At 68.5% G+C, this 56,057-nt stretch carries 46 protein-coding genes and 10 pseudogenes; 26 read left to right on the plus strand and 30 right to left on the minus strand.

The annotated features are described in order from the left end of the window. A partial coding sequence (locus BMG07_RS14215) for an acyl-CoA dehydrogenase family protein (protein ID WP_198085117.1) occupies positions 1-1,484 on the minus strand: 1,484 nt, incomplete at its 3' end. A gap of 108 nt (positions 1,485-1,592) precedes the next feature. Here BMG07_RS14215 and BMG07_RS14220 point away from each other — a divergent pair. Further along, entirely contained in the window at positions 1,593-2,498 is a 906-nt protein-coding gene (locus tag BMG07_RS14220; protein ID WP_198085118.1) for a LysR family transcriptional regulator, read from the plus strand. Here BMG07_RS14220 and BMG07_RS14225 read toward each other — a convergent pair. The 4 genes and pseudogenes from BMG07_RS14225 to BMG07_RS14240 all read right to left on the minus strand — a co-directional run bounded on the left by BMG07_RS14225 (position 2,489) and on the right by BMG07_RS14240 (position 5,842). Next, complete coding sequence (locus tag BMG07_RS14225) at positions 2,489-3,541, minus strand: serine/threonine protein kinase (RefSeq protein WP_198085119.1); 1,053 nt, start codon at positions 3,539-3,541, stop codon at positions 2,489-2,491. The two genes, BMG07_RS14220 and BMG07_RS14225, sit on opposite strands and share 10 nt — an antisense overlap. A gap of 14 nt (positions 3,542-3,555) precedes the next feature. Next, positions 3,556-4,679: pseudogene (locus BMG07_RS14230) on the minus strand (DUF2855 family protein). 178 nt (positions 4,680-4,857) lie between these two features. Then, complete coding sequence (locus BMG07_RS14235; RefSeq protein ID WP_198085120.1) at positions 4,858-5,283, minus strand: organic hydroperoxide resistance protein; 426 nt, start codon at positions 5,281-5,283, stop codon at positions 4,858-4,860. A 103-nt stretch (positions 5,284-5,386) separates the two neighbouring features. Continuing rightward, positions 5,387-5,842 carry a MarR family winged helix-turn-helix transcriptional regulator gene (locus BMG07_RS14240; protein WP_198085121.1) on the minus strand — a complete coding sequence of 152 codons (456 nt, stop codon included), beginning with the start codon at positions 5,840-5,842 and terminating at the stop codon, positions 5,387-5,389. A 241-nt stretch (positions 5,843-6,083) separates the two neighbouring features. Here BMG07_RS14240 and BMG07_RS14245 point away from each other — a divergent pair, with 241 nt between their 5' ends. After that, positions 6,084-7,595, plus strand: a complete 1,512-nt coding sequence (locus BMG07_RS14245; protein WP_198085122.1) for a glycosyltransferase family 39 protein — start codon at positions 6,084-6,086, stop codon at positions 7,593-7,595. A 27-nt stretch (positions 7,596-7,622) separates the two neighbouring features. On the opposite strand, the gene BMG07_RS14250 is transcribed toward BMG07_RS14245, so the two are convergent. Both BMG07_RS14250 and BMG07_RS14255 read right to left on the minus strand, forming a co-directional pair. Continuing rightward, complete coding sequence (locus BMG07_RS14250; RefSeq protein WP_198085123.1) at positions 7,623-8,456, minus strand: ABC transporter permease; 834 nt, start codon at positions 8,454-8,456, stop codon at positions 7,623-7,625. 3 nt (positions 8,457-8,459) lie between these two features. Next, positions 8,460-9,400 (minus strand): annotated as a pseudogene (locus tag BMG07_RS14255) (ATP-binding cassette domain-containing protein). A gap of 97 nt (positions 9,401-9,497) precedes the next feature. Between BMG07_RS14255 and BMG07_RS14260 the strand changes: the two are divergent. Genes BMG07_RS14260 through BMG07_RS14275 form a run of 4 tightly spaced genes read left to right on the plus strand, consistent with a single transcriptional unit; the run spans position 9,498 to position 12,623 of the window. Further along, positions 9,498-10,340: a hypothetical protein gene (locus BMG07_RS14260; RefSeq protein WP_198085124.1), complete on the plus strand. Its 843-nt coding sequence runs from the start codon at positions 9,498-9,500 to the stop codon at positions 10,338-10,340. Next, complete coding sequence (locus BMG07_RS14265; protein WP_198085125.1) at positions 10,337-11,023, plus strand: hypothetical protein; 687 nt, start codon at positions 10,337-10,339, stop codon at positions 11,021-11,023. Before BMG07_RS14260 ends, BMG07_RS14265 begins: the two co-directional genes overlap by 4 nt. A 5-nt stretch (positions 11,024-11,028) precedes the next feature. Next, positions 11,029-11,613: a hypothetical protein gene (locus BMG07_RS14270; protein WP_269758953.1), complete on the plus strand. Its 585-nt coding sequence runs from the start codon at positions 11,029-11,031 to the stop codon at positions 11,611-11,613. Continuing rightward, the gene (locus BMG07_RS14275; protein ID WP_269758959.1) at positions 11,613-12,623 is read left to right on the plus strand and encodes a nucleotidyl transferase AbiEii/AbiGii toxin family protein; all 1,011 of its coding nucleotides are present in this window, start codon (positions 11,613-11,615) and stop codon (positions 12,621-12,623) included. The genes BMG07_RS14270 and BMG07_RS14275 overlap by 1 nt, the downstream gene beginning before the upstream one ends. On the opposite strand, the gene BMG07_RS14280 is transcribed toward BMG07_RS14275, so the two are convergent. Further along, positions 12,604-13,494, minus strand: a complete 891-nt coding sequence (locus tag BMG07_RS14280) for a LysR family transcriptional regulator (protein WP_198085127.1) — start codon at positions 13,492-13,494, stop codon at positions 12,604-12,606. The genes BMG07_RS14275 and BMG07_RS14280 overlap by 20 nt on opposite strands. A gap of 114 nt (positions 13,495-13,608) precedes the next feature. Between BMG07_RS14280 and BMG07_RS14285 the strand changes: the two genes are divergently transcribed. After that, entirely contained in the window at positions 13,609-14,265 is a 657-nt protein-coding gene (locus tag BMG07_RS14285) for a glutathione S-transferase family protein (RefSeq protein WP_198085128.1), read from the plus strand. Further along, positions 14,262-15,251, plus strand: coding sequence for a pyridoxamine 5'-phosphate oxidase family protein (locus BMG07_RS14290; RefSeq protein WP_198085129.1), 990 nt, complete (start codon positions 14,262-14,264; stop codon positions 15,249-15,251). The genes BMG07_RS14285 and BMG07_RS14290 overlap by 4 nt, the downstream gene beginning before the upstream one ends. Here BMG07_RS14290 and BMG07_RS14295 read toward each other — a convergent pair. Then, on the minus strand, positions 15,209-16,381 hold the full coding sequence (locus BMG07_RS14295) for a cytochrome P450 (protein ID WP_269758954.1): 1,173 nt from the start codon (positions 16,379-16,381) through the stop codon (positions 15,209-15,211). The genes BMG07_RS14290 and BMG07_RS14295 overlap by 43 nt on opposite strands. Before the next feature lie 82 nt (positions 16,382-16,463). Between BMG07_RS14295 and BMG07_RS14300 the strand changes: the two are divergent. Beyond that, positions 16,464-17,155, plus strand: a pseudogene (locus BMG07_RS14300) (ArsR/SmtB family transcription factor). Here BMG07_RS14300 and BMG07_RS14305 read toward each other — a convergent pair. The 7 genes and pseudogenes from BMG07_RS14305 to BMG07_RS14335 all read right to left on the minus strand — a co-directional run bounded on the left by BMG07_RS14305 (position 17,156) and on the right by BMG07_RS14335 (position 24,367). Continuing rightward, complete coding sequence (locus BMG07_RS14305) at positions 17,156-18,166, minus strand: tripartite tricarboxylate transporter substrate binding protein (RefSeq protein ID WP_198085130.1); 1,011 nt, start codon at positions 18,164-18,166, stop codon at positions 17,156-17,158. A gap of 106 nt (positions 18,167-18,272) precedes the next feature. Then, positions 18,273-19,790 carry an AMP nucleosidase gene (locus BMG07_RS14310; protein WP_198085131.1) on the minus strand — a complete coding sequence of 506 codons (1,518 nt, stop codon included), beginning with the start codon at positions 19,788-19,790 and terminating at the stop codon, positions 18,273-18,275. Positions 19,791-20,112: 322 nt separating this feature from the next. Then, positions 20,113-20,661 (minus strand): TIGR00725 family protein, encoded by a 549-nt coding sequence (locus tag BMG07_RS14315; RefSeq protein WP_198085132.1) that lies wholly within the window; start codon positions 20,659-20,661, stop codon positions 20,113-20,115. Further along, positions 20,612-21,433, minus strand: coding sequence for an ABC transporter permease (locus BMG07_RS14320; RefSeq protein ID WP_198085133.1), 822 nt, complete (start codon positions 21,431-21,433; stop codon positions 20,612-20,614). Before BMG07_RS14320 ends, BMG07_RS14315 begins: the two co-directional genes overlap by 50 nt. A gap of 22 nt (positions 21,434-21,455) precedes the next feature. Then, positions 21,456-22,535, minus strand: a complete 1,080-nt coding sequence (locus BMG07_RS14325; protein ID WP_198085134.1) for an extracellular solute-binding protein — start codon at positions 22,533-22,535, stop codon at positions 21,456-21,458. Between the two features lie 31 nt (positions 22,536-22,566). Then, a pseudogene (locus tag BMG07_RS14330) lies at positions 22,567-23,594 on the minus strand (ABC transporter ATP-binding protein). Between the two features lie 5 nt (positions 23,595-23,599). Next, a complete protein-coding gene (locus BMG07_RS14335) occupies positions 23,600-24,367 on the minus strand; it encodes an ABC transporter permease (RefSeq protein WP_198085135.1) in 768 nt (255 codons plus the stop codon). Positions 24,368-24,550: 183 nt separating this feature from the next. Here BMG07_RS14335 and BMG07_RS14340 point away from each other — a divergent pair, with 183 nt between their 5' ends. The 3 genes from BMG07_RS14340 to BMG07_RS14350 all read left to right on the plus strand — a co-directional run bounded on the left by BMG07_RS14340 (position 24,551) and on the right by BMG07_RS14350 (position 28,435). After that, complete coding sequence (locus tag BMG07_RS14340) at positions 24,551-25,465, plus strand: LysR substrate-binding domain-containing protein (RefSeq protein WP_198085136.1); 915 nt, start codon at positions 24,551-24,553, stop codon at positions 25,463-25,465. 34 nt (positions 25,466-25,499) lie between these two features. Beyond that, a complete protein-coding gene (locus BMG07_RS14345) occupies positions 25,500-26,414 on the plus strand; it encodes a ketopantoate reductase family protein (RefSeq protein WP_198085137.1) in 915 nt (304 codons plus the stop codon). 107 nt (positions 26,415-26,521) lie between these two features. Beyond that, positions 26,522-28,435, plus strand: a complete 1,914-nt coding sequence (locus BMG07_RS14350) for a DUF3857 domain-containing transglutaminase family protein (protein ID WP_198085138.1) — start codon at positions 26,522-26,524, stop codon at positions 28,433-28,435. A gap of 16 nt (positions 28,436-28,451) precedes the next feature. Here BMG07_RS14350 and gorA read toward each other — a convergent pair. Then, positions 28,452-29,809, minus strand: a pseudogene (gene gorA, locus BMG07_RS14355) (glutathione-disulfide reductase). A gap of 324 nt (positions 29,810-30,133) precedes the next feature. Here gorA and BMG07_RS42095 point away from each other — a divergent pair. Beyond that, positions 30,134-30,322, plus strand: coding sequence for a zinc ribbon domain-containing protein (locus BMG07_RS42095; RefSeq protein WP_269758955.1), 189 nt, complete (start codon positions 30,134-30,136; stop codon positions 30,320-30,322). A gap of 3 nt (positions 30,323-30,325) precedes the next feature. Here the strand turns inward: BMG07_RS42095 and BMG07_RS14365 are convergent, their stop codons facing one another. Further along, the gene (locus BMG07_RS14365; RefSeq protein WP_269758956.1) at positions 30,326-31,432 is read right to left on the minus strand and encodes a hypothetical protein; all 1,107 of its coding nucleotides are present in this window, start codon (positions 31,430-31,432) and stop codon (positions 30,326-30,328) included. Further along, a complete protein-coding gene (locus tag BMG07_RS42100; RefSeq protein ID WP_269758957.1) occupies positions 31,429-31,602 on the minus strand; it encodes a hypothetical protein in 174 nt (57 codons plus the stop codon). Before BMG07_RS42100 ends, BMG07_RS14365 begins: the two co-directional genes overlap by 4 nt. Before the next feature lie 294 nt (positions 31,603-31,896). Between BMG07_RS42100 and BMG07_RS44885 the strand changes: the two are divergent. Continuing rightward, positions 31,897-33,881 (plus strand): annotated as a pseudogene (locus tag BMG07_RS44885) (PEP/pyruvate-binding domain-containing protein). 33 nt (positions 33,882-33,914) lie between these two features. Here the strand turns inward: BMG07_RS44885 and BMG07_RS14375 are convergent. The 3 genes from BMG07_RS14375 to BMG07_RS14385 all read right to left on the minus strand — a co-directional run bounded on the left by BMG07_RS14375 (position 33,915) and on the right by BMG07_RS14385 (position 37,695). Further along, positions 33,915-35,843, minus strand: a complete 1,929-nt coding sequence (locus tag BMG07_RS14375) for a TRAP transporter large permease subunit (protein ID WP_198085139.1) — start codon at positions 35,841-35,843, stop codon at positions 33,915-33,917. Then, the gene (locus BMG07_RS14380; protein ID WP_198085140.1) at positions 35,840-36,478 is read right to left on the minus strand and encodes a TRAP transporter small permease subunit; all 639 of its coding nucleotides are present in this window, start codon (positions 36,476-36,478) and stop codon (positions 35,840-35,842) included. Before BMG07_RS14380 ends, BMG07_RS14375 begins: the two co-directional genes overlap by 4 nt. Positions 36,479-36,579: 101 nt before the next feature. Next, positions 36,580-37,695: a TRAP transporter substrate-binding protein gene (locus BMG07_RS14385; protein WP_198085141.1), complete on the minus strand. Its 1,116-nt coding sequence runs from the start codon at positions 37,693-37,695 to the stop codon at positions 36,580-36,582. Between the two features lie 178 nt (positions 37,696-37,873). Here BMG07_RS14385 and BMG07_RS14390 point away from each other — a divergent pair, with 178 nt between their 5' ends. Continuing rightward, positions 37,874-38,284 (plus strand): rhodanese-like domain-containing protein, encoded by a 411-nt coding sequence (locus tag BMG07_RS14390; protein ID WP_198085142.1) that lies wholly within the window; start codon positions 37,874-37,876, stop codon positions 38,282-38,284. Positions 38,285-38,345: 61 nt separating this feature from the next. Here the strand turns inward: BMG07_RS14390 and BMG07_RS14395 are convergent, their stop codons facing one another. The 3 genes from BMG07_RS14395 to BMG07_RS14405 all read right to left on the minus strand — a co-directional run bounded on the left by BMG07_RS14395 (position 38,346) and on the right by BMG07_RS14405 (position 39,842). After that, positions 38,346-38,795: a DNA-binding protein gene (locus BMG07_RS14395; protein ID WP_198085143.1), complete on the minus strand. Its 450-nt coding sequence runs from the start codon at positions 38,793-38,795 to the stop codon at positions 38,346-38,348. Then, positions 38,743-39,372: a nucleotidyltransferase domain-containing protein gene (locus BMG07_RS14400; protein WP_198085144.1), complete on the minus strand. Its 630-nt coding sequence runs from the start codon at positions 39,370-39,372 to the stop codon at positions 38,743-38,745. Before BMG07_RS14400 ends, BMG07_RS14395 begins: the two co-directional genes overlap by 53 nt. Before the next feature lie 197 nt (positions 39,373-39,569). Then, entirely contained in the window at positions 39,570-39,842 is a 273-nt protein-coding gene (locus BMG07_RS14405; RefSeq protein WP_130428343.1) for a DUF4242 domain-containing protein, read from the minus strand. A gap of 136 nt (positions 39,843-39,978) precedes the next feature. Between BMG07_RS14405 and BMG07_RS14410 the strand changes: the two genes are divergently transcribed. The 8 genes and pseudogenes from BMG07_RS14410 to BMG07_RS14440 all read left to right on the plus strand — a co-directional run bounded on the left by BMG07_RS14410 (position 39,979) and on the right by BMG07_RS14440 (position 48,502). Further along, positions 39,979-40,932, plus strand: a complete 954-nt coding sequence (locus BMG07_RS14410) for an AraC family transcriptional regulator (RefSeq protein ID WP_198085145.1) — start codon at positions 39,979-39,981, stop codon at positions 40,930-40,932. Between the two features lie 194 nt (positions 40,933-41,126). After that, entirely contained in the window at positions 41,127-42,116 is a 990-nt protein-coding gene (locus BMG07_RS14415; RefSeq protein ID WP_198085146.1) for an ABC transporter permease, read from the plus strand. 116 nt (positions 42,117-42,232) lie between these two features. Next, positions 42,233-43,243 (plus strand): autoinducer 2 ABC transporter substrate-binding protein, encoded by a 1,011-nt coding sequence (locus tag BMG07_RS14420; protein ID WP_198085147.1) that lies wholly within the window; start codon positions 42,233-42,235, stop codon positions 43,241-43,243. A 39-nt stretch (positions 43,244-43,282) separates the two neighbouring features. After that, positions 43,283-44,884 carry a sugar ABC transporter ATP-binding protein gene (locus BMG07_RS14425; RefSeq protein WP_198085148.1) on the plus strand — a complete coding sequence of 534 codons (1,602 nt, stop codon included), beginning with the start codon at positions 43,283-43,285 and terminating at the stop codon, positions 44,882-44,884. Positions 44,885-44,892: 8 nt separating this feature from the next. Continuing rightward, positions 44,893-45,923: pseudogene (locus BMG07_RS14430) on the plus strand (ABC transporter permease). A gap of 38 nt (positions 45,924-45,961) precedes the next feature. Continuing rightward, positions 45,962-46,447: pseudogene (locus tag BMG07_RS42110) on the plus strand (FGGY family carbohydrate kinase); the annotation flags it as partial. A 62-nt stretch (positions 46,448-46,509) separates the two neighbouring features. Then, complete coding sequence (locus tag BMG07_RS14435) at positions 46,510-47,493, plus strand: FGGY-family carbohydrate kinase (protein ID WP_269758958.1); 984 nt, start codon at positions 46,510-46,512, stop codon at positions 47,491-47,493. Between the two features lie 40 nt (positions 47,494-47,533). Beyond that, complete coding sequence (locus BMG07_RS14440; RefSeq protein WP_198085150.1) at positions 47,534-48,502, plus strand: AraC family transcriptional regulator; 969 nt, start codon at positions 47,534-47,536, stop codon at positions 48,500-48,502. Here the strand turns inward: BMG07_RS14440 and BMG07_RS14445 are convergent. After that, positions 48,468-49,478, minus strand: a complete 1,011-nt coding sequence (locus BMG07_RS14445) for a LacI family DNA-binding transcriptional regulator (protein WP_198085151.1) — start codon at positions 49,476-49,478, stop codon at positions 48,468-48,470. The genes BMG07_RS14440 and BMG07_RS14445 overlap by 35 nt on opposite strands. A 155-nt stretch (positions 49,479-49,633) precedes the next feature. After that, on the minus strand, positions 49,634-50,104 hold the full coding sequence (lysM, locus tag BMG07_RS14450; protein WP_198085152.1) for a peptidoglycan-binding protein LysM: 471 nt from the start codon (positions 50,102-50,104) through the stop codon (positions 49,634-49,636). A gap of 137 nt (positions 50,105-50,241) precedes the next feature. Here lysM and BMG07_RS14455 point away from each other — a divergent pair, with 137 nt between their 5' ends. Beyond that, positions 50,242-51,027 (plus strand): type III pantothenate kinase, encoded by a 786-nt coding sequence (locus BMG07_RS14455; RefSeq protein WP_198085153.1) that lies wholly within the window; start codon positions 50,242-50,244, stop codon positions 51,025-51,027. A gap of 31 nt (positions 51,028-51,058) precedes the next feature. Here the strand turns inward: BMG07_RS14455 and BMG07_RS14460 are convergent. The 3 genes and pseudogenes from BMG07_RS14460 to BMG07_RS14470 all read right to left on the minus strand — a co-directional run. Continuing rightward, positions 51,059-52,380, minus strand: a pseudogene (locus BMG07_RS14460) (serine hydrolase domain-containing protein); the annotation flags it as partial. A 31-nt stretch (positions 52,381-52,411) separates the two neighbouring features. Continuing rightward, positions 52,412-53,227 (minus strand): crotonase/enoyl-CoA hydratase family protein, encoded by an 816-nt coding sequence (locus BMG07_RS14465; RefSeq protein WP_198085154.1) that lies wholly within the window; start codon positions 53,225-53,227, stop codon positions 52,412-52,414. Positions 53,228-53,264: 37 nt separating this feature from the next. Then, complete coding sequence (locus BMG07_RS14470) at positions 53,265-54,113, minus strand: 3-hydroxybutyryl-CoA dehydrogenase (protein ID WP_198085155.1); 849 nt, start codon at positions 54,111-54,113, stop codon at positions 53,265-53,267. Positions 54,114-54,300: 187 nt separating this feature from the next. Between BMG07_RS14470 and purT the strand changes: the two are divergent. After that, positions 54,301-55,517, plus strand: a pseudogene (gene purT / locus BMG07_RS14475) (formate-dependent phosphoribosylglycinamide formyltransferase). 90 nt (positions 55,518-55,607) lie between these two features. Further along, the coding region (locus BMG07_RS14480) for an alpha/beta hydrolase (RefSeq protein ID WP_198085156.1) at positions 55,608-56,057 on the plus strand (450 nt) is incomplete at its 3' end.

The raw sequence follows: 56,057 nt of genomic DNA on the forward strand, positions 1-56,057 counted from the left end.
ACGTCGCCGCCTTCGCGCGCGGCGGTCTCGGTCAGCGCGGCGGCGCGGTCCAGCGCGTCGCGCAGCGCCTTGGCGAAGGCAGGCGCCAGCGCCGCGTCGCCCAGCAGCTTTTCGCAGTGCGCGCGCAGCACGGGCAGCGAGCCTTCGCGCTTCACGGCGCGGATCACGTCGAGCGCCACGATGTTGCTGGTGCCCTCCCAGATCGAGCCCAGGTGCGCGTCGCGCACGAGGCGCGCGTCGCTCCATTCCTCGATGTAGCCGCAGCCGCCGCGCACTTCCATCGCATCGCCCGTGACCTTGCGCGCGTCGCGGCAGGCGCGGAACTTGATGAGCGGCGTGAGGATGCGCAGCAACGCATACGCATCGGGCTCGCCCGCGTCGGAGCGCGCGAGCGCCAGCGCGGTCTGGCACACCATGGTGCGGGCCTGCTCGGCGGGCAGGCGCAGCTTGTCGAGCTGGCGCTGCATCAGCGGCATCTGGTCGAGCGTGCGGCCGAAGGCGCGGCGCTCGGACGCGATGAACTCGGCCTCGGCCACGGCGCGGCGCATCAGGCCGGCGGCGCGCACGCCGTTCGACAGGCGCGAGTTGTTGACCATGTCGGCCATCTGCACGAAGCCGCGGCCCGCTTCGCCCACGAGGTACGCCACCGCGCCCTCGAGGCGGATCTCGCCGCTGGCCATCGAGCGTGTGCCCAGCTTGTCCTTCAAACGGATGATGCGGTAGTGGTTGAGGCTGCCGTCGTCCAGCTCGCGCGGCAGCAGGAACAGCGACACGCCCTTCATGCCCGGCAAGCCATCGTCAGCGCGCGCCAGCACCATCGCGAAGCCGGCGTCGGGGTTGGAGCAGAACCACTTGTCGCCCGTGAGGCGCCAGCTGCCGTCGGCTTCCTGGTGGGCCAGCGTGGCGGTGGCGGCGATGTCGGAGCCGGCGGCCTGCTCGGTCATGAACATCGCGCCCTGCGCGAGCTCGTCGAAGTCGAGCGAGGTCAGGCGCGGCAGGTACTTGGCGACCAGCGCGGGGTTGCCGAACTTCTTCAGCGTGCGCGTGAGCGAGTCGGTCATCGACACCGGGCAGCACAGGCCGAACTCGGCCTGCACGAACAGGTAGGTCAGCACGTATTTGACGAGCGGCGGCATCTTGCCCTGCCAGCCCAGCGTCTCGTCGCGGTGCGAGATGGCGGCCAGGCCGAACTCGCTGAGCGCCAGGCGCTCCATCTCGACATACGCGGGGTGCTTGACGACTTTCTGCTCGTCGAGCCCGGTGCGCGTGCGCTGCTTCAGCGTGGGCGGGTTGCGGTCGGCGGTGCCGGCCAGCTCGTCGAGCAGGCCGCCCGCCAGGCCGCCCAGGCGCTCGAAGTGCGGCTGCATGTGCCGGCGCAGGTCGTCGGGCAGGTAGAGCGCGAGCAGGGCGTGCAGCTCGGCGTCGGTGCTGAACAGGTTCTGGCCGTGTCGGTCGGGAATCGGGTGGGCTTGCTCTGCGGACATGCGCTTTGTCTCCTTGGGGCCTGGGGTCGTCGGTTTGGCGCATTGTTGAAGCCACGACGATCCGTGTCTAATATCGATTTGGTCTTGTTCGATTCGATCTGACTATTCATGGAATTGCGGCACCTGCGCTACTTCTCCGTGCTCGCCGAAGAGCTGCACTTCGGGCGGGCGGCGCGGCGCCTGTCGATCTCGCAGCCGCCGCTGTCGGTGGCGATCCGGCAGCTCGAGGACACGGTGGGCGCGCGGCTGTTCGAGCGCAACAGCAAGGAGGTGCGGCTCACGCCGGCCGGCGAGGCGCTGCGCATCTCGGCGCGGCGCGTGCTGCTGCAGGCCGAAGAGGCCGCCATCGAGGCGCGCGACGTGGCGCTGGGCTCGGCGGGGCGGCTGCGCATCGGCTTTGTCGGCGCGATGCTGTACCGGGGCCTGCCGCAGGCGCTGCGCGCGTTCCAGGCAAAGCACCCGGCGGTTCGCATCACGCTGAGCGAACTCAATTCCGGCGTGCAGATCACCGAACTGCTGAACGACCGGCTCGACCTGGGCTTTGCCCACACGCGCCGCGTGCCGCTGGAGCTGCAGCACCGGCTGCTGCTGTCGGAGCCCTTCGTGGCCTGCGTGCCGGCGGGGCATGCGCTGGCGCGCAAGCGGGTGCTGGCGCCGGCCGAGCTGCGCGACCAGCCCTTCGTGCTGTTCTCGCGCGAGGCTTCACCCGACTACCACGAGCGCATCCTGTCGATCTGCGCCGACGCGGGCTTTTTGCCCGAGGTGCGGCACGAGGTGCGCCACTGGCTCGCGGTGGTGTCGCTGGTGTCGCAGGGGCTGGGCGTGGCGCTGGTGCCGCAGGCCATGCGGCATTCGGCGTTGCGCGGCGCGGTGTTCAGGCCGCTCGACCGCGCGGTGGCGCAGTCGGAGGCCTACGGCGTGTGGCGCTCGGGGCCGCAGAACGTGCTGGTCGAGCGGCTGCTGCAAGGCGTGGCGGACAGCCTCGCGTCGACGGCCGAAGCCGGTCAGGCGTAGAGCGGCTCTTCGGCCATCTGCTCGCACTGGTCTTCCAGCACGAGGATCTGGCCCTTCCAGTAGTCGCTGGAGCCGAACCACGGAAAGTTGATCGGGAAGATCGGGTCTTCCCAGCGCCGCGCCAGCCATGCGCTGTAGTGAATGAGCCGCAGCGTGCGCAGCGGCTCGATCAGCGCCAGCTCGCGCCGGTCGAATTCGCGGAACTGCTCGTAGCCGTCGAGCAGGCCCGACAGCTGCGCGGTGCGCTGCGCGCGGTCGCCCGATAGCAGCATCCACAGGTCCTGCACCGCGAAGCCGGTGCGCGCGTCGTCCAGGTCGACGAAGTGCGGGCCGCCGCCGGGGCGGTCGGTGGGCGTCCACAGGATGTTGCCGGGGTGCACGTCGCCGTGCAGCCGCAGCTTGCGGGGCTTGAAGTCGGAAGCCGGCGGCTGCAGCGCCAGCGCGGTCTGGCGCACCATGTCGAGCGCCGCGTTGCAGGCGGTTTCCCAGTCGCGCTGCACGTCCATCGGGATCTTGTCGTTCTCCAGCAGGTAGTCGCGCGAGTCGAGGCCGAAGGTGTGCAGGTCGAGCGCGGGGCGGGCCTCGAAAGGCTTGGCGCTGCCCACGGTGTGGATGCGCGCCAGGAAGCGTCCAACCCATTCGAGCACCTCGAAGTCGTCGAGCTCGGGCGCGCGGCCGCCGCGGTACGGGCTCACGCTGAACGCGAAGCCGGCGTGGTGGTGCAGGGTCTTGCCGTCGAAGGCCAGCGGGGGCACCGCCGGCACTTCGCCGGTGGCCAGCTCGAGCGAGAAGCCGTGCTCTTCGAGGATCTCGGCTTCGCTCCAGCGGCCGGGGCGGTAGAACTTGACCACCACCGCCGAGCGGTCTTCCAGGTAGACCTGGTAGACCCGGTTTTCATAGGAGTTCAGGCCCGTGAGGCGGCCGTCGCCGTGCAGGCCGAGCGTCGCGAGCGCGTCGAGCACCACGTCGGGCGTGAGGCTCTCGTAAGGATGTGTGTTCGCGGGCGCGCGGAAGAAAGGGTCATGCGGCGATTGTCGCCACACGCGCCCCTTCGGGGTCAGGCGTCGCCGGGTTGTTTGTAAAGAGAAAGGACATGCCCGGTGCGCGGGTCGCCCTTGCCCGCCAGCACCTGCGCATAGGCGGCCTGCACCGCGTCGCCGCCGTGGTGGCGCTCGGCGCGCAGCCAGGGCTTGCCTGCGTCGGTCGCGGTCGCGATGAACCGGTGCCACGCGGCCACCATGCGGCGCCCGAATTCTTCGGCGCCCCACTCGGTGGTGCGCTTCTTGATCTGCGCGGGCGCGAAGAACAGCGTGGCGCGCGGGCCGGCCAGGTCCTTGCCCGCGCCTTTCGACGCGAGCTGCTCCACGTGCGTGCCGCCGATGGAGCTGCTGTACTTGAGCCCGGTGAAGCGCGCGTGGATGGCGTTGCGCAGCGCGCCATTGCCCGCGAAGTCGATGTACACGCAGGGCGTGTCGGCCGCGATGGTGTCGAGTGCGTCGTAGGTCACGACGCGGTCGTAGCAGCCCAGGCTTTCGCAGAAGGCCACGTTGCCCGGCGAGGTCAGGCCGACCACCTCGATGCCCTCGCTTTCATGCCGCTGGTGCAGCTGGAACGCGGTGCCGTAGGCGTCTTGCTCGACGCGCTGGACAGCAGCATGGTCTGCGCGCCGAAGAAGTCGTTGTCGCCCATGAAGTCGTCGATCAACCACGAGGTGATGAACAGCGGTCGCAGCAGCGACTGTGTGTCTTCCGAATCGGCGGTGTAGAGCGGGTCGCTCGCGCAGCGGAAATACTGGTTGTAGACGGCGGGCAGCTCCGCGCGGTGCGGCGCCACGTCGGCGAAGCGCTCGGGCGACAGCCGGCCGGGGCTCAGCACCGCGCCGGTGGCCATCGGCCAGTAGCCGTAGAGCCGCTCGCCCACCGCCACGCCCGGGTGCAGCGACTGCACCACGCTCGCGAAGCCCCACACCGGAATGCTGCCCCAGCCCTCTTCGCCCGTCGGGTAGAACTGCCAGTAGCTCATGGCGTCGCCGAACGCGGCATACGTGATGTTGTTCGACGTGAGCGCAAAGCTGTCGATGCGCACGCGCACCTGGCCGTCGGCCAGCGGTTCGTCGGTGGCGGTGTGCAGCCGCGTGGTCGCGAGCTGGTCCTTGCGGATGAGAAGGCTGGTGGTGCTCATGGGTGAAAGCTCCGGCAGTGGGTGGATGTGTGGATCGTTGCCGCCGCGACATTAGCCAAGCTTGGTGAAAGGCGCTATCGCGCGGCGGCTTTCGGCGTCACCCGTGAGACATCGGCGGGCACAAAAAAAGCGACCCGGCTTGTGGCCGGATCGCTTGTTCGCTGGCGCCTGGGGGAGATCAGGCAATCGTCAGTTCGACGTCGATGTTGCCGCGCGTGGCGTTCGAGTACGGGCAGACCTGGTGAGCGGTGTCGACCAGCTTCTGCTTGGCTTCAGCGTCCAGGCCCGGCAGCGTGATCGCGAGCTTGACCGAGATGCCGTAGGCGGCGCCGCCGTTCGTCGGGCCAAGGGAAACGCTGGAGTCGATGGCGACGTCTTCCGGCACCTTCACGCCGATCTTCGGGCCGACGGCCTTCATCGCGCCGATGAAGCAGGCGGCGTAGCCGACCGCGAACAGCTGCTCGGGGTTGGTGCCGGGCTTGCCGGAACCGGGCGAGCTCAGCTTGACGTCGATGGCGCCGTCGCTGGACTTGCCTGCGCCGTCACGGCCGCCGACGGTGTGGGCTTCTGCGGTGTAGAGCACTTTGTCGAGCTTGGTGGTCATGGTGATTCCTTTGATGATGGAGTGGAGGAAGGGACGGTGAAAAGCTTCGTTCGTTCTCTCTTTGCAGCGATCGAGCGAAGCGGGAGAAACACGGGGCGTTGCGTCAGGCGGCCTTCCTGATGCGGTCGCGCAGGGTCTGGATCTGCTGGGTGAGCGAAACCAGTTCGGGCACCGAGCACTGGGCGGCAGCCATCAGGCACTCGGGCACGTTGGCCGCGCGGGTCTTGAGCTTGCGGCCATCGGATGTCAGCGTGATGTGCACGCGGCGCTCGTCGGCCACGTCGCGCACGCGGGCCACGTAGCCGTTGGCTTCCAGGCGCTTGAGCAGCGGCGTGAGCGTGCCCGAGTCGAGCGACAGGCGCTCGCCCAGCGCCGAGACCGTGGGGCCGTCTTGCTCCCACAGCGCGAGCATCACGAGGTATTGGGGGTAGGTGAGCTGCAGCTTTTCCAGCACCGGCTTGTAGAGCCGCGTCATGGCCAACGAGGCGGAATACACAGCGAAACACAGCTGGTTGTCCAGCTTGAGCAGTTCGTCGGCGCAGACGGAAGGGGAGTGCATGGGCTGAACTGTAGCGCACAATTGAATTGTGTGCAATGTAAAGATAAGGTAAACACAAAGTAAGCCTAAGGTAAACCTCGTGCCACACTCGGGGGCCTGATTTCTCCCGCTATTCGTTCCGCCTGGCACGCCTTTCTGCCCCCGTATGCGCCCCCTCCCGACTCCGCCAGCAGGAACCGCCCCGGTCGCCGCTGTTTCGCCGCTCACCCTGCATCGCAACATTCTCTGGGCCCTGGCAGCGATGCTGCTGCTGTGGACCGCAGCCATCGGCTTTTTCTATCCGACCCCGCCCTGGGACAACGTCGAAGAGCTGTTCTGGGGCGGCAGCTTCGAGTGGAGCTACTACAAGCACCCGCCGCTGCCCAGCTGGATCATGGGCGTGCTCATTCACCTGGGCGGGCGCCAGCCTTGGCTGACCTATGCGGCCGGCGTCGGCTGCGGCGTGGGCGCGCTCTACTTCGTGTGGCGCTGGTCGCTCGAAATGGTGAGCCCGGCACGGGCGGCGCTGGCCGTGCTGCTCGGCTCGCTGGTGGCCTACCACGTGCAGCGCGCGGTCATCTACAACCACAACACGGTGCAATTGCTGCCGTTGGCCGGCTACTGGTGGATGCTGTGGCGCGTGCTGCATGCGCCGGCGGCGTCGAGGCTGCGGGACTGGGCGTTGCTGGGCGTCTTCGCGGCGCTGTCGATGCTCACCAAGTACAGCGCGGTGGTGCAGTTCGCGGTCGGCGCGCTCTTCATCGTGCGGCAGGGCCTGTGGCGCGACGCGCAGGTGCGCCGCGGCCTGCTGCTCGCGGCCGGCGTGGCGGCACTGCTGTTGGCGCCGCACGTGTGGTGGGTGCTGGAGCACTCGGCCCGCACGATCGCCTACGCGCGCCATTCCGTCCACCCGGCCGGCTCGCACGGGCACGGCTTGCGCCACCTGCTGCATGTGTTCACGGTGCAGGTGGCGCGGCTGTCGCCGATGCTGCTGCTGGCCGCCTGGGCGTGGTTCACGCGCGCCTCGGTGGCGCCGCCACCCGCCTCGGCCGCGGCGCCGGGGCTGAACGCGTTCGACCGGCGCTTCCTGGCCTGGGCCACGCTGGGGCCGCTGTGCCTGGTGTTCCCCGCCGCGATCCTCTTGAAGATTCCGCTGGTGCCGTCGTGGCTCACCACCTTCTTCCTGCCGGCGGCGCTGTGGGCCGTGGCCATGCTGCCGGGCCTGGAGGCGGAGCGCTGGAGCCGCCGCCGCTGGCGCGGCGTGGCGATCACCGTGGCGGTGCTCCACGTGGCCGGCGCGCTGGGCCAGGGCTGGGTCGACGGGGTGCTGAGCAAGCGGCTCGGCTACATCACGCGCGCCAACCTGCCGGCGCAGGAAGTCGCCGATGCCGTGCGCGTGATCTGGCGCGACCGTGCCGGCGACCGGCCGTTCAAGCTGCTGGTCGGCGACACCTGGTTTGCCGGCGCGGTCGCGCTGAAGATGGACCCGTCGATGCAACTGCTGATCGACGGCGACGAGCGCAACTCGCCATGGCTCGCGCCGGGTACGCTGGAGCGCGAAGGCGGCATGGTGCTGATCCTCGACACCCACGAGTTCCGCTCCGAAGGCGCATTGCTGGAGCCGAGGCTCGCGTCGGCCGATTGCCGCGGCACGCTGGACATTCCGTGGGCCGGCACCGACGAAAGCAACAGCCTGCGCATGCGCTGGGGCATCGTGCTGCCGCAGGGCGACCCAGGGTCGAAGAACTGCGCGGCGAAGCCCGCCGGCAAGTAGCGCCGCTTCCGCTGGCGCGGTGCGGTGTCAGCCCCTGAACCGCTTGCGCGTCAACGCCAGCGCGATCCAGAACGCCACCACCGCGTACACGGCCAGCACCAGGCCGTGCAGCCACCAGTCGGCCGGCCACTGGTCCATGAACAGCGGCCGCACCAGCGCCACCGCGTTGGTCAGCGGCAGCCATGCCGCCACCGCCCGCACCGCCGACGGCAGCTGTTCGAGCGGAAAGAACACGCCGCTCAGGAACATCATCGGCGTCATGAACAGCGTGAAGTAGTAGGTGAAGAAGTCGTAGCCCTTGGCCAGCGCATTGAAGATCAGCGCGATCGACGAGAAGGTGATGCCCGCGCCCACCAGCACCATCCACGCGACGATGAGCTTCGGGCTGTGGCTGATGCCCAGCCCGAGCATCACGAACAGGATGGCGGTGACGGTGAAGATCGACTTGAACGCCGCCCACAGCATCTCGGCCAGCACGATGTCGTCGAGCCCGACCGGCGCGTTCATGATGCCGTCCCAGGTCTTCTGCACATGCATGCGCGAGAACGCCGAGTACAGCGCCTCGAAGCTCGCCGCGTTCATTGCGCTCATGCAGATCGAGCCGCTGGCCAGGAACAGGATGTACGGCACCTTCACGCCGTCCACCGCCACCTGCCCCACCAGCGCGCCCATGCCGTAGCCGAAGGCCACGAGCCAGATCAGCGGCTCGGCGATGTTGCCGATCAGGCTGGGAATGGCCAGCTTGCGCCACACCAGCAGGTTGCGCAGGAACACGGGCCACCAGCGCAGCGAGATCCCGGGCGGGCGCCAGACCGAAGGGGAAGAGGGCGCGGTCGTTGCGGTTGTCGTCGTCGTGTTCATGGCCTAGCCGTCCTCGCGAATCTGGCGGCCCGTGAGCTTGAGGAACAGGTCCTCCAGGTTCGCCGGCCGGTGAAAGGTGCGCAGCCCGCCGTGCCGCGTGAGCGCATCGAGCAGGCGCCGCGCGTCCTGCGTGTAGAAGAACACGGTCTCGCCGCTCACTTCGACGCGCGCGGCCATCGCCTTGAGTTCGGCCGACTCGGCCAGCGACAGCGCGCCGCTGCCGTACACCTCGACCACGTCGGGCTCCAGGTGCTCGGCGATCAGGTCGCGCGGGCGGCCTTCGGCGATCTTGCGGCCGTGGTCGAGCACCAGCAGGCGCGAGCACAGGCGCTCGGCCTCGTCCATGAAGTGCGTGGTCAGCAGGATCGACTTGCCCTGCTGCAGCAGCACCTGCAGCCGCTCCCACATCAGGTGGCGCGCCTGCGGGTCCAGGCCGGTGGTGGGCTCGTCGAGCAGCAGCAGCCTGGGGTCGTTCACCAGCGCGCGCGCCAGCGAAAGCCGCCTGCGCATGCCGCCCGACAGCTCGCCGGGCTTGGCGTCGGCCTTGTGCGAGAGCGCCGCGAACTCCAGCAGCTGCGGCACGCGTGCGCGCACATGCGCCTTGCCGAAGCCGAAGTAGCGGCCGTACACCACGAGGTTCTCGGCGCAGCTGAAGTCGGGGTCCAGCGTGTCGAACTGCGTCACCACGCCCAACTGCGCCTTGATGGCCAGCGCGTCGCGCGGCATCTGCAGGCCCAGCGCCTCGATGCTGCCGCCGTCGGGCGCGGTCAGGCCCAGGCACATGCGGATGGTGGTGGTCTTGCCCGCGCCGTTCGGGCCGATCACACCCAGCATTCGCGCGCGATCTCGAACGACAGGTCGTCGACGACCGTGGCCTCGCCATAGCGCTTGCGCAGCTGGCTGGCACGGAACAGGGGGGAGGGGAAGGCGGTTGTGGGCGGCACGCGACCATTCTGACGCAGGCACGCGCGCGGCGCCCCGCCGCGCGCCGGCTCGCGGCACAATCGGCGCCGGATGCATTTCGCGGGGGGAGGCCCAAAGATGCTGCGTTTCCTGTGGGCGCTGCCGCTGTTGATGGCGCTGGGCGCCTGCGCGCCATTTCACCGGCCGCTGGCGGCCGCGGACCGGGGCAAGGTCCAGGAGGTCGATGTTCGCGTGGTCGTCGCGCAGGAGAGCTTCATGTTCTCCGCGCAAGCGCCGGGCGTGAGCGCGGCCACCGGCGGCGGGCTGATCGGCGCGCTGATCGACTCGTCGGTGCAGCAGTCGCGCCAGAAGGACATGAGCGCCGAGGTGCAGGCCATCGTCGGCCCGCTGCTCGACTACGACTACCGCGCCGAGGCCGCCCAGGCACTGGCGGCCGAGCTGGCCGAGCCGGCTTCGTTCCCGCTGAAGATCCGCTCGGCGCAACTGCTCGCCGCCATGCCGGTCAAGGCCGAGCACGAGGCCCGCATCGCCGCCACCAAAAACGGCCCCGCCTACATGGTGCTGTGGCTGCAGTACGCGCTGGAGCCGGGGCTCGGCGCATTCACCACGCGCACCTCGGCCCTGCTCTGGCAGGACGGCAAGCGCGAGCCCAGCTACCGCGCCGCCGCCATCTTCCAGACGCCGGTGGGCGGCACGGCGCGCGCCACCGTCATCCGCCGCCTCACCGCCGACGACGGGCAGGTGCTGCGCGGCGTGATGCGCGACTCCATGAAGCAGACCCTGCACGTGGTGGCGATGGACATCGCCGGCGCGCGCTCGGGCGCGGTGAAGACCGTGCGCTTCAACGTCAACGGCTCGTGGGTCACGGTGGCCGGCCCGGGCTTCGACGAGCAGCCGGGCCGCGTGCTGTTCCGCGACCAGGACGGCGCCCTCTATTCGGTCAGGAGCGCCGCCCCATGACGTCACGCCGCGCTTGGAGGGCTCTGGTCCTTTGCGCTCTTCCCGTGCTCGGCGCCATGCCGGGCCTGTCGCACGCGCTCACCGAGACCGAGCCGCTGAGCATGGTCTTCGAGCCCGCGCCCGAAGCCGCCGAGCGGCCCAACAGCGCGCCGGCCGTGCAGCCGCTGCGCGTGGCCAGCGGCTGCACGCTGTACCTGCCGAAGATCGACGACGCGCGCCTGTACAAGGCCAGCGTGGGCAACCTGACCGTGATGATGCCGACGCTGCACGCCACGCCGGTGTCGGTGCAGTCCATCCAGGGCGGTGACGCCGGCGCGTGGACGCGCGACGCGCTGCGCTCTGCGAGCCGCTACGGTTTTCAGGTGGCGACCGCCGCGCCGCCGTCGCCCGCCGCCGCGCGCCAGGTCACGGCCGACGTGGCGCTGCGCCTCGCGCATGCGTGGTCGACGGGGCTGAACCTCGTCTCGCACGTCGTGCTGCAGACCACCTACCGCCTGCCCGGCGCCGAGCCCGTCGTGCGCCAGTACCACGGCATGGGCACGCGCACCAACTGGGCCAACGGCAACGGCGAATACATGTCGGTGCTGAACCTCGGCATCGAGGAAGCCGTGCGCGGCATGGCCACCGATGCGGCGGCCGTGTGCGACGGCAAGTCCTTGCCCGCGCGGGTGGCTGCGCCATGACAACGATGACGAAAAGCATGCTCGAACTTCACCTGACCTGCGGCGCACTGCATGCCTCGCAGATTCCTTTTTTCGTTTCGGTGTGCGAGCAGGTCGGGCTCAAGCCGCTGCTGATCGACCTGCCCCACGGCGAACAGAAGCAGCAGCCCATGGCCACCGCGTGGTTGCGCGGCGACCTGGCCTATGTCAAGGCCGAGGCCATGGCGCTCGCGCAGTGGCTGGCGCGCGCGGGCATGGCCGTGCTGCGCGTGAAGGTCGAGGCGCCGCTGCAGGGCCACGAAAGCCTGAGCCGGCCCGACGAGTATTTCGAATGGCACGGCAAGCTGCGGCTGCACGACGCTTCGGCGCTGCAGCACCTGTGCGAGACGCACGGCGCGCGGCTGTCGCGCAACAGCCTGAAGGGCGAGACCGACATGCGCTTCGTCACACTGCGCAGCCGCGACCCGCTGGCGGTGTTCAGGTCGCGCGTGTCGGCGCTGGCCGAGCAGTTGGAGCGAGACGGCTGGCCGCTGCTCAAGCAGGACGCCGAGATCTGCCTGCACGACAGTCGCGAATCGCTGGACGACGGCTGGCTCGGACACGCCGCGTGATGCAGCGCGTCACGCAGGCGGCCGTCGAAGAGGAGGCCCGGCGCAGCGGCCTCTCGGCCGAGCAGGTGCGCGAGCTGACGCTGATGGAGGCCTTCATGCGCCGCGCCGCATGGGTCGGCGGCCCGTTCATGCTCAAGGGCAGCCTCGTCACGCGGCAGTACCTGCGCGACACCGACCGCTCGGTGGAGCGGCTGTCGTGCGACATCGACTGGGTATGCACCGAGCCCTTCGACCGCGAACGCAGCGCCCGGCAACTCGATGCCTGGGCGCAGGCCGTGACCACGGTGTACATGGACGACGGCGTGCACTTTCGTCCGTTCGCCGAGAACGCGTTCTGGCGAATGATCGACTACGCGATGGACGACGACTTCCCCACCGTCAACACCGACATCGACGCCTGCATTCTCGAAAGCGATGCGCAGACACCGCTGCACCGCATGCAGGTGGACGTGAGCTTCAACCTCGTGCTCGATCCGCCGGCCGTGCCGCTGCACTACAAGCCGTGCATCGGCGAGGCCTTTGCCCTGCCCAGCACCTGTGCGCTCGAGCTGCAGATCGCGTGGAAGCTGCACCAGTGCCTGGTGCGCCCGCGCTTCAAGGACCTGCTCGACCTGACGTGGCTGGTGCCGCACAACACCATCGATGCCGAGGCGATCGGCCGCGCGCTGCGTGCCGAATGCGCCGCCGACAAGAAGGCGAACATCGGGTGGCTGCGCTATCTGCTGAACGGCGATATGGCCAGGCACCCCATGTTTCCGGGGCAGAGCGCGGCGATGACGATGGCCCAGGCCTGGGACTGCTGGCGCCACGAGCGAGCGCCCGGCAAGGTGGGGTATTGGCAGATCGTGACGAGCATTGGCGAGCCCGCCAGCGCCTGCGTGTCGCGCGCCGAAGCGCTGCCCGAGCGGCTCGAAGACTTTCTTGCGCAGCTCCACGAGGCCGTCCACGACCTTGTTTCGGCGCTGCAGCCCGCCGCGCCGCCTTCCGGTTTCAAAGCCTGGTTCCGCTGAACTCCATCTTCATCCACTCGATGAACGCCCGCGTGCGCGCCGGCAGCAAGCGCGCGTTCGGGTAGATCACGTTCACCGGCCGGGGCTCGGGCTCGTAGTCTTCCAGCACCAGCTTCAGCCGCCCCTGCGCCACGTGCGGCATCACCTGGTAGGAGAAGAAGCTGCCGAAGCCCATGCCCGCCGCGCAGGCCTCGATGGCGGGCGCGATGTGGTTGAACTCCAGCCGGTTGTCCAGCGTCACGCCCACGCTCTTGCCGCCTTCGCGAAACAGCCATTGCGCCGGCGCGTCGACCCGCCCGCGCACGCAGGGCGCGCCGTGCAGGTCGCGCGGATGCACCGGCGTGCCGTGCACGGCCAGGTAGCCGGGGCTGGCCACCACCACGCGGCGGATGGTGCCCAGCTTCTGCGCCACCAGCGACGAATCTTCGAGCGGGCTGATGCGGATGCCCACGTCGATGCCTTCTTCGAGCAGGCTCACCGGCCGGTCGTACAGCCGCACGCTGCAGCGCACCTTGGCGTGGCGCTGCATGAAACGCACGATGGCCGGCGCCACGTACATGTGGCCGAAGAGCACGGGCGCGGTGATGGTGAGCTGCCCGGCCGGCTCGCGCGCCTCGGCCTTCAGCGCGAGGTCGGCGGCGTCGGCCGCGAGCAGCACCTCGCGCGCGCTCGGCAGGTAGTGGCGGCCCTCTTCCGTGAGCGAGACGCGGCGCGTGGTGCGGTGGAACAGGCGCACGCCCAGGTGCGCCTCCAGCGACGCGAGCGAGCGCACCACCGCGGGCAGCGAGGTGCCGAGCGCCTCGGCGGCGCGGGTCAGGCTGCCCTGGTCGGCAATCTGCACGAAGGTCTGCATGGCCTTGAAACGATCCATGGGTCGATTAAACCGGAAAACGCAGCAGTCAAATACAGAAACGGCTATTCATTCATTCGGCGCAAGAGAGAACAATTCGTACGAAGCCCTCGAACTCCTTGAAAGAACCCCGCCATGAACGCCATCGCCACCCGCCCCGCGCAACCCATCAAGCTCTACGGCGCCGCCGTCTCGGGCCACGTGCACCGCGTGCGCCTGTTCCTCACGATGCTCGGCCTGCCGTTCGAGAACATCGAGGTCAACCTGGGCCAGCGCGAGCACCGCACGCCCGAGTTCCTGGCGCGCAACCCCTTCGGCCAGGTGCCCGTGATCGAGGACGGCGAGCTGACGCTGGCCGATTCCAACGCCATCCTGGTCTACCTCAACGAGCGCTATGCCGCCGACCCCGCCCGCTGGATGCCGCGCGACGCGGTGGGCGCGGCGCGCGTGCAGCGCTGGTTCTCGGTGGCCGCCGGCCCGCTGGCCTACGGCCCGGCCGCGGCACGCATCCTGGCGCTGTTCGGCCTGTCGGACGACCCGTCGGAAACGGTGAAGCGCTCGCACGCGCTGCTGTCGGTGATGGAGACGCACCTGCGGCAGCAGCCCTTCCTTGCGGGCCCGGAGGCCACGCTGGCCGACATCGCCAACTACGCCTACGTGGCGCACGCGCCCGAAGGCAGCGTGTCGCTCGACGGCTATCCGCGCCTGCGCGAATGGCTCGCGCGCGTGGAAGCCTTGCCCGGCTTCGTGCCGATGGTGCGCACGCCGGTCGGGCTCGCGGCGGTCGCATGATCGCCGCGCCGTTCCATGCCGGCGAGCGCGCGCTGCAGACGCTCGTGGGCTCGCGCGAGCAGATGGACGTGGCCGGCCCGCGCGTGATTCGCGACTACATGCCCGACCAGCACCGCGAGTTCTTCTCGCTGCTGCCTTTCCTCGTGGTCGGCAGCCTCGACGCCGAACTGCAGCCCTGGGCCAGCATGCTTGCCGCGCCGTCGGGCTTCCTGCATTCGCCCGACGCCACGCACCTGCGCGTCGACGCGCTGCCGACGGCGGGCGACCCGCTCGCGGGCCAGCTGAAGCCGGGCGCCACGCTGGGCCTGCTCGGCATCCAGCCGCACACGCGGCGGCGCAACCGCATGAACGGCGTCGTCGAATCGCTCGACGCGGCGGGCTTCATGGTCCAGGTGCAGCAGAGCTTCGGCAACTGCCCGCGCTACATCCAGGCGCGCGAGCCGGTGTTCACGCCGCCGCGCGCCGACGCGGCGCCGGTGCAGTGGCTGGGCAAGCTCGACCTGGCGGCGCACCGTCTCATCGGCAGCGCCGACACGCTGTTCATCGCCACCGCGTACCCGAACGAAGTGGCGGTGGGCGACGAGGCCGACGCCAGCTCGCACGGCGTCGACGTGTCGCACCGGGGCGGCCGGCCGGGCTTCGTGCGCATCGACGGCGACGACGTGCTGACGGTGCCCGACTTCAACGGCAACCGCTTCTTCAACACGCTCGGCAACCTCGCGGCGCATCCGCGCGCGGGGCTGCTGTTCGTCGACTTCGACAGCGGCGAGATGCTGCACGTGGCGGTCACGGCCGAGATCGTGTGGGACGGGCCCGAGGTGGCCGCGTTCGAAGGCGCGGAACGGCTGATGCGCTTTCACGTGACGCACGCGTTGCGCCGGCCCGGTGCGCTGCCGCTGCGCTGGGGCGACGCGGAACTGTCGCCGCACCTGGCGCGCACCGGTCAATGGAACACCGGCATGCGCGCCGCGACCGACGGCCGGTAGTGCCAGCCGCGTTGCCTCTGCGCGTCGAGATCGGGCGCGCGGCCGAGCAGCGCGTCCAGGCTTGCCGCCGCGAGCGTGCAGGCCAATGCCTGGCCCGGACAGGCGTGCATGCCGTGACCGAAGCCGAGCATGCGGCGGCGCGCACGCACGAGCGTGAAGCGGTCGGGGTCGGGGTTGAACCACGGGTCGCGGTTGGCCGAAGCCAGCAGCACCAGCACCGCGTCGCCGGCCGCGAGCGCGGTGCCCGCGACGGTGATCGGCTGCGCCACGAAGCGCCGCGTGCTGTGCACCGACGGGTCGTGCCGCGCCGTCTCTTCGACGATCGCTTGCAGCCCGTCGCGCGTGCGGGCCGCCGTGCGCAGCGGGGGCTCGCGCATCACGGCGATGAGGCTGTTGCCGAGCAGGCCGGCCGTGGCGTCGCAGGTCTGCGAGAGCAGGCCGACAAGGTTGGCCAGCAGCGAACGCGACGGGGCGGCGCTTTCGGCCAGCACGCCCGCGAGCAGCGTGCCTTCGCGTGGTGGCGCATCGGCGACGAGGGCTTCGAAGCGCGTCATCAGTTCGCCGGCCGCGGCGCTGGCCCCTTGCAGCTGTTCCTGCGTCGACAGCGGCGACAGGCAGGCCACGAAATCGCGTGTCCACCGGTCGACCTGCGGCAGCGCCTCGTCGGCAAAGCCCAGCAGGTGCGCGACCGAACGCACCGGCATCGAGAACAGCGTGTCCGACAGCGCCTGCTGCGCCGGCACGCGCAGGGCCACTTGCAGCGCTGCGTCGCGCACCGCGTTCAGGTCGAGCCCGGCCAGTGCCCGTTGCAGCGCGGGCCGATGCGCTTCATGCGCCGCACCGTCGTTCATGCGCACCAGGTGGCCGAACACTTCGCCGGCCGGGCTGCCCACGATGGCGCGCGGAACAGGTTCGGCGACTGGCCGCACACGCAGCGCGGCGTGCGCCTGCAACACCTGTTCGACCACCTCGGCGCGGCTGGCCACCCAGAGGCGCAGCGTTTCGTTCCACGCCAGCGGAGGGCCGTCACGCAGGCTTGCGTAGTAGGGGTAGGGATCGGCATGCGTCACGGCCGCGACCGGGTCGACGGGCGGCATGCCGGAGGAAGTGGGGCTGTTGTCGTGGTCCATGGCCGCAGTGTGCGATCGAAGCCGCCGCCACACTTCGCCCGTGAGCGAAGTGTCGGATGCGGCGGCGTCTTACGATGGGCGCATGGACACCCTTTCCGCCACCGCCGATTTCCAGCTGGCCCGCCTGGCCGGCGCCATTGCCGAGCCCGCGCGCGCCCGCATGCTGGGCTGCCTGATGGACGGCCACGCCCGCACCGCCACCGAACTGGCCACCGTGGCCGAGGTCGCGGCCTCGACCGCGAGCGCGCACCTCGCGCGCCTGAAGGAAGAGCGGCTGGTCGAGCTGCTGGTGCAGGGCAAGCACCGCTACTTCCGCCTGGCCAGCGACGACGTGGCGGCCGCGCTCGAAAGCCTGATGGTGGTGGCGGGCACGCCGCGCGCCACCGAGTTCAAGCCCAACACGCCGAGCCGCCTGCGCAGCGCGCGCACCTGCTACGACCACATGGCGGGCACGGCCGGCGTCGCGCTGCACGACCGCTTGCATGCGCAGGGCTGGCTCAGCGGCTTGCACAGCGGTTCTTACGAGCTCACGCCCGAGGCGCGATCGCGCTGGAGAGCCTGGGTGTGGAGGTCGACGCGGTGCGCCGCTCGCGCCGGCGCTTCGCCTGCGCCTGCCTCGACTGGAGCGAGCGCCGGCCGCACCTGGGCGGCGCGCTGGGCGCCGCGTGGCTCCAGTTGTCGCTGCGGCGGGGCTGGGTGCGCCAGGAGCTGGACGGCCGCGCGCTCACGCTCACGCCGAAGGCGCAGCGCGAAATGCCGGAGCTGTTCGCCTGATCAGGCCTTCAGCTTGAGCAGGTAGATCAGCGGCCCGGCCATGGCCGTGTCGAGCTCGAGGAAGCTCTCGAAGTCTTTGCCCGCCATCCAGTACGGGTCCCAGTTGTTGCGCTTGATGGTCTTCACCCACAGGTCGTGCGTGGTCGCGCGGCGCACCGCGTCGAGCAGCACGGTCTTGCGGTAGGGCGGCACCTTCTTGCCGGTCATCACGCCGCGCCAGTTGGCCAGGTCGGCGTCCACGCCTTGTTCGCGCACCGAGACAATGCCCTGGAACGGCTGCTTCGACGACACGCCGATGGCACGCAGCCTGCCGCTGGCGATGCTCTCGCTGAATTCGCTGAAGCCCGAGATGCCGGCCGCGGCCTTGCCGCCTTCGAGCGCCTCGACCACCTGCGCGCCGCCCGGGTGCGCCTGGTAGACCAGCGAGGACGAGGCCCCCGCCACGCGCGCCAGCATGCCGGCGTACATGTGGTCCACGCCGCCGGCCGAGCCGCCCGCGATGACGGTGCTGGCCGCATCGGCGCGCAGTTGCGCGATCAGGTCTTTCGGGGTCTTGATGGGGGAGTCGGCCTTGACCACCACCACTTCGTAGTCGCTGGTGAGGCGCGCCACCGGCGACACATGGGCCATGGTCACGCTGGGCTTCTGCAGTGCCACGGCGCCGACCATGACCATGCCGCTGACCAGCAGCGACTCGGGGTCGGCATCGTATTTCTCGACGTACTTGGCCAGGCCGATGGTGCCGCCCTTGCCGCCGATGTTCTCGTAGACCACGTTGCCCACCGCGCCCGAGGCCAGCAGCGCGGCGCCCAGCGCGCGCCCGGTCTGGTCCCAGCCGCCGCCTTCGTTCGCGGGAATGACGATGCGCAGCTTGCTGCTCACCGGCGCGTCGGCGGCCCCGGCGATGCCGGGCCACAACGCGGCGCCCCCTCCGCCTGCAGCTGCGGCCGATGCCGCGATCCATGCCGAGAAATGGCGGCGCGAGAGACTAACGGAAGGCGACTGGGGCATCTTGTTTCCGGTTTTCTGTGGGGAAACCGAATGATGTCCGCGAAACATGCCGATCCCGCCCGTGCGCGGGCAGGGACAAACCCGGATGGACGCCCGGCGCCCTTGCTTACTGGAAGGCCACTTCGGCGAAGCTGCGCAGCTTGCGGCTGTGCAGGCGCGTCGAGCCTTCCTCGCGCAGGATGTCGATGGCCCGCATGCCGATGCGCAGGTGCTGCTCGACGCGTTCGCGGTAGAAGTGGTTGGCCATGCCGGGCAGCTTGATCTCGCCGTGCAGCGGCTTGTCGCTCACGCACAGCAGGGTGCCGTAGGGCACCCGGAAGCGGAAGCCGTTGGCCGCGATGGTCGCGCTTTCCATGTCCAGCGCCACCGCGCGGCTCTGGCTGAAGCGGCGCTGCGGCTGGTTGCCGGGCAGCAGCTCCCAGTTGCGGTTGTCGGTGCTGGCCACGGTGCCGGTGCGCATGATCTTCTTGAGGTCGGGTCCTTCGTAGCGCGTGACATCGGCCACGGCCTTTTCCAGCGCGAGCTGGATCTCCGACAGCGCCGGAATCGGCACCCACAGCGGCAACTCTTCGTCGAGCACGTGGTCCTCGCGCACGTAGGCGTGGGCCAGCACGTAGTCGCCCAGCTGCTGCGTGTTGCGCAGGCCGGCGCAGTGGCCCAGCATCATCCAGGCGTGCGGGCGCAGCACCGCGATGTGGTCGGTGATGGTCTTGGCGTTGGCCGGGCCCACGCCGATGTTGACCATGGTGGTGCCGCTGCAGTCCTCGCGCACCAGGTGGTAGGCCGGCATCTGCGGCAGGCGCGGCGGGGCCGTGCCCTGGCTGCCGTCGAGCAGGTGGCCGTAGGTTTCGCTGTGGCCCGCCGGCAGGCCGCGGCGGCGCGTGACCACGTTGCCGGGCTCGATGAAGGCCACGTACTCGCTGTTCTCGTCGGCCATGGCCTCGTGGCCCAGGCGCACGAACTCGTCGATGTAGAACTGGTAGTTGGTGAACAGCACGAAGTTCTGGAACCACTCGGGCGCCGTGCCCGTGTAGTGGCGCAAGCGGTGCAGCGAGTAGTCGACCCGCGCGGCCGTGAACAGCGACAGCGGCTGCGCCTCGCCGTCGCGCGCTTCGTACGTGCCGTTGGCGATGCCGTCGTCCATCACGCCCAGGTCGGGCAGGTCGAACACGTCGCGCATGAGGGCGCGGCGCTCGGCGCTCATGGTGCCTTCGATGTGGTCGTTCTCGGCGAACGAGAAGTGGATGGGAATGGGCTGCGTGCTGGTGCCCACCTCGAGCTCGACCTGGTGGTTTTCCAGCAGCAGGCGGAACTGGTCGAGGTAGTAGCGCGAGAACAGGTCGGGCCGCGTGAGTGTGGTCTCGTAGCGGCCGGGGCCGGCGACGAAACCGTAGCTCAGGCCGGCGTTGGCCGGCGGCGTGTGGCGCGAGACGGTGTGGGTGTGCACCCGCACGAAGGGGTAGCAGGCCCGCACCCGGCCCGGCAGTGCTTCGCCGGCCACGAAGCGCAGCATCGATTCGCGCAGATGGGCGAGGCCGCCGTCGTAGATGGCCTTGACTTGTTCGAGTGCGGCGGCGGCATCGGTGAAGCGGGCGGGAGCGACAAAAGTGGGCATGTAGGGCATGCCGTCATTGTGCTATGCCTGCCGTGGTTGTTTTGGAGCCGTTGTTCGTGGTGCGCTCACGCCGACGGTGTGCTCTGCTCCGCGAATGTCCCCCGGGGCTGCGCCCCTCCTCCTTTATTTCGCTGCGCAGAGCACACCATCGACGTGAGCGTTTTCAGCGCACTGGTTGATCGGCCGCGAACCAGCAGCGTGCCCAAGTGCATAGGGCATCGGGTACTCCCCGTAGCGAAATAAAGGAGGAGGCCGCAGGCCGGGGGACATTCGCGGAGGGGAGTACCCGGTGTCCTGTGCACCCGCCAAGAAGGCCCCCGACAACAGCCTCTCAACCCAACAGACAACCCAGCACCTTGCCCAGCATGTCGTTCACATCCACGGCCTGCACCGCCCCGGGCAGCTCGACATCGCCGTGCATCACGAACACCGGCTTGCCCCATTTGAGCCCCATCGCCATCTCCGACAGCGTGCCCATGTTGCCGCCGATCGCGATCAGGCACACCCCGCTGCGCGCGATGATGCCGTTGCGCATCTCGCCCATGCCCGTGGGGATCGCCACGCTGAGCCACTCGTTGGCGTTGCGGTCGTCGTCCTCCGGCAGGATGCCGACGGCAATGCCGCCGGCTTCCACCGCGCCGCGCGAGGCCGCGGCCATCACGCCGCCGCGCCCGCCGCAGACCACCGCCATGCCCGCGCCGGCCAGCGCATGCGCCACCGCATAGGCGGCCTCGCACTCGGCCGGGCCGCCGTCGCCGGGACCGAGCATCGCCACCGGCTGTCGATGGCGCGCCGGGCCCCACTGCTTCTGCGCAAGGCGCGTCAGCGCCTCAGTGACCGGCGCCGACAGCACCGCGCTCGCGCCTTCGCGTAAAGACATCGCCCACTCCCATCACGATCACACACACCACCATCAGCACCAGCGACAAGGCCGCCGCCACCGCGAAATCGGAACCGCCGTCGCCCACCTGCGCCAGCAGCATCAGCGGCAGGATGTTCAGCTGCGTGCCCACCAGCGCCAGCGCCGTGCCATAGGTGCCCATGGCAATCGCCGCCACCATGCAGGCGTTTGACAGCACCGAGGGCAACACCTCCGGCACCACCGTGTCCCAGAACGCCCGCGCTTTGGACGCGCCCAGCGTGCGCGCCGCCTGCGCCGGGCGCAGGTCGAGGTTGGCGAACACCGGGTACAGCGACAGCGCCACGCGCGGGATCAGGTAGTAGGCATAGGCAAAGCCCAGGCCCGACACGCTGTAGATCCAGCTGCCGATGGAGGCCGGGTCCGCGCCCAGGCCCGCCAGCAGTTGCGTCACGAAGCCCGCGCGGCCGAAGGCCAGGATGAAGCCGTAGGCGATCACCAGCCCCGAGAAGGCCAGCGGCAGGCCCAGCAAGGTCATCATCCATTGGCGCCGCGCCGCCGGTTGCCGCGCCAGCTCGATCGCGATGCAGGTGCCCACCAGCGCCGACACCGCACCCGCCGCCAGCCCGAGCGCCAGCGTGTTGCGCAGCGCGCCGAAGAACAGCGGGTTGCCGAACAGCCGCGCGAAGGCGCTGCCGCCCTCGCCGAAGGCCTCGGGCAGCAGCGCCGCCAGCGGCACCGCGAAGAACAGCGCCATGAAGGCCCATGCGGGCCAGGCGCCAAAGCGTCGCATCACGTTCCTTCGGGCCTCGGCGTCACTTGCCCAGCGCCGCTTGCGCCCAGAGCTTGTCGACCTCGGCCTTGCGCTCCGAGGCCTTCACCACGTCGAGCGGACGGATCTGCGGCGCGGGCGGCATCTTGGCCGCGATGTCGGCCGACAGCGGCGTGCCCGGCACGGCCGGCCGCACGAAGCCCTGCGCGAACAGCGACTGGCCGGCCTCGCTCATGATGAAGTTCAGCCACAGCTTGCCCGCGTTCGGGTTCGGGCCGTTCTTCACGAGGCTGATGGCGTAGGGCGCGGCCACGCTGGCTTCCTTGGGAATCACCACTTCCACCGCGTCGCCCATGCCGTCGGCGTGCTTGGCCTTGAGGCCGTCGTTCTCGTAGCTGATCCACACCGGGATCTCGCCCTTGAGGAACTTGGCATACGGCGTGGTGCCTTCCACGCGCAGCACGTTGCCGGCCGAGTGCAGCTTGCCCAGGTAGTCGGTGCCGGGCTGCACGTTGTCGACGCCGCCGCCGTTGGCATAGGCCGCGGCAAAGGTCAGCACCTGGCCGATGCCGGTGGAGCGCGGATCGAGATACACCACCGTGCTCTTGAACTCGGGCTTGAGCAGGTCGGCCCAGCTCGTGGGCACGTTCTTCACCAGCTTCTTGTTGACCAGGAACGCGATGTTGAGCGTGTGGATGGTGAACCAGCGGCCCTCGGCCTCGCGGAACACCGGCGGCAGCTTGTCGAAGTTGACGGGCTTGAAGGGCGCGACCACGTCCTTCTTCGCCGCGTCGACGCCGGAGGCCGCGAAGTAGTAGGCGGTGTCGGCCTGCGGGCGGCGCTTGGTCTTTTCGAGCGCGACCACGGTGGCGGCGGAGCCGATGTCGTTGTAGGTCAGCTCGATCTCGGGGTAGCGCTTCTTGAAGGCCGCGAACAGCGACTTCCAGTTGGCCCATTCGGGGCCGGTGTCGAAGGACACGCACAGGCCTTCTTTCTGCGCCTCGGCGTACAGCGCCTTTTCGCCCGCGTAGAGCTCGGGGCCGTCGAAGGCGAAGGCGGTGCGCGCCGCGAGGGCGGCCAGGGGCAGTGCGCCGGCGGCCTGGATCAGATGTCTGCGTTGCATGGTGGCTCCTTGAAGCGGAAAAAGTGAAGGGTCAGTGATCGAGCAAGCGGAGGTGCTCGGGCGCGATGGCAATGGCGTCCACGGCCGGCGCGGGCGACTCGGCCAGGAAGGGCTTGGGCGCCCCCGGCACCTCGAAGTCGTAGCGCGTGAGCGCGCCCAGGTAGCGCTGCGCGCCGGTGCGGCCCGCAAGGCGGTTCACCGCGTCGGGCGCGGGTCGGGGCGGATGTGTTCGGGGCGCACCAGCACGTGCACTTCGGCGCCATAGGCGCGGCGGCCCGTGGGCGCGGCCAGTTCGGCAAAGCCCAGGTCCAGCCGGTCGGCGCCGCTCACCTTGGCCGGCAGGATCGTCGAGAGCCCGACGAACTCGGCCACCGCGCGGCTCGCGGGGTTCTCGTAGATGTCGCGCGGCGTGGCGATCTGCAGCAGCCGGCCGTCCTTGAGCATGGCCACGCGGTCGGCCATCACCAGCGCTTCTTCCTGGTCGTGCGTGACCAGCAGCGTGGTGGCATTGAAGCGCTGCTGGATGGACCGGATCTGGTCGCGCAGATGGCCGCGCACGCTCGCGTCGAGCGCCGACAGCGGCTCGTCGAGCAGCAGCGCGCGCGGGTCGATGGCCAGTGCGCGCGCCAGTGCCACGCGCTGCTGCTGGCCGCCCGAAAGCTGCGCCACCGCGCGCTGTGCGTAGTCGCCGAGGCCCACGATGTCGAGCAGGTCCTGCGCGCGCTGGCGCCGCTCGGCCGTGGCCACCTTGCGCAGCTTGAGCCCGTAGGCCACGTTGTCGAGCACGCTCAGGTGCGGGAACAGCGCGTAGCTCTGGAACACCATGCCGATGTGGCGCTGATGGACCGGCGTGCGCGACATGTCTTCGCCGTCGAGCGCGATGCGCCCGGTGTGGCCCGTTTCCAGGCCCGACACCAGCTTCAGCAGCGTCGACTTGCCCGAGCCGCTGGGCCCGATCACCGCGACCAGTTCGCCCGTGCGCACGTCGAGCGACACGTCGTGCAGGCCGTGCGTGCTGCCGGGGTAGTTGTAGCTGACGTTGTCGAGGAGGAGGCTCATGGGGCTTAGGCGCGTTGCTTCACCAGGGAGGAAGAAAGAAGCGCCGACGCGCTCGCCAGCACGAGAAGGATCACCGTGGCCGCGCAGGCGAAACCCGTGGCGCCGTAGAAGGCCTGCAGCAGCACCACCGGGTACGTGCGGTTCTGGAAGCTCGTGAGCAGGTTCGACACGCCGAACTCGCCCACCGAAATGGCGGCCACCATCACCAGCCCGCTGATCAGGCTCTGGCGCAGGCTCGGCAGCACGATGCCGGTGAACTGCTGCCAGCCCGAGGCGCCGAGCGTGGCCGCCGCCTGCTCGAGCCGGCCCAGGTCGAGATGGCGCAGGTCGGCCAGCAGCGTGTTCGTGAGGTAGGGCAGCGTAAGAATGGCGTGCGCCGCGATCAGCAGCGGCATCGAGCCCAGCCAGGGCACCAGGTCGGTGTTGAACACGATCATGTAGCCGAAGGCCATGGTGATGGGCGGCACCGCCACCGGCGTGGCGCTCACGATGCGCGCCGCCAGGCTGCCGCCGCGCCGCGCGCCGTGGTACAGCGCATAGGCCAGCGGCAGCGCCAGCACGGTGTTGATGGCGCAGGCCGACATGGCCACCACCAGGCTGCTCACGAAGGCCTTGCGGAACGAGGTGTCGAGCCACAGGTCGACATACCACTGCCCCGTGATGCCCGTGGGCAGCAGCGTGTTGGTCCAGTTGCCGCCCAGGCTGCCGATCATCAGCAGCGCGATGGGCAGCAGCAGGTACAGGCCGTAGATGAGCGAGATGCCGCGAACCAAGGTTGTCTCCAGTGTCAGGAACACCCGGCATACTTTCCGGATGCGCTACTGTCTGCGCCGGGCGTTCCGCGGCGATGCCCGAATTCTAGGAATCGCGTGCGTACCTATGGGTGAAAGTTGGATGACGATACTTGAGCAATTGGAAAACGTTTTTCACGCAGCTTTCACACAGCGGGGCCATGCATGAAGCGCGACTGTCCCACCATCCAGGAGCTGCTGGCCTTCGACGCCGTGGCGCGCCACCAGAGCATCACGCTCGCGGCCGGTGCGCTGTGCATCACCGTGAGCGCGGTGAGCAAGCAGATCGCGGGGCTCGAGGCCTTCCTGGGCCGCGAGCTGCTGCAGAAGAACGGGCGCGGCGTGCAACTCACGCCGCAGGGGCGCGTGTACTGGCAGAAGATTTCGGGCGGGCTGCGCGCCATCGAGACCGCGACCTTCGAGGCGCGCTCGGGCGACGCGGGCGCGGGCCTGCTCACGCTGGCCAGCGTGCCCACCTTCCTGACCAAGTGGCTCATTCCGCGCCTGCCGGCCTTCAGCCAGAAGAGCCGCCACGTGATGCTGAGCTTCAGCCGCCACCTGGAGCCCAGCGACGGCATTCCGGCGGGCGTGGACGCCGCCATTCGCTACGGCCCCGACGGCTGGCCCGGCGTGGTGTCGGAGTACATCGCGGGGCGCGAGTTCGTGCTGATCGTGGCGCGTGCGCTGGTCGAGGGGCGGCACCGCATCGCGCAGCCGACCGACATCCTGGGCCACACGCTGCTGCATCACGAAGGCGCGCCCACCGCATGGCGCCAGTGGGCCGCGCAGCATGGCGTGCCCGAAGTGCAGACCGTGGCGGGGCCGCGCTTCGCGCAGTATTCGGCGTTGATCCAGGCGGCGCTCAACGGGCTGGGCATCGGCCTCGTGCCCAAGCTGCTGGTGCAGGAAGAGCTGGCCGAAGGCGCGCTCGTCAGCCCGTGCGGCGCGCCCGTGAGCGTGAACCAGGGCCACTACCTGTGCTACCGACCCGACCGTCTCGACCTGCCGGCCTTCGTGGCGTTTCGCGAATGGCTGCTCGACGAGGGCGTGGCCTCGCGCGGCGTGGAGACCGAGGCATGATTTCCGAAAGCAAACACGCAAGGAGTTGGAACCAATGAAAGTCGCAGTCATGGGCGCCGGCGCGGTCGGCTGTTATTACGGGGCGATGCTCGCGCGCGCGGGCCACGAGGTGGTGCTGATCGGCCGGCCTTCGCATGTGGAGGCCGTCAACGCGAACGGGCTGCGGCTGGAGACGCGGGCCTTCGACGAGCACGTGCGCATGGCCGCGAGCACCGAGCCCGATGCGGTGCGGGGCGCCGACCTCGTGCTGTTCTGCGTGAAGTCGACCGACAGCGAAGCGGCCGCCGCGCAGATCAGGCCGCACCTGTCGCCCGACGCGCTGGTGCTCACGCTGCAGAACGGCGTGGACAACGACACGCGTGTGCGCGCCGTGCTGCCGCCGTCGAACGAGGTGGCCGCGGCCGTCGTCTACGTGGCGACCGGCATGAGCGGCCCCGGCCATGTGAAGCACAACGGACGCGGCGAGCTGGTGATCGCGCCGTCGCGCCGCAGCGAAGAAGTGGCGCGGCACCTGGCGGCCGCGGGCGTGCCCACGCAGATCTCGGACAACGTGCGCGGATCGCTGTGGGCCAAGCTCATCTTGAACTGCGCCTACAACGCGCTGTCGGCCATCACGCAGCTGCCGTATGGCGTGCTGGTGCAGGGCACGGGCGTGACCGACGTGATCCGCGACGTGGTGGCCGAATGCCTGGCCGTGGCGAAGGCCGAGGGCGTCGAGGTGGTCGGCGACACCGAGGCCGCCTTGCGCGCCATTGCGCAGACCATGCCGGCGCAATACTCGTCGACCGCGCAGGACCTGGCGCGCGGCAAGCTCAGCGAGATCGACCACCTCAACGGGCTGGTGGTGCGGCGCGGCGAGGCGCTGGGCGTGCCCACGCCGGCCAACCGGGTGCTGTTCGTGCTGGTGAAGCTGCTGGAAGGCAAGCAGCAACAAGGAACCCGCAGTTAGCCTTTGGCTGGGAGCGCGACTTCTCGTATCATTTTGAAACGCGCCTTGCAGGCGCCATGAACGGGGCATCTCGCCCCGTTTCTACAAGAGAAGCGCTGGAGGAGTTCATGTTCGAACGGATGCAACAGGCCATCAAGCGGCCGTGGGGAGTGTTGGGTCTTCTTGCCGCTCTGGCAGGCGCGGGGGCAGTGCAGGCTGCCGAGCCTCAGCAGGCCCACGTCATTTCGAAGCAGTGGCATGTGGACTACGAGGTGGCGCCCGATGGTCGGTCCACGGCCACCTACACAACGGCGGCCCAGATCGTTCATGCGAGCGCACTGGAGGCCTTGAAGTCCTCGAGCTTCTCGTACAGCACGAGCATCCAGAAGGGCGAGATTCTGGAGGCCTATACGTTGAAAGCCGATGGGCGGCGCATCGTGGCGCCTCCGACCAACTACCAGACCGAAGTCAACAACGGACGCGACGGGGCGAAGCCACTCTTCTCCGACTACACGCGCCTGTCGGTGGTGTTTCCGGACCTGGCCGTGGGCGACACGGTCGGCGTGAAATACCGGGTCGCGGACAAGGAGCCCATCTTTCCGGGCGCCTTCTCGGTCGTTCAGTCGTTCTCTCCGTACAACGTCTATGAGGACGCCCGGGTCACGGTCCGTTTCGCCAAGTCACTCGACCTGAAGTTCGAAAGCCACAACCTGAAGGAGGAGGCCGCCAGCGAGGACGGCGGTCTGCAGGTGCGCACATGGAGCTATCGCAACCCGTCCCCGCGGACGTACGAGGAGGCCGACGAGGGGATCTGGCGTCTCGAGGAACTCCCGGTGCTGATGGTGAGCACCTTCTCGAGCTACGAGTCGATTGCCAAGGCCTATGGCGACCGTGCATTGCCCAAGGCCGAGCCCACGGACCGGGTGACTGCCTTGGCGAAATCCATCGTGGGCGATCAGTCGGAGCCTCTCGTGCGTGCCCGGCTGCTCTACGAATGGGTGTCCCGCAACATCACCTACGGCGGCAACTGCATCGGCGTGGGCGCGGTCGTGCCGCGAGACACCGACACGGTGCTCGACAACAAGATGGGCGACTGCAAGGATCACGCGACGCTGCTGCAGGCGCTGTGGCGCGCGGCGGGTATCCGGGGCGAACAGGTGCTGATCAATGCAGGCGGCCAACTCGATCTGCCGGCCACGCCCGTCGTGTCGATGGTGAACCATGTCATCAACTATCTGCCTGACTGGAAGATCTACCTGGACGCCACGGCCAAGGACGTTCCCTTCGGTTACCTGCCGACTGGCTCGTATGACAAGCCCGTCCTTCATGTGGGCGCGGCCACGGCACTCGCAAGAATTCCGCCCTTGCCTGCCGACGGGAAGCTGCAGCAAGTGCGAACCAGGCTGCGCGTCAACGCCGACGGCAGTGCGACCGGCGATATGCGGGTCAGCCTCAAGGGCGCACACGCCGCGCAATGGCGCGCCTTCATGGGTGACCTTCAGGCGACCGCGGTACGCGACTTCGTGCGGCGCACGCTGTCGGGTTCCGGCTTCAAGGGCAAGGGAGAGCTTGATCGCGGCGATCTGTCCGAGGCGAAGGTCCTGACCGACGCGTATTCGTTCGGGTTCACCTTCGAGATAGACAACTATCTTCAGGCAGGCACTTCCGGGGCCTTTCGGTTGGCCCCCGTCGTCGACCTGCCGCTGTCGGTTGCTCGTTTTGCATTCAAGGGAGAACAGGCCGCCGTCACGCGCCGTCACTACTGCACGGGGTTCAAGACCGAGGAGATCTATGACATCGAACTGGCGCCGGGCGTGAGCTTTGACCAATTGCCGGAGTCGTTGACGAAGCGTGGCCGGTACCTCGATTTTGCGAGCAGCTACAAGCGCACCAAGACCGGCGTGCGTGTGGCGCGCGAGCTGTTCGACAAGACGCCCGAAGGCGTCTGCACCGCGGATTTCATGAATGGCTGGCTGGCCGAAGTCGTGCCGATTGCGCAGAACCTGAAATCGCAGGTCTTCTACAAGCGCAAATCGCGCTGAGCTTTCACTGCCGGGCTCAACCCGGCATCGGCTCGCGCATCGTCACGAACTCTTCAGCGGCGGTCGGGTGAATGCCCACCGTGCTGTCGAACATCGCCTTCGTCGCGCCCGCGCGCATCGCCACGGCGAAGCCCTGCACCACCTCGCCCGCATCCGCGCCCACCATGTGCAGGCCCACCACGCGGTCGGAGGCCCTGTCGACCACCAGCTTCATGAAGGTGCGCTCGGTGCTGCCCGACAGCGTGTGGCGCAGCGACTTGAACTCGCTGGAGAACACCGTCACTTCGCCGAACTTGGCGCGTGCGTCGAGCTCCGAGTAGCCGCAGGTGCCGATGTTCGGGTGCGTGAACACGGCCGTGGGAATGAATTCGTAGTCGAGCCGGCGCTTGCCCTTGCCGAACAGCTCGTCGACCACCACCATCGCCTCGGCCAGCGCCACCGGCGTGAGCGGCACGCGCGTGGAGACGTCGCCCACCGCGTAGATCGACGGCGCCGAGCTGCGGTAGTGCGCATCGACCGCGATCGCGCCGCGTTCGTCGAGCTTCACGCCCGCCGCTTCGAGGCCGAGCCCTTGCGTGTTGGGCACGCGGCCGGTGGCGAACAGCACCGTGTCGACCTCGATCTGCTGGCCGCGCGCCAGCGTGACCGTCAGGCCGTGCGGGCCGCGCGTGACCGAGGCGGCCTCGCAGTTGAGCCGCAGGTCGACGCCGGCCTTGTCCATCTCCTTCGCGAGGAACTGGCGCACGTCGTCGTCGAAGCCGGTGAGCAGGTGCGCGCGGCGGTGCAGCTGCGTCACCTTGGCGCCGAGGCCGTTGAAGATCGACGCGAACTCGCAGGCGATGTAGCCGCCGCCCACCACCAGCAGGCGCTTGGGGAACGGGTCGAGGTCGAACATCGCGTCGGAACTCACGATGTGCTCGCGGCCCGGAATGTCGGGCACGAAGGGCGTGCCGCCGGTGGCCACCAGCAGGTGACGCGCGGTGTGGCGCTTGCCGTCGATCTCGACCGTGTGGGCGTCGACCAGCTGGGCCCAGCCGGTGACGAGCGTCACGCCCGAGTTCTTCAGCAGCGAGCCGTAGATGCCGTTGAGCCGGCTGATTTCCTTGGCGCGCTGCGACTTGAGGTGGGCCCAGTCGAACCGCGGTGCTTCCGGCAATTTCCAGCCGTAGCCCGCGGCCTCCTCGAAGGCTTCGGCGTAGCGGCGGCGTAGCTGTAGAGCTTCTTCGGGATGCAGCCCACGTTGACGCAGGTGCCGCCCAGTTCGGCGGCCTCGGCCAGGCCGACGCGAGCACCGGTTTGCGCCGCCATGCGCGCGGCGCGCACGCCCCCGCTGCCGCCGCCGATGACAAAGAGATCGAAATCGAATGTGCGCATGAAAGGCTCCTTGGCCGCCGACTGTAGCGGCGGGCCGAAGGCGGCGCTTTCGGCGGGGCTTAGAAAAACCGCGGCCGGTACACAGCGCCGCCGAAGGGCCTTGGCGGCAACGCTTGACCCTGAAGCTGCTTCAGGGATTCCACTGTCCGCATCAGGCCACGCGGAAGTTCATCGCCACCGGCGACGCTGCCGAGGGCCGGTTGTCAGGGAGAGACACATGGGCATGCTGGAAAGACTTTTCGGGGCCACGGCGGGTCGCGGCACGGCGGCGGCAATGGCGGCGGCCATCACGGCTCGCGAGGCGGCCACGGGAACGGCAGCGGCATGCCGCCAGGGGGAGGCAATGCCTGCCCCGCATGCCGCACCGTCAACGCACCGGGCGCGCGCTTCTGCCAGCAATGCGGCGGCGCGATGGCGCCGCCCGCCTGCCGCCAGTGCGGCACCGCGATGCAGGCCGGCGCGCGGTTCTGTGCCCAGTGCGGGCAGTCGGGCGAGGCCGCGCCGCGCGGCTGAGCCTCAGGGCGGGGTCGACGAGCTCGGCGAGGTCCAGAGGCGCCTCAGGTCTTCTTGCTGCTGCGCCGGCGAAGCGCCTTGCTGCTGCTGTTGCTGCATCGCGCGCAGTTGCGCTTCCTGCGCCTGACGCACCGCGTTCTGCTGCGCCGCCTGCTGGAGCTGCACCTGCTGCTGCATCTGCAGGGCGCGCAACTGCAGTTCCTGCTGCTGGCGAAGCTGCAGCTGTTGTTGCTGGACCTGCGCCGCCTGCTGGGCCGCGCGCTGCTGCTGTTGGAGCAGTTGCTGTTGCTGCAGCGCCTGCGCTTGCGCAGCGCGCAGCTGCATCTCCTGCTGCTGGCGCAGGGCCTGCTGTTGCTGCTGCTGGAGTTGCAGCTGCATCTGCTGTTGTTGCTGCTGTTGCTGCCAGCGGTCCTGCTCGGCGCGCTGGCGCCAGTCGCGCCGCTGCTGCTGTTGCTGCTGCCACTCGCGCTGCTGGCGCCAGTCTTCCTGCTGCCGCCATTCGTCTTGCTGGCGCTGCTCCTCCTGTTGGCGCCACTGCTGCTGTTGCTGCCACTCGATCTGCTGGCGCACGGCCTGGGTCGCGCGCTGCTGCTCCAGCAGCTGCTCCTGCTGCGCCTGCAGCTCCGGCGAGTACTGGACCTGCGGCTGCCGCGAGACGAGGGCCGGCACCAGCGGCGTCGGCCGGCCGAAGCGCGCGGACCCCGCCCGGTCGTCGAGCCGGTTGCGCTCGGCCACCCAGGCGTCGAAGCTGCTGTCCTGCGAGCGCGTGGTTCGCACCGTCGTGAGGTTGCGCCCCGAGACCGTGGTCTGCTGGCGTTCGGTCAGCAGTTGCGAGATGCGGCCGCTGTCGCCATAGAGCGTGAGGTTGCCCGCGGCCACCGCCACCCAGGTGGTGCTCGGCTCGGCGGCGATGCGGTAGTCGCCCGGTGCCCCGATCACCAGGTACAGGTTGCCGGTATGGATCTTCAGGCGCTGGCCCGCGAGCCCGCCGCGCACGCGCAGCTGCAGGTCGCCCCGGTTCACGGTGAGGTGCACGAAGTCTTCGTCGACCCCGGTGAAATCCACCCGCGCGTCGCCGTCGAGCCGCAGCAGGGCCGGGCCGATGTTCACTTCGCGCGCGCGTTGTCGCCGGTCCAGAGCCGGTCGCCGACGGCAAGCGCGCGGTCGGGCCGGGCGGCGTACCAGCCGTCCTGGCCGGCGGGCGAGACGTTCACCGTGCCCTGCTGCAGGTTCAGGCGCGCGATGGCGGGCGGCGGCCCTTGCTGGGCGCTGGCCGCCAAGCCCGCGCCCAGCAGCGCCAGGCCGAGCAGCCAGCGGCGCAGCGGACGTGAAAGGCCGGAAGGCGTGTGCGGTTCATGTGATTCCTCTGATCCCCGGATGGACGAAGCGATGGCGTTGTAACGCGCGAGAATCCGCTGTCGCTGTCAGCGCCGCACCCCAGCTTGGTGAAGCGCGCGTGCAATCGGCAACCAGCTGTTAACGAGGGAACAGGTATGAAGAACAAAGACAACGCATGCCCGGTGGGAGAAATGCGTTTTCACAACACAAGCAGAACGCGGGAGCGTACAGCCTGGATGACGGCGCTGGCGCTGTCCTTGGTGGCCGCGGGGACACCGTCCGCCCAGGCCCAGCTGGCGCGCAAGCCTTCCTACTACCAGCAGCAGAACCAGCCGCAACCCGAGGCCCGGCCGCGCAGCTGGTGCCGCGCCCGGCCGTGCCGTCGTCGCTGCCGGCGCTGCGCAGCCAGGGCGACTTCGACACGCTGGCGCGCGTCTACGACGCCGGCACGCCGATGCAGCTGGCCCACGTGCTGTTCGCCGTCGACCTGAAGGCGAAGCCGGCGCGCATGTACTACATCGACACGCCGCGCTACCAGCTGCACGTGCGCTTCCTGCGCGACACGCGGCTCGTGCCGAACACCATCAAGCGCGAGATCGACCGCAACTACCTCGTGCCCGACCGCCGCTTCCTGTTCGGCACGCTGAGCTGGCAGCAGAACATCGGCACCTTCACCTACGAGTTCTGGGAGGGCGACCAGCTCACCGCGCCGCTGCTGCGGCAGGCCGACGCGCAAGTGAAGGCCAGCTTCTTCGCGCCCGTGAAGTTCAAGACCAACTCCACGCTGCACGAACGCATCGCCAAGGAAACCGGCATCGACTACGTGAGCCAGGAAGCGCTGATCCGCGAGCAGCCCTTTTTGCCGATGAACCTGGGCACCGCCACCGGCCGCGTGCGCATCGTGGACGACGAGTCGGGCATCAACGCGCTGCTGCCCGACGACATCGCCGTGCTGCGCCAGGTGCCGATCAGCCTGCCGCCGGTGGCGGGCGTGCTGACCGAGCGGCCGTCGACCGCGCTGTCGCACGTCAACCTGCTGGCCAAGGGCTGGGGCATTCCGAACGCCTACGTGCGCGACGCCGCCGCCGTGCTGAAGGAGCACGCGGGCCAGTGGGTGGCGCTGAAGGTCGCGGCCTCGGGCTACCAGGTGCGGCGCCTTGCGGCCGACGAAATCGCTGCGCTGCCGCCGCGCGCCGTGCGCACAGCAGCCGCCGGCGCGGTGCCCGGCGGCGCGCGTGCCATCAAGCCCGACCTGCGCGAAGCCAGGTTGCTGCCGCTGGTGTCGCTGCGCGCGCGCAATAGCGCGCAGTGCGGCACCAAGGCCGCGAACCTGGGCGCGATGCAGGCCGCGCGCATTCCGGGCACGTCGGTGCCCGACGGCTTCTGCGTGCCGTTCGCGCACTACGACCGCTTCATGCGCGCCAACGGCCTGGCCGATCGCATCGCGCGCATGCAGCAGCAGCCCGGCTTCGCGAGCGATCCGAAGCTGCGGCAGAAGGCGCTGGCGCAACTGCGCGACGAGATCGTGCAATGGCCGGTCGATGCATCCACCGCCGCTTCATGGCGCGCCGCATGGCAGTCGCAACTGGGCGGGGGCGGCGTGTTCGTGCGCAGCTCGTCGAACTCCGAAGACCTGCCCGGCTTCAGCGGCGCGGGGCTCTACACCACCGTGCCCAACGTCAAGACCGGCGACGCGCTCGAGGTCGCGGTGAAGAAGGTCTGGGCCTCGGTGTTCAACCCCGAGGCCTGGGAAGCGCGCAGCGCCGCGGGCTTCGGTGCCGAGTCGGTGCTGATGGGCGTGTTCGTGCAGACCGCCATCGACTCGACCAACGCCGGCGTGATGATCACGCGCGACCCCTTCGACGCGGGCCATCCGCACGTCACGTACATCTCGGCCAAGCGCGGCATCGGCATCCGCGTGGTCGAGGGGCAGCGCGTGGCCGAGCAGGTGATGTATTCGAGCTGGTCGAAGGCCATCCAGGTGCTGAGCCGCTCGGCCGAGGAAACCTCGCTGCAGCTCGACAAGGAGGGCGGGGTGAAGGAGGTGCCGGTGGAGGCCGGGCGCAACGTGCTGACCGATGAGCTCGTGGTGCGGCTCGCGAACGTGGGCGCGGCCGTGAAGCGCACCTTCAACGCGGTCGATCAGGACATCGAGTGGGCGACGGTGGGAGACAAGATCGTGCTGCTGCAGGCGCGGCCGTATGTGGAGCGGCGGCGCTGAGTTCAGCGCCCGCCGCTTCCTGCGGCCTTCCTGCTACTTGTACAGCAACTGCGGCAGCCACAACCCGATCTGCGGCCACATGTACAGCAGCACGATCGCCAGCACCTGGATCCCCATGAACGGCAGCATGCCCAGGAAGATCTGGTTCAGCGTCACGTGCGGCGGGCTCACGCCCTTCAGGTAGAAGGCGGCCATGGCCACCGGTGGCGACAGGAACGCCGTCTGCAGGTTCAGCGCCACCAGCAGCCCGAAGAACAGCGGGTCGACGCCGAAGTTGTCGAGCAGCGGAATGAAGATGGGCATGAAGATCACGATGATCTCGGTCCACTCCAGCGGCCAGCCCAGCAGGAAGATGATGACCTGGCTCAGGATCAGGAACTCCACCTTCGTGAGGTTCATGCCGAGCACCCACTCTTCCACCAGCGCCTGTCCGCCCAGCAGCGCGAACGCGGCCGAGAAAATGGCCGAGCCCACGAACAGCCAGCACACCATGGCCGAGGTCTTGGCCGTGAGGAACACCGACTCCTTCAGCACCGTGAGGTTCAGCCGCCGGTAGGCCGCCGCCAGCAGCATGCCGCCGAGCGCGCCCATGGCCGCGGCTTCGGTCGGCGTGGCCAGGCCCAGCACGATCGAGCCCAGCACCGACATGATCAGCAGCACCAGCGGAAAGAACGACGCCAGCAGCATCTTGAAGATCTCGAGCCGCGCGAAGCTCAGGAACAGATAGAACAGCGTGACCATGGCGCCGAAGATCGCGAAGGTGACCCACCACCAGGTGGGCGCGGGGCGCTCGGTGGCGGCGGCTTCGTTTGTCTCGGTGATGCCCGGCGCGGCTTCGGGCGGTTCGGCCAGCGGCGCCGCGGACGCGGCGGGCGCGGGTGCCTGTTCCTCGCCGGGAGGCTCCTGCAGGCTGTCTTCACGCGGTGGCTCCTGCAGCCCACCCTCGCTCGGCGGCTCCTGCAGACCGCCCGCGCTGGGTGCCGCGCTGCGCACGGCGCCGATCTCCTCGATGTCGTAGCGCGCCTGCGCCTCGACTGTCGTCACGGCCTTGTAGCTGAAGACCGCGAGCAGCAGGAAGATCACGCCGGGCATCGCGACGATGCCCAGTTGCTTGAGCACATGCGAGAACGGCACGTCGGCATTGCGCCGCCCCTTCAGCAGCCCGACCAGCGCGTGCGCTGCGGGGCTGTCGGCCAGCCGCTGCGACAGCGGCGGCAGCGGCACCACGCGCTCGGCCTGCGACAGCGGCGGCGCCCACTGCGGCTTGAGCCACGCGATGAGGATCACATACAGCACATAGAGCGACGCAAGCATCAGCCCCGGAAAGAACGCGCCCGCATACAGCTGCACCACCGACACGCCCGCCGTCGCGCCGTAGACGATCAGCAGCACCGACGGCGGGATCAGGATGCCCAGGCAGCCGCCCGCCGTGATGGCGCCCGCGGCCAGCGGCACGCTGTAGCCGCCGCGCAGCATGGCCGGCAGCGCCAGCAGGCCCATCAGCGTGACCACCGCGCCCACGATGCCGGTGGCCGTCGCGAAGATGGTGCACGTGACCAGCGTGGCCACGGCCAGCGCGCCCGGCAGCCGCGCCAGCGCCAGGTGCAGGCTCTTGAACAGCGACTCGATGAGGTTCGCGCGCTCCACCAGGTAGCCCATGAACACGAACAGCGGCACCGCGATGAGCACGTCGTTGGCCATGGTCTTGAAGGCCGACTGCACCATCAGGTCGAGCGTGCGGTGCCAGTCGCGGTCGTAGGCCAGCCACGTGAAGATCATGCCCATGCCCATCAGCGTGAACGCCGTGGGAAAGCCCAGCATGATGGCCACCACCACGAGCGACAGCATCAGCAGCCCGAGGTGGCCGTTGGTGATGGTCTCGGCGCTTGCCAGCACCGAGCCCGCGCCGATCACGATCAGCGCCATGAACGACAGGCCGAACCAGAGTTCGCGGCGGATCATCGCGCGCCTCCGCCGGCCGGGTGCGCGGCCGGCGCCACCACCACGCGGTCGAGCGCGGCGATGTCCTCGTCCTTCACGTGCACCATTTCCTTGAGCTTTGCGACGTCGACCTCTTCCACGTCCTGCTCGCGCGACGGCCATGCGCCGCGCTGGATGCACTGCACGCAGCGGATGATCTCGGCCATGCCCTGCAGCAGCAGCGTGAAGCCCGCGAGCGGAATGATGAACTTGAACGGGTACAGCGGCAGCGGCTCGGCCGAGAAGGTCTGCTCGCGAATGGCCAGCGACTCGCCCGCATAGACCCAGCCCGCCCAGGTGAGCGCGACGATGCCCGGCAGGAAGAACACGATGTACAGCACCAGGTCGACGATGGCCTGCGTGCGCGGGCGGAAGAAGCCGTAGAGCACGTCGCCGCGCACATGGCCGTTCTTGGAGAGCGTGTACGCGCCGGCGGTCATGAACATGGCGCCGTACAGCATGATCTGCGCGTCCAGCACCCAGGCGTGCGGGTTGTTGAGCGCGTAGCGCGAGAACACTTCCCAGCTGATCAGCAGTGTGAGCAGCAGGGCGCACCAGGCGAAGGTCTTGCCGATCCAGGTGGAGAACCGGTCGACCGCCAGGAGAAAGGATTGCATCGGAACGAACTCCTCGCCGCGGCCATCGGGCGCGGCTTGCTTGCGTGCAGGCATGAAAAAAGAGGGCGCCGCGCGGGCGCCCTTGCGTCACGTGACGCGCATCAGGTCTTCTTGGCCTGCCGTCCGAAGTAGTGGTTGTAGGCCATCTTGAAATCGACCGAATAGTCGTTCTGCCACTGGCCCGCGCGCTCGGCGAAGGCACGCTGCGAGTCGAGCACCTTCTTGAACATCGGGTTCTCGGCCGACTTCTTGGCGATGGTCTTGTCCCACGAGGCGAGCTGCGCGCGCAGCACGGCGTCGGGCGTCTTGTAGAACTTGATGCCGCTCTTCTTCAGCTCTTCATAGTCCTTGGAGTTGCGGTCGATGGCCTTCCAGCTCATGTCGGCACTGGCCGCCTGCGTGGCGTACTCGATGATCGACTTGAGCTCGGGCGGCAGCGACTTGAGCTTGCCGCCGTTGAACAGCACCTCGAACTGCTCGCCGCTCTGGTGGAAGCTCTGCAGCATGCAGTTCTTGGCCACGTCGGGAAAGCCCAGCACGCGGTCGCTGGAGGCGTTGTTGAACTCGGCCGCGTCGATCAGCCCGCGGTCCAGCGCGGGCACGATCTCGCCGCCGGGCAGCGGGTTCACGGCCGCGCCCATGTCGGTGAATACGTCGACCGCCAGGCCCACGGTGCGGAACTTCAGGCCCTTCATGTCCTCGGCCTTGGCCACCGGCTTCTTGAACCAGCCCAGCGGCTGCGTGGGCATGGGGCCGTAGAGGTAGGAGGCGACGTCCAGGTTCAGGCTCTTGTAGATCTCGTCCATCAGCGCCTTGCCGCCGCCGTAGGTGTGCCAGGCCAGGATCATGTTGGCGTCCATGCCGTAGCCCGGGCCCGACCCCCACAGCGCAAGCGCCGAGTTCTTGCCGTACCAGTACGCGACCACGCCGTGGCCGCCGTCGAGCGTGCCCTTGGCCACCGCGTCGAGCAGCTGAAAGGCGGGCACCACCGAGCCGGCGGGCAGCACCTCGATCTTCAGGCGGTTGCCCGCCATGTCATTGACCTTCTTGGCGTAGTCCTGCGCGTACTCGTGGAAGATGTCCTTGGCGGGCCAGGTGCTCTGGAAGCGCAAGGACGTGGTCTGGGCCATGCTGACCATCGGCACCGACATGGCGCCGGCGGCCACGGCGGCGCCCTTGAGCAGCCCGCGGCGGCGGGGCAGTTTGCTGTCTGTCATTTGTCTCTCTCCAATTGGCTGTTCTGACTGGGAAAACCCAGGCCGCCGTCTTGGAGTTATGGTTTGACAGGCCCAAGCCGCCATCATTTGGCGCGAGGGAACACGCGACAAACAGGGTTTTCACGAAGCGGTGAAAAATCCCGCTAGTTGAAAACCCGTACTGCAAGGAAACAAAGAGATGACTGAATCCGTGGCGAACAAGGGCTACGCCGGCGACGTGACGCCCGAGCAGGCCGCCCAGTGGATGACCAGCGGCGAAGCCGTGATGGTCGACGTGCGCACCGACGCCGAGCGCGAATGGGTCGGCTATGTGCCGGGCGCCGTGCCGCTGGCGTGGAAGCAGTGGCCGGGCATGGCGATGAACCCGGCCTTCGACGCGGGCGTGCGCGCGGCCGGTGAAGGCGGCAAGAAGGTCGTGCTGCTGTGCCGCAGCGGGGTGCGCTCGGTGGCGGCTGCCAAGCGGGCGACCGAGCTGGGGGTCGAGGCCTACAACATCCTCGAAGGCTTTGAAGGCAACCCGGACGAGAACGGCCACCGTGGGTTGATCGGCGGATGGCGCAAGCGCGGGTTGCCGTGGAAGCAGAGCTGAGTAGCCTGCCCTCGCTACGATGCAGAAGACCGTGTGGCGCCGCTGCTCGATGGCGCTCTCTTCATGGCGGGGTCAGAAGATCCGGGCGATGGGCGCGGAGCCAGTTCTCGGCATGGGTCAGCAGCTGTGCGGCCTGGGCGATACAGGCCTGCAGCGTGGCGGTGGAAACCGGGTCACCTTCGTAGTCGCTCACGTTGCGTTGCCGGCGCAGCGCATCGAGCACGATGATCTCCGGCTGTGCCACCGCCATCGTCAGGCCGAGGCTCTGGATGGCCGTCTGGTGGTGGCCCGGCTGGCTGGTGGACGTGCGGTAGCCGTTGGCCCACAAACCCAGCATCGCGCATTGCATGATGGATTTGTAGGCCGCATCGAATCGGTTGTCGGCGCTCACCTGTGCCACATGCGCGTCGGCCAGATTTCGCCGCGCCGCCTGAAGCAATTTGGCGATGCCCGCTGCATCAGGCTGATGGGGCTGCAGTCGCCCGATTGCCAGCAAGTTCAGCAAGCTCATCGGCTCCTCCCTTCACGAACAGCTTTGGCTTGGCCAGTATGTCGCGTGCGAATGCATCGCCGCTGCGCGCGCGCTGCGCAAATTCTTCGGGCGTGTAGAGCACCGTGTTCACCTCGCGGCCCAGCGCCGCATGCAGAGGGAACACTGCCTGTGCCAGCGCCATGAAATCCACGCTGCCCAGCACCAGCAAGTCCACGTCGCTGCCCGGCGAGGGTGTGCCACGCGCGATGGAGCCGAAGACCAGCGCCAACCCGATTTGCGCATCCAGAGGCGCCAGCGCATCGCGCACGGCAGGCACCACGCCGTGCGTCTTGCGAAACAGCGCCGCCAGATCATCGAACAGAGGATGGCTTGTGTTGGCGCCGTAGCGCACCTGGTTGCCTTGTTCGCTGCGTACCAGCAGGCCTGTGCGCGCCAGCTTATCTACCTCTCGCGCCAGCGTGCCCGCATGGCTGGCGGTCAGGCGCGCAAGTTCCCGCAGGTGGAAGCTCGACTGTGGCTGCAGCAACAGCACCGCCAGCGTGCGTTGGCGCGCGGCGGGAAACAGCAGGTCCATCAAGGAAGAGTCGTTGCTCATTAGGCGACGATTGTTGCTAATAAGGCGACATTCGGCAAGTGTGGAATGCCGGCTTGTCTCATGCATTGTTCAAGCACCGTCGATCGCGCGGCACTCATGGTGAGCCGAAAACAGGAAGCCCACGGCGTGCCGTGGGCTTGGTTGGCGTCGGGGGCGTCTGCCCTGGCGGCAGAACTGACCGAAAAGATCCGCTCGCCTCACTCGGCCGTGGCCGGGTCGATCACGCTGTAGACCCGGTCCACGCGATTGGCCGGAAAGCCGCCGAGCTCCGCGTGCCGGCGCACCAGGGCCTCGTCGGTGGCCTGGTAGACGCAATAGACGCGGTCGTCGGTCACGTAGCTGTGGATCCACTGGATGTCGGTGCCCATGCTGCTGAGCACACCGCAGGACTTTTGCGAGATGGATTTCAGGTCCGACGGGGTCAGCTTGCCGGCGCCTGGGATGTCTCGCTCGATGACGAATTTGGGCATATCGGTACTCCTGTCTACTGCCTAGAATCGGTCGAAGGTGACCAGTGCCTATGGTGCCGACGCGAAGCCGTTCCGTATTGCCCGCTTCGCCGGACTTGTTGACCGAAACCCCGCCCTCGCTTGCCGGGAGGTGACCATGGATGTCTTGTCTGACGTGCTGCGGACCATCCGCCTGGAGGGCGCGCTGTTCCTGAACGGGGACATGTATGCACCCTGGTGTTTCAAGGTACCCAAGGGTACGGACATCGCGCAGTTGCTCAGGCCCGGTGCGCAGCGCCTGGCCATCTGCCACCTGGTGCTGCAAGGCGAATGCTGGGCCCAGGTCGAAGGCGGGGCGCCGATCCGGGCACATGCCGGCGAAGTCATCGCCGCGCCGCATGGCGACTCTCATGTGCTGGGCAGCGGCCTGCAGCATGCGGCAGTGGACATGGCGCATGTGGTGAGTCCGCGGGCGCCCGAGCTGGAGCGTGTGCGCTATGGCGGCAATGGCGAGCGCACATTGCTCGTGTGCAGCTGGTTCGCGTACGAGGGCGACGCGCCCAACCCCGTCATGGCGAACATTCCGCGCCTGTTCACCACGCCGCTGCGCAGCAGGCCGGCGGGCCCGTGGATCGAGCAGTCCATCGACTTCGTGCTGGGCGATGCGGCTTCGCATACGCCCGGTTCGGAGATGGTCGCCGCCAAGGTGGCGGAAGTGCTGTTCGCCGAAGTGCTGCGCGGCTACATCGAGTCCATGCCCGCCAACAGCCCCGGCTGGCTGGCCGGCCTGCGCGACCCCCACGTGAGCCGCTGCCTGGCGCTGATGCATGCCGAGCCCGCGCGCAACTGGACGGTCGACGCACTGGCGCAGGAAACCCACATCTCGCGCAGCGTGCTCGCGGACCGCTTCACCGAACTGGTGGGCGCGCCGCCCATGCACTACCTGGCGCGCTGGCGCATGATCCTGGCCGCCGGCATGCTGCGAAAGGACCAGTGCAACCTGGCGCGCATTGCCGAGGGTGTCGGCTACGAGTCGGAAGCCGCCTTCAACCGCGCATTCAAGCGCGAGTACGGCGTGTCACCAGGGGCATGGAGGCACAACGGCGCCTAGGAGGCCGTGCGGCGAAAGCGTGAGGAGCGCGCGGCGGCCCGATGGATTGGGCCGCATGCCCTTGAGGTAAACCCTGATGGTTCTTCGACGCCTGTCTGCCTAGGATTGCGTCTCTCTGCACAATCGATTGTGCAAAACATTCAAACCTCTTCTTGTGACGCGGCAGTTCCCGCTCCCCGCGCCATCGCCAGATCATGAAGCTCGGCCTTCCTCGTGACCCGCAACTGTCGTTCCTGCTGCTGGTGAATCTGCTGGTGATCGTTGTCGCGACCGCCTGGTCCCGCGGGCAGTTCGCCAGCGCCGACAACCTCCAGTCGATGGCAAGCCAGCTGCCCGAAATCGGGTTGCTCGCCATCGGCGTGATGCTCACCATGATTTCCGGCAACGGCGGCATCGACCTGTCCGGCGCCGCCATGGCCAACCTGGCCGGCGTGGTGGGCGCGCTGGTTGCGCCGCAGCTGGTGTCTCCCGACGATGCGCCGGCCCTTTTCACCGTGCTCTTCGCCGCCGTGGCCCTGGTCACGGGCGTCGTGGGCGGCGCGGTCAACGGCTTGCTCATCGCACGCCTGGGGCTCACGCCGATCCTGGCAACGCTGGGTACGCAACTGGTGTTCACCGGCATCGCGGTCGTCCTCACCAACGGCTCCGCCGTGCGGCTGGGCTACGTGGAGCCGCTGTCGGCCATCGGCAACGACATGGTGCTGGGCATTCCCATTGCCTTCGTCATCTTCTTCCTGGCCACGCTGCTGCTGGGCCTGGTCCTCGGCCGCAGCGCCTACGGCGTGCGGCTCTACCTGATGGGCACGAATCCGAAGGCGGCGCGCTTCACGGGCATCTCGCCGACCAGGGTCCTGCTCACGACCTACGTCCTGAGCGGCGCGCTGGCCGCGCTGGCCGGCGTGCTCATCGCATCGCGCACCGCGAGCGTGAAGTGGGACTACGGCGGCTCGTACCTGCTCATCACCATCCTGATCGCCGTGATGGCCGGCGTCAGGCCCTCCGGCGGATACGGCCGCATGACCTGCCTTTTCTTCTCCGCCACGGCCTTGCAGGTTCTCTCGAGCGCTTTCAACCTGGTGGGCATTTCCAGCTTTTTCCGCGACTGTGCCTGGGGACTGATGCTGCTGCTGTTCCTGGCCTCCTCACGCGTCGAGTTCAAGCGCTGGCTGCCGCGCCGGGGTTGAGCACCGCGCCAAGTCATCCATTCATTCATTCATTCACTTCCCGAAGGCCCCGGCGCAATTCCCTTCTTGCGTCGGGCGCATGTGTCGAAGGGCGATTTTTCAAGGAGACAGCCAAGATGAAAAACACCAGAAAACTGATCCCGTGCGCTTTGATCGCCGCCGCGGCGGCCACCGCCGTGGGCGCAATCCATGCGCAAGGCAAAGAGCAGGTCATCGCCACCGTGGTGAAGATCACCGGCATCAGCTGGTTCAACCGCATGGAAGATGGCGTCAAGGCGTTCGGCACCGACAACGCCGGCATCAAGACTTTCCAGACAGGCCCCGGTCAGGCGGACGCGGCGCAGCAACTGCGCGTGATCGAAGACCTCGTGGCCAAGAACGTCAGCGCCATCGCGGTCGTTCCCTTCGACCCGCCGACGCTCGAACCGGTGCTCAAGCGGGCGATCGACAAAGGCATCAAGGTGGTGACCCACGAGGCCGACAACCAGAAGAACACGCAGATCGACATCGAGGCTTTCGACAACGTCGACTACGGCGCGCGCCTGAACGACCGCATGGCGGAGTGCATGAACAAGAGCGGCAAGTGGACCTCCTTCGTCGGGTCGCTGGGCAGCCAGTCGCATGTGCAGTGGGCCGATGCCGGCGCGGCGAATGCGTCGAAGAAATATGCGGGCCTGCAGCTCGTCGCCGCCAAGAACGAGTCGTTCAACGACGCGACCAAGGCCTATGAAAAAACCAAGGAGCTGTTGCGCAAGTATCCGGACATCAAGGGCTTCCAGGGCTCCTCGTCCCTCGACGTCCTGGGCATCGGCCGCGCGGTGGAAGAGGCGGGCAAGCAGGGCAAGGTCTGCGTCTTCGGAACCGGCCTGCCCGGCGAAGCCGCCAAGCTGCTGGAGTCGGGCGCCATCACCGGCATCTCGTTCTGGGATCCGAAGGATGCGGGCATCGTCATGAACAAGATGGCCAAGCTGCTGCTGGACGGCAAGAGCCCCGAAACCGGCATGAACCTGGGCGTCAAGGGCTACGAGAAGGTGCTGGTTTCCAAGGGACCGGGACGCGGCGTGATCGTTCGCGGCCAGGCCTGGGTCGACGTCGACAAGAGCAACTACAAGCAATACCCGTTCTGAGGCCGTCCGGCTCGAGCGCATCTGAACGAGACCACAAGCATGGCGTCCACCGAGTTTGCAGAAGAAACGCGCGCGTCCGCGAGCGAACATGAAGTCGAAGGCCGAGCGGGCTCGGCCGCCGTCGGCGCATTCCTGGAGGTCGTGGGCGTTCACAAGCGCTTCGCCGGCGTGCATGCGCTGCGGGGCGTCTCGCTGACGATCCGGCCCGGCGAGGTCTATCACCTGCTGGGCGAGAACGGGTGCGGCAAGAGCACGCTGATCAAGATCATCTCGGGCGTGCAGCCTCCCGATGAAGGCGAGCTTCGCATCAACGGCGTGCGCTTCGCCGCGCTGTCGTCCCTGGACTCGCTCACGGCCGGCATCGAGACGGTCTATCAGGACCTCTCGCTCCTGCCGAACCTGAGCGTTGCCGAGAACATCGGGCTGACGGAGCAGCTCGTTGCGAACCGGGGGCGGCTCTCGCGCGGGCTGGATCGGCGCAAGCTGGCGCAGACAGCCGCCCGCGCACTCGCCATGGTGGGCCTTCCCGACGCCGCCGGCTTCCAGCGTGCGCTGGTGGAGTCGCTGCCGATCGCGACCCGGCAACTGATCGCCATTGCCCGCGCCATTGCCACGAACGCGCGCATGGTGATCATGGACGAGCCGACCACGGCGCTCACGAAGCGCGAGGTCGACAACCTGATCGCCGTGGTGCGCAAACTGCAGTCGAACGGCGTGGCGGTGCTCTTCGTGAGTCACAAGCTCGACGAGTGCTATGCCATCGGCGGCGAGGTCATCGTGTTCCGTGACGGACAGAAGGTGGCGCAGGGGCCCATCGCCGGCTTCGACAAGGCGGAGCTGGCACGCCTCATGACAGGCCGCGACATCGCGACCCAGCGATACAGGACGACGCCTGCCAACGGGCCGGAGTTGCTGAAGGTCCGGGGGCTCGGCCGGCGCGGTGCGTTTTCAGACGTCGACTTCGTGCTCGGTCGCGGCGAGATCCTCGGCGTGACGGGCCTGCTCGACTCGGGGCGCAATGAACTCGCGCATGCGCTGGCCGGCGTGGCGCCGGCGGACTCCGGCTCGATCGCGCTCGACGGCGAGGTCGTGGTGCTGCAGCAACCCGGCGATGCGATCGCTCTGGGCATCGGCTACGTGCCCGAAGACAGGCTCGGCGAAGGCCTGTTCCTCGACAAGTCCATCCAGGAAAACGTCGTCTCGGTCGTGATCTCGAAGTTGCGAGGCCGCCTGGGGCTGCTGGAGCCGCAGCGCGGCCAGGCGCTGGCCGAAACCATCGTGCGCGACCTGCAGATCGCCACGCCCGATGTCCTGCGCCCCGTGCAGTCCTTGTCCGGCGGCAACCAGCAGCGCGTGCTCATCGGGCGCTGGCTCACCATCAAGCCGCGCCTGTTGATCCTGCACGGCCCGACCGTGGGCGTCGACGTGGGCTCGAAGGACATCATCTATCGCCTCGTCCAGCGCCTGGCCGAGGAGGGGCTGTCGGTGATCCTGGTCAGCGACGACCTGCCCGAACTGCTGCAGAACTGCGACCGCATCCTGCTGATGAAGAAAGGCCGGCTCGTCTCGCAGTTCGACGCACGGCAACTGGACGAGAGCACGCTCTACCGGGCGCTGCTGTCGGAGACCTCCCCGAACTGAATCGCCGAATGACCGCCATGACATCGACAGAGCTTCGCACTTCGCCGGCCGTGCAGGCCCCCGCGCGCCAACGCCAGCTTCTGGGCGAGCGCCCGGAATTCTTCACCGCATTGATGATCGCCATGGTTGCGATCACGGTGTCCTTCCTCAACCCCGACTTCCTCCAGGTCGGGATGCTGTTCGACATTCTTCGCTCCTGCACGGTCGTGGGCATCTTTGCCCTCGGCGTGCTCGTCGTGCTCGCGGCGGGCGGCATCGATGTGTCCTTCACGGCGATCGCGGCACTCACGATGTACGCGATCACGAAGGCGGTGACGCTGTGGTGGCCGCAGGCGCCGATGCCCCTGATCCTGCTGGCGGGTGCTTCGGCGGCGTGCTCCTGGGCATCCTCAACGGCTGCCTGGTCGACTGGCTCAAGGCGCCGTCGCTCATCGTCACGATCGGCACCCAATACCTGTTCCGCGGTTTTCTCCTGACGTTCGTCGGCACCGTGTTCCTGATGGAGATTCCGGACCCGATGGACAGCTTCGGCCGCGCCGCATTGCTGCGCCACGTCACCGATCAGGGCGCGATCTCGGTGCTGCCGGCGTCGGTGCTCGTGCTGGCCGCCGCCGCGGGCGTCACCTGGTTCATCCTCAACCGCACGCTGATCGGCCGCGCGGTGTATGCCATCGGTGGCAGCCTGGGGATCGCGGAACGCCTGGGCTATCGGTTGCGCGTGGTGCACATGTTCGTGTTCGGCTACGCGGGGCTCCTGGCGGGCGTCGCCGGCGTGATTCACGTCTCGAGCAACCGCCTGGCCAACCCCTTCGATCTGGTCGGCACCGAACTCGACGTGATCGCGGCCGTGGTACTGGGCGGAGCGCGCATCACCGGGGGGAACGGGACCGTGCTCGGCACGCTGCTGGGCGTGCTGCTGGTCACGCTGATCAACAACGTGCTCATCCTCGCGGGTGTACCCAGCACGTGGCAAAAGGTCATCGTGGGCGCGTTCATCCTGGTGGCCGGCGCACTCTTCTCGATCCGGCGCGCACGCTGATTCCGCCATCGCAATTTCGCTTTCCCCTTATCGCACTCATGAAGCACGCATTGCTTGGCATCGACGTCGGAACCTACAGCAGCAAGGCCACCCTGACGACGCTGGACGGACGCATCCTCAACACCGCCACGATCCCTCACGACATCAGCCTGCCGTACCCCGGGCACGTGGAGCAGGACGCCGACAAGGTCTGGTGGCACGATGTCTGTGCGTTGTGCAAGCTGGTGATGCAAGGCACCGGCCTGAGCACGGAAGACGTCGCGGCAGTGGCGGTCAGCGCGATCGGCCCTTGCGTGGTGCCGCTGGACGCGAAGATGCGGCCGCTTCGGCCCGCCATCCTCTACGGCGTGGATGTGCGCGCGGAGGCGGAAATCGCCGAGATCGAAACGGAGTTCGGGGCCGCCGCCATTCGCGATTTCTCGCTGATGGACCTCACCAGCCAGGCCATCGGACCGAAGATCCGCTGGATCCGCAAGCACGAGCCCGAGGTCTGGGCGGCAACCGCGCACCTGGCCACGGCCAGCTCGTACCTGGCTTGCGCCTCACGGGCCGGCATCGCACCGACCGGCACACGGCAAGCCACTACATGCCCTTGTACAACCCCGGCACGGGGACGTGGGACGAGCGCTTCAACCGCGCCTTCGTCCCGTTGGACGCGCTGCCCCGTCCCGGCTGGTCCGACGAGATCGCCGGCGAGGTCAGCGCGGAAGCCGCGCGAGCGACCGGTCTGGCGGCCGGAACGCCCGTGGCCGTGGGGGCGGTCGATGCGCTGAGCGAAGCGATCAGCGTGGGTGTCGTCGCTCCCGGCGACCTGATGGTGATGTACGGAAGCACCACGTTCTTCGTTCTGGTGCAGGACGCGCCGACACCCGATCCGCGGGTCTGGACCGTGGCGGGTGCCTACGAAGGCCAATTCAACCTGGCCGCCGGCATGAGCACAACGGGCAGCCTGACGCGCTGGTTCAAGGACGAACTCGCGCGCGAACTCGACGAACCCGGCGGCTACGCGGCGCTCTTCGAAGGCGCCGCCAAGGTGTCGCCGGGCGCGGGCGGCCTGCTGGTGCTGCCGTATTTCAGCGGCGAGCGCACGCCCATCAACGACACGCGCGCCAGCGGCGTGATCGCCGGGCTCAGCCTGTCCCATTCCAGGGAGCAGCTTTTCAGGGCCGTGCTCGAAGGCGTGGGTTTCGGCGTGCGCCACAACCTGGAAGCCTTCGCCGATATCGGCGCGAAGGTCCGCCGCGTGGTGGCCGTCGGCGGCGGCGCGCAAGGCAATACCTGGCTGCAGATCGTCTCCGACATCGCGCAGGTGGAGCAGGAGGTGCCGGCGGTGACGGTCGGCGCGAGCTTCGGCAATGCCTTCCTGGCGGGCTGCGCGGCGGGACTGGTGCAGCGCGGCGACATTTCCAGCTGGGTCAGGCCGGGGCGCCGCATCGTTCCCGACCCTTCGCGGCGCGCGATCTACGACAGCCTGTACACCCAGTACCGCAAGCTCTACGACGGCACCCGCGACGTGATGCATGCGCTGAAATCCATCGCCTCGGACAGCGCCGGGCCGAGGGCGCGCTAGCCGGTTGGCAGGGCCGCCGCACCACGCCCGAAGTTCTGCGATGGACGATCTGACTCAAGCGCGACGCGACGCCTTGTTCGAGAGCGAGCTGGCGCGAAACGTCGAACTGGGCGTCGAGCCGTCGGGTGGCATCGGTTGCTACGTCCACGGCGCGCCTTCCAGCCTGGAGCGATGGCACTACCACGACGAATACGAGCTTCAGCTCGTCGTCCAGACATCGGGGCGCATCTACGTCGGCAACCATGTGGGCGCGTTCAGGCCAGGGTCCATCGTCCTGGTCAGCCCCCGCGTCCCGCACAACCTCGTCTCGCTCGATCTACCGGCAACCGGCGTGAGCGAGCGCAGTGTCGTGATTCACTTCGCAAAGGACCTGATGCACAAAGCCGCGGAGCTTCTTGCGGACCTGCGTGGCGCGGTGTCGCTGCTGGACCGCGATCGCTGCGGCGTCGAGTTCCTCAATGCCGACCAGGATCTGCTCGACCGCTTTCGCCTCGTGCAGAACACATCCGGCGTCGCCCGCTTCTGTGCCCTGGCCGAACTGCTGCAGTGCCTGAGCCGGTGGCCCGAGTTCCGGTCTTTCTCTTCGACGTCGGTGCCCGACGCCCGAAGCCCGCGCAAGGTGGCCGTCGACCCGCGGGTCGAGAGGGTGCAGGAGCTTGTCTATCGCAACTATGCCGACCGGCTGTCGCTGGCACAGGCCGGCGATTGCGCCGGCATCGGCGTCCATGCCCTGTCGAGACTGTTCAGGCGGGTGACCGGAAGCACCTACACCGATTTCCTGATCAGCGTCCGCGTTGCCAGGGCCTGCGAGCTGTTGAGCAAGAGCGACGCGCAGGTGTCCAGCATCTGCTACCTGGTGGGCTTCAACAACATTTCCAATTTCAATCGGCACTTTCGCCGGCTGAAAAGCATGACCCCGAGCGAATACCGGAATCGCATGTCGGGCAGGTTTGGCGCGGCCCGGGTGCGGCAGCTCAGGCTTCAACCAATTCGGGCCGGATCTGAATGACCTCGGTGACGCCGAAGTGCCCCGAATCGATGATCTCGAACGCCTTTCCGAGCAGTCCCGGAATGTCCTGCCGCACCATGAGCAACGGAAAGCTCAGGCAAGCCGCGAACGGATCCCAGTCGTAGCTGCCGATCGTGCACTGATGAACTTCCTCCAGCGCAAGGGTCTTGAGGAATCGCACCACGCCCTCCAGCGCAATGGTCGAGTTGACGAACAGCCCGCGCGGCAGCCCGCCCATGCGCTGGTACAGCGCGCGCACCGATGCCTCGGCCTGGTCTGCTTCGTAGCCGCAGGCGTCGACGTCCGCGCCGTCCAGGCTGCCGAAGGCCTCGGTGATGGCGTCTGAAAATCCTTCGATCCGTCGTGCGGTGTTGTGGTCGCTGGGAATGCCGCCGACGAAACAGAACCGGTTGCGTCGCCTGGCGCGCGGCGCCGTCGATCGTTCGATGAGCTTCGTCGTGAGCTCGCGGGCGCCCCAGCGGTTGTCGGAGACGACGGAGGGCGCCAGCTTGCCCGGCAGGTCGACGTTGAGGTGCGCAATGCCGTGGTGCGAGCAGATCCGGCTCACCGCATCGGGCGCGGAGGCCCCGGTCACCAGCAGGTATTCGATCTGGTAGGAGATCAGGGTGCGCGCCGTCTCGGCTTCCAGTTTCGGATCGCGCAGCGTGCTGACCACGATGGGATAGAGATGCCGCTCGCGTGCCAGCCGTTCGAAGGTCTGCGACATGGCGCTGAAGAAGCGGTTGTCGTGCGTCGGAATGAGCATGCCGATCAGGCCGGAGCGCTTGCGCCGCAGGCCGCTGGCCTGCCGGTTGAGCGTGTACTTCAGGTCCTTGGCGAGTGCCAGGACGCGTATTGCCGTGTCCTCGCCGATGCGCCGGCTCTTCCACGTGCCGTTCAGGATGGCACTGACCGTGGATGCGGACGTGTCCGCCAACTGTGCCAGGTCGTAGATGGTCGGCTCGCGTCGGCTCATCGGTCCGGTCCGGCAGGGCAACCCGCACGCCCTTCGGCGGCAGGGCTGCAGGATGGGGCGGCATCGAGCTTGCATTTCATCGGCGGCAGTTTAAGCGCCCGGGTGCCTGCCGGCCTGGGCGTTCGCCGAGGGAGAAGCGAGCGGGAACGATCAGCTCACAACGGCGGAATGCGCAGCTTCTGCCCCGGATAGATCTTGTCGGGGTTGCTCAGCATCGGCTTGTTGGCCTCGAAGATCGCGTTGTACTTGTTGGCGTCGCCGTAGTACTTCTTCGAAATGGCCGAGAGCGTGTCGCCCCGCACCACGTCGTGGTACTGCGCGGGCGGCGCGGCCGGGGCGACGAGGTTGTTCTCCACGCTCGTCACGTTGGCCACGTTGCCCGCGGCCAGCGAGGCTTTCTCGCTGGACTCCTGCGAAGGCGCCTGGCCCGCCAGGGTGACCACGCCGCTGCTGGCGGTGTAGGTCACCACGAGCGCGGTGAGGCCCAGGTTCTGGCTCTCGATGTAGGTCTTGATGGCCGCGCCGGCCGCCTGGTTGGCGTCGGGGGTGTCGGGCGTGGCGGCCTGGGCCGACGATCCGCCGAACAGTTTTTCTCCCGCTTCCTTGATGAAACTCAGCAAACCCATGGTTCTCTCCTTGTGCCTGGTTGGTGGATGGGAACGGGCGATGGTGCGGCCGAACGCCGGGGCCCCGCGTAGGCCCATGCCGCGTATGCGACGCATGCGCCAGCATGACTAATCACAAAGTCGCAATAATCGCGCGCATGGCATCCCCCTTCCTCGCAATCGACATCGGCAACACCCGCCTCAAGTGGGCGCTCTACGACTCGGCCCGTCCCGGTGCCGTGTTGCAGGCACAGGGCGCCGAATTCCTCGACCACATCGAACGGCTGGCCGACGGCCCGTGGGCCGACCTGCCCGCGCCCGGGTCCATGCTGGGCTGCGTGGTGGCCGGCGACGCCGTACGGCGTCGCGCCGAAGAGCAGATCGTCGAGCGCTTCGACTGCCCCGCGCGCTGGGTGATGCCGAGCGCGGGCGAGGCCGGCATCGTCAACGGCTACGACCACCCGACCCGCCTGGGCGCCGACCGCTTCGTGGCCATGATCGGGGCGCGCCACCGCATGCTGGCCGAGCAGCCGGGCGAGCCGGCGCGGCCGATGGTGGTGGTGCTGATCGGCACGGCCGTGACGGTCGAGGCGATCGACGCCGACGGCAAGTTCCTGGGCGGCCTGATCCTGCCGGGCCACGGCATCATGCTGCGCGCGCTGGAGTCGGGCACCGCCGGGCTGCACGTGCCGACCGGCGAGGTGCGCGAATTTCCCACCAACACCAGCGACGCGCTGACCAGCGGCGGCACCTACGCCATTGCCGGCGCGGTCGAGCGCATGGTGCAGCACGTGCGCTCGCACTGCGGCGCCGAGCCGGCCTGCTACATGACCGGCGGCGCGGGCTGGAAGATGGCGCCCGTGATGAACGGGCACTTCGAGCTGGTCGAGAGCCTCATCATGGACGGGCTCCTGGTGATCGCCCGCGAACGGGCGATCGGCTGAAACACTGGCGGTGCGGCCTCAGCGCCGCATCAGCTTCGCCCATGGCCTGGAACGCGGGCAGCGTCAGCGGGTCGTTCGCGCCGTTGGCGGCCACCGGGTGCGCCGCGTAGCGCACGATGACCATCTCGGCCTTCGGGTCCACGTAGATGCTCTGGCCGTGGATGCCGCGCGCCATGTACGCGCCGTGCGGGTTGTTCGTCACCCACCACATGTCGCGGTACGACCAGCCCTTGAGCAGCGCGTAGCCGGCCTTCTCGAACTTGGCCGGGTCGCCGCCGCGCCGGATGTCTTCGACCACCGCCTTCGGAATGGCTTGCTGCCCGTTGGCGGCGCGGCCGTCGTTGCGCATGGTCTCGCCGAAGCGGGCCAGGTCGCGCAGCACGGTGTTCAGGCCGCCGCCGCCCGACTCGGTGCCGATGCGGTCGACCATGAAGTACGCGTCCTGCTCGGCGCCGATGCGGCGCCAGATCTTCTCGCTCAGCAGGTCGGCCAGCGACTGGTTGCTGGCGCGCCGCAGGATCCACGCGAGCACCTCGCGTTCACGGTCTTGTAGGCGAAGCCGTCGCCGTGCTCGCCTTCCTTCTTCAGCGTGACGAGGAACTCGTAGAACGACTTGGGGCCCGTGTAGTTCTGGCCCTGGGTGAGCATGCCGCCGGCGCGGGCGTAGTCCCAGATCTCGGCCTTGGGGTCGGCGTAGTTCTCGGAGTAGTGCACGCCCACGGTCATGTCCATCACCTGGCGCACGGTGGCGTCGCCGTAGGCGGTGTCTTTCAGCTCGGGGATGTACTTGGTGACGGGGGCGGCCGGGTCGAGCTTGCCTTCGTCGGCGAGGATGGCGGCGAGCGTGCCCACGAAGGACTTGGTGACCGACATCGCGATGTGCGGGCGCTCGGGCGTGAGCGCGCCGAAGTACTTCTCGTAGACCACCTTGCCGCGGTGCATCACGAGGATGCCGTCGGTGTAGGTGCCGGCGATCATCTGCGCGAAGTTCAGCGTCTGCTCGCCGCCCAGCGGCTTGAAGGTGACGGCCTCGATCTGCACGGGCGAGGTGGCCGCGGGCAGCGGGGTGGCCGCGCCGGCGCCGCGCCACACGTTGCTGGTGGGCACCGTCTCGCGCACGTGCGAGAAGCTCCAGCGCGTGCGCGGAAACACGCCGCCGGCCGGGTTGTCGAAGGTGATGAGCTTGTCGGGCGGGGGCGGAAAGCCCTTCATCCAGCCCAGCGCGTCGACCGAGGTGGCCGCGGGGTCGGGTAGCGCGGCGGGCGCGGGTGTCTGGGCGTGGCTGGTGTTCACTGCGAGCAGGGTGGTGGTCAGGGCGGCGGCGAGCGCCGTGCGAGCGGAGGTGCGTGGCATGGTGGTCTGTGGGTCCTGGGAGTGAAAGGGATCAGCGGCCGCTGAAGCGCGCTGGCCGGCGCTCGACGAAAGAGCGCACGCCTTCGGCCGCGTCCTCGCTGTTCGACAGGCGCTTCTGCGTCTCGATGAACTCCGACACGGCCGCCAACGGGCCTTGCTCCACCGCCTTGATGACGTTGAGCCGCGTGGCCACCACCGCCAGCGGGGCCTGCGCGGCGATGCGCTGCGCAATGGCCAGTGCCGCGTCGAGCTCCTGCCCGGCGGCCACCACCTTCTGCACGAAGTTCAGGCGATAGGCCTCGGCGCTGTCGAACTCGTCGGCCGTGAGCAGGTGCAGCATCGCGTTGCCCACGCCCGCGCGCTCGGCCATGCGCAAGGTGGCGCCGCCCGTGGCCATGATGCCGCGCTGCACTTCCATCTGCGAGAAGCGGCAGTTGTCGGCCGCCACCACGATGTCGGCGCCCAGCATCAGCTCGATGCCGACCGTGAAGCAGATGCCCTTCACGGCCACCACCATCGGCTTGGTGCGGCGGCGGTAGTCGGGCAGGCCGAAGTCGTGCGGCTCCACCAGCCCGGCGGGAATCGCCTTCTCGCCGCGCTTCATGTACTCGGTCACCGCCGGCAGGTCCAGGCCCGCCGTGAAGTGGTCGCCGAAGGCATGCAGCACGCCCACGCGCAGGTTCGGGTCGTCGTCCAGGCGGGTGTAGGCCTCGGCCAGCTGCTTGAACATCGGCGGCGTCCAGCCGTTGCGCTTGGCGGGCCGGTTGATGCCGATCAGCAGCACGTGGTCGAGCACCTGGGTGTCGATGCAGCCTTCTGCCGGTGGGGTGGTGGGGGTCGCAGTCATCGGTCTTGTCTCCGTGTTGTTGTTATGGCTGCGCGGTTCAGTAGGTGTAGACGCCGCGGCCGGTCTTGCGGCCCAGTTGGCCGGCGGCGACCATTTCCTTCAGCAGCGGGCAGGGGCGGTACTTGGAGTCGCCGAACTGCTCGAGGTAGACCTCCATCACGGCCAGGCACACGTCCAGGCCGATCATGTCGGCCAGCGCCAGCGGGCCGATGGGCTGGTTGCAGCCCAGCTTCATGCCGGCGTCGATGTCCTCGGCCGTGGCAATGCCTTCGGACAGCACGAAGAAGGCCTCGTTGATCATCGGCACCAGGATGCGGTTGACCACGAAGCCCGGCGCGTTCTTCACCGTGATGGGCGACTTGCCGAGCTTCACGGCCAGTTCCTTCACCGTGTCGTGCGTGGCGTCGCTCGTGAGGTAGCCGCGGATCAGCTCCACCAGCGCCATCATCGGCACCGGGTTGAAGAAGTGCATGCCGATGAAGCGGTCGGGGCGCGAGGTGGCGGCGGCCAGCTGCGTGATCGAGATCGACGAGGTGTTCGACGCGACGATCACTTCGGCGGGCAGCATCTCGTCGACCTGCTTGAGGATCTTCAGCTTGAGCGCGTGGTTCTCGGTGGCGGCCTCGATGACCAGCTGCGCGCCCTTGAGGTCTTCGTAGTTGGTCGAGCCCTTGATCAGCGCCAGCGCGGCGGTCTTCTGCTCGGCGGTGAGCTTTTCCTTCTTGATCAGGCGGTCGAGGCTGCCCGACACGGTGGCCAGGCCCTTGTCGACCGCCGCCTGGGCGATGTCGACCATCACCACGTTCACGCCGGCCACCGCGCAGGCCTGCGCGATGCCGTTGCCCATCGTTCCGGCGCCGATGATGCCGACAGTCTGGATAGCCATGAGAAAACTCCTTGAAGAATGAAAAAGCAGGGAAAAAATCAGGGATGCGCGGGGCGGGCGCCCCGGCAAGGCCATCGATTGTGAATCAGCCCCATGGCCCCGCCGTTGCCGTGTGTGACACCCACGCCGCGTGGGTGGCTTACAGTCCTGCGGTTGCTTTTTCTCCCTCTTTTCCCGACCCCCGACCATGACCACCCTCGGCACCCCCCTTTCCCCTTCCGCCACCCGCGTGATGCTGCTCGGCTCCGGTGAACTCGGCAAGGAGGTGCTGATCGCCCTGCAGCGCCTCGGCGTCGAGACCATCGCCGTCGACCGCTACGAGAACGCCCCCGGCCAGCAGGTGGCGCACCACGCGCGCACCATCACCATGAGCGACCCCGCGCAACTCCAGGCGCTGATCGAGGCCGAGAAGCCCACGCTGGTGGTGCCCGAGATCGAGGCCATCGCCACGCCCATGCTGCAGCAGCTCGAAGACGCGGGCACGGTGCGCGTCATTCCCACTGCCCGCGCCGCCCGCCTCACGATGGACCGCGAAGGCATCCGCCGCCTGGCCGCCGAGACGCTGGGCGTGCCCACCAGCCCCTACAAGTTCTGCGACTCGCTGGCAGAGCTGCAGGCGGCGATCGACGAAGCGGATGGAAAAGGAATTGGCTACCCCTGCATCGTCAAGCCCGTGATGAGCAGCTCCGGCAAGGGCCAGAGCAAGATCGACGGCCCCGCCGACGTGCAGAAGGCCTGGGACTACGCCATGGCCGGCGGCCGCGTGAGCCACGGCCGCGTGATCGTCGAGGGCTTCATCGACTTCGACTACGAGATCACGCTGCTGACCGTGCGCGCCAAGGACGCGCCGGCGCCGTCGAAACCAAATTCTGCGACCCCATCGGCCACGTGCAGGTCAGCGGCGACTACGTCGAGAGCTGGCAGCCGCACCCCATGGCGCCGGCCGCGCTGCGGAAGGCGCAGCAGATCGCCCAGGCCGTCACGGCCGACCTGGGCGGCCAGGGCCTGTTCGGCGTGGAGCTGTTCGTGAAGGGCGACGAGGTCTGGTTCAGCGAAGTGAGCCCGCGCCCGCACGACACCGGCATGGTCACCATGGCCACGCAGTGGCAGAACGAGTTCGAGCTGCATGCGCGCGCCATCCTCGGCCTGCCGGTGGACACCTCGCTTAAGAGCCCGGGTGCCAGCGCGGTGATCTACGGCGGCGTGGACGCCACCGGCATCGCCTTCGACGGCGTGGCCGAGGCGCTGCAGGTGCCCGGCAGCGACATCCGCCTGTTCGGCAAGCCCGAGAGCTTCACCAAGCGCCGCATGGGCGTGGCGCTGGTGCACGCGGCGGACACCGACACGGCGCGCAAGCTGGCCAAGGAAGCCGCCTCGCGCGTGAAGCCGCGCAAGGCCACGTAAGGCCGCGTAAGGCCCGATATGGCATAGCCAGTTTCCGCAAGCCGCGCCGCAACGGCGCGGGCATGGTCGGACGGATCCACCGGAGACACCATGCTGCATCCCCAGGCGCGCGCCTTGCTCGACTACCTCGAGGCGCGCGGCATTCCGCCGACCCACACCCTCTCGCCCGCCGACGCGCGGGCCTTCTACCGCGAGCGCCGCACCGCCACCCAGCCGCTGCCGGCTGAAGTGGCCGAGGTGCGCGACCTCGCCGCCGACGGGCCGCACGGCACCATCCCGGTGCGCCTGTACCGGCCATTGGGGTCGGGCGCAGGCCCGTTGCCCGTGCTGGTGTACTACCACGGCGGCGGCTGGGTCATCGGCGACCTCGACACGCACGACGTGCTGTGCCGCGAACTGGCCAACGGCGCCGGCTGCGCCGTGGTGGCGGTCGACTACCGCATGGCCCCGGAACACCGCTTTCCCGCCGCCTTCGACGACGCGCTGGCTGCCACCCGCTGGGTGCGCCGCGAGGCCGCCGCGCTGGGGCTCGACGCGAGC

The sequence above is a fragment of the Variovorax sp. E3 genome, assembly GCF_016082275.1.
GTDB lineage: Bacteria > Pseudomonadota > Gammaproteobacteria > Burkholderiales > Burkholderiaceae_C > Variovorax.

Excerpts from the sequence above, each read along its gene's own strand:
- BMG07_RS14220 (WP_198085118.1), top strand. The coding sequence starts at position 1,593 with ATGGAATTGCGGCACCTGCGCTACTTCTCCGTGCTCGCCGAAGAGCTG.
- BMG07_RS14235 (WP_198085120.1), bottom strand. The coding sequence starts at position 5,283 with ATGACCACCAAGCTCGACAAAGTGCTCTACACCGCAGAAGCCCACACC.
- BMG07_RS14240 (WP_198085121.1), bottom strand. The coding sequence starts at position 5,842 with ATGCACTCCCCTTCCGTCTGCGCCGACGAACTGCTCAAGCTGGACAAC.
- BMG07_RS14245 (WP_198085122.1), top strand. The coding sequence starts at position 6,084 with ATGCTGCTGCTGTGGACCGCAGCCATCGGCTTTTTCTATCCGACCCCG.
- BMG07_RS14250 (WP_198085123.1), bottom strand. The coding sequence starts at position 8,456 with ATGAACACGACGACGACAACCGCAACGACCGCGCCCTCTTCCCCTTCG.
- BMG07_RS14260 (WP_198085124.1), top strand. The coding sequence starts at position 9,498 with ATGCTGCGTTTCCTGTGGGCGCTGCCGCTGTTGATGGCGCTGGGCGCC.
- BMG07_RS14265 (WP_198085125.1), top strand. The coding sequence starts at position 10,337 with ATGACGTCACGCCGCGCTTGGAGGGCTCTGGTCCTTTGCGCTCTTCCC.
- BMG07_RS14270 (WP_269758953.1), top strand. The coding sequence starts at position 11,029 with ATGACGAAAAGCATGCTCGAACTTCACCTGACCTGCGGCGCACTGCAT.
- BMG07_RS14275 (WP_269758959.1), top strand. The coding sequence starts at position 11,613 with ATGCAGCGCGTCACGCAGGCGGCCGTCGAAGAGGAGGCCCGGCGCAGC.
- BMG07_RS14280 (WP_198085127.1), bottom strand. The coding sequence starts at position 13,494 with ATGGATCGTTTCAAGGCCATGCAGACCTTCGTGCAGATTGCCGACCAG.
- BMG07_RS14285 (WP_198085128.1), top strand. The coding sequence starts at position 13,609 with ATGAACGCCATCGCCACCCGCCCCGCGCAACCCATCAAGCTCTACGGC.
- BMG07_RS14290 (WP_198085129.1), top strand. The coding sequence starts at position 14,262 with ATGATCGCCGCGCCGTTCCATGCCGGCGAGCGCGCGCTGCAGACGCTC.
- BMG07_RS14295 (WP_269758954.1), bottom strand. The coding sequence starts at position 16,381 with ATGGACCACGACAACAGCCCCACTTCCTCCGGCATGCCGCCCGTCGAC.
- BMG07_RS14305 (WP_198085130.1), bottom strand. The coding sequence starts at position 18,166 with ATGCCCCAGTCGCCTTCCGTTAGTCTCTCGCGCCGCCATTTCTCGGCA.
- BMG07_RS14310 (WP_198085131.1), bottom strand. The coding sequence starts at position 19,790 with ATGCCCTACATGCCCACTTTTGTCGCTCCCGCCCGCTTCACCGATGCC.
- BMG07_RS14315 (WP_198085132.1), bottom strand. The coding sequence starts at position 20,661 with ATGTCTTTACGCGAAGGCGCGAGCGCGGTGCTGTCGGCGCCGGTCACT.
- BMG07_RS14320 (WP_198085133.1), bottom strand. The coding sequence starts at position 21,433 with ATGCGACGCTTTGGCGCCTGGCCCGCATGGGCCTTCATGGCGCTGTTC.
- BMG07_RS14325 (WP_198085134.1), bottom strand. The coding sequence starts at position 22,535 with ATGCAACGCAGACATCTGATCCAGGCCGCCGGCGCACTGCCCCTGGCC.
- BMG07_RS14340 (WP_198085136.1), top strand. The coding sequence starts at position 24,551 with ATGAAGCGCGACTGTCCCACCATCCAGGAGCTGCTGGCCTTCGACGCC.
- BMG07_RS14345 (WP_198085137.1), top strand. The coding sequence starts at position 25,500 with ATGAAAGTCGCAGTCATGGGCGCCGGCGCGGTCGGCTGTTATTACGGG.
- BMG07_RS14350 (WP_198085138.1), top strand. The coding sequence starts at position 26,522 with ATGTTCGAACGGATGCAACAGGCCATCAAGCGGCCGTGGGGAGTGTTG.
- BMG07_RS42095 (WP_269758955.1), top strand. The coding sequence starts at position 30,134 with ATGCCGCCAGGGGGAGGCAATGCCTGCCCCGCATGCCGCACCGTCAAC.
- BMG07_RS14375 (WP_198085139.1), bottom strand. The coding sequence starts at position 35,843 with ATGATCCGCCGCGAACTCTGGTTCGGCCTGTCGTTCATGGCGCTGATC.
- BMG07_RS14380 (WP_198085140.1), bottom strand. The coding sequence starts at position 36,478 with ATGCAATCCTTTCTCCTGGCGGTCGACCGGTTCTCCACCTGGATCGGC.
- BMG07_RS14385 (WP_198085141.1), bottom strand. The coding sequence starts at position 37,695 with ATGACAGACAGCAAACTGCCCCGCCGCCGCGGGCTGCTCAAGGGCGCC.
- BMG07_RS14390 (WP_198085142.1), top strand. The coding sequence starts at position 37,874 with ATGACTGAATCCGTGGCGAACAAGGGCTACGCCGGCGACGTGACGCCC.
- BMG07_RS14395 (WP_198085143.1), bottom strand. The coding sequence starts at position 38,795 with ATGAGCTTGCTGAACTTGCTGGCAATCGGGCGACTGCAGCCCCATCAG.
- BMG07_RS14400 (WP_198085144.1), bottom strand. The coding sequence starts at position 39,372 with ATGAGCAACGACTCTTCCTTGATGGACCTGCTGTTTCCCGCCGCGCGC.
- BMG07_RS14405 (WP_130428343.1), bottom strand. The coding sequence starts at position 39,842 with ATGCCCAAATTCGTCATCGAGCGAGACATCCCAGGCGCCGGCAAGCTG.
- BMG07_RS14410 (WP_198085145.1), top strand. The coding sequence starts at position 39,979 with ATGGATGTCTTGTCTGACGTGCTGCGGACCATCCGCCTGGAGGGCGCG.
- BMG07_RS14415 (WP_198085146.1), top strand. The coding sequence starts at position 41,127 with ATGAAGCTCGGCCTTCCTCGTGACCCGCAACTGTCGTTCCTGCTGCTG.
- BMG07_RS14420 (WP_198085147.1), top strand. The coding sequence starts at position 42,233 with ATGAAAAACACCAGAAAACTGATCCCGTGCGCTTTGATCGCCGCCGCG.
- BMG07_RS14425 (WP_198085148.1), top strand. The coding sequence starts at position 43,283 with ATGGCGTCCACCGAGTTTGCAGAAGAAACGCGCGCGTCCGCGAGCGAA.
- BMG07_RS14435 (WP_269758958.1), top strand. The coding sequence starts at position 46,510 with ATGCCCTTGTACAACCCCGGCACGGGGACGTGGGACGAGCGCTTCAAC.
- BMG07_RS14440 (WP_198085150.1), top strand. The coding sequence starts at position 47,534 with ATGGACGATCTGACTCAAGCGCGACGCGACGCCTTGTTCGAGAGCGAG.
- BMG07_RS14445 (WP_198085151.1), bottom strand. The coding sequence starts at position 49,478 with ATGAGCCGACGCGAGCCGACCATCTACGACCTGGCACAGTTGGCGGAC.
- lysM (WP_198085152.1), bottom strand. The coding sequence starts at position 50,104 with ATGGGTTTGCTGAGTTTCATCAAGGAAGCGGGAGAAAAACTGTTCGGC.
- BMG07_RS14455 (WP_198085153.1), top strand. The coding sequence starts at position 50,242 with ATGGCATCCCCCTTCCTCGCAATCGACATCGGCAACACCCGCCTCAAG.
- BMG07_RS14465 (WP_198085154.1), bottom strand. The coding sequence starts at position 53,227 with ATGACTGCGACCCCCACCACCCCACCGGCAGAAGGCTGCATCGACACC.
- BMG07_RS14470 (WP_198085155.1), bottom strand. The coding sequence starts at position 54,113 with ATGGCTATCCAGACTGTCGGCATCATCGGCGCCGGAACGATGGGCAAC.